Annotated in this window: 53 protein-coding genes, 1 tRNA gene and 1 pseudogene (1 of these 55 cut by a window edge); 35 read left to right on the top strand and 20 right to left on the bottom strand. The window is 69.0% G+C overall.

The genetic code is table 11. The features are described 5' to 3' along the window. Nucleotides 1-336 precede the first annotated feature (336 nt). From ACFWNN_RS29785 to ACFWNN_RS29775, 3 genes are read left to right on the top strand one after another with little or no spacing between them, the layout of a single operon-like run. On the top strand, nt 337-639 hold the full coding sequence (locus tag ACFWNN_RS29785) for a YbaB/EbfC family nucleoid-associated protein (protein WP_382443245.1): 303 nt from the start codon (nt 337-339) through the stop codon (nt 637-639). Between the two features lie 3 nt (nt 640-642). Then, nucleotides 643-1,251, top strand: a complete 609-nt coding sequence (gene recR, locus ACFWNN_RS29780) for a recombination mediator RecR (RefSeq protein ID WP_382443237.1) — start codon at nt 643-645, stop codon at nt 1,249-1,251. Nucleotides 1,252-1,292: 41 nt separating this feature from the next. Then, complete coding sequence (locus ACFWNN_RS29775) at nt 1,293-1,769, top strand: uridine kinase (RefSeq protein ID WP_382443236.1); 477 nt, start codon at nt 1,293-1,295, stop codon at nt 1,767-1,769. On the opposite strand, the gene ACFWNN_RS29770 is transcribed toward ACFWNN_RS29775, so the two are convergent. Continuing rightward, on the bottom strand, nt 1,745-5,023 hold the full coding sequence (locus ACFWNN_RS29770; RefSeq protein WP_382443235.1) for a BTAD domain-containing putative transcriptional regulator: 3,279 nt from the start codon (nt 5,021-5,023) through the stop codon (nt 1,745-1,747). The genes ACFWNN_RS29775 and ACFWNN_RS29770 overlap by 25 nt on opposite strands. Before the next feature lie 215 nt (nt 5,024-5,238). Here ACFWNN_RS29770 and ACFWNN_RS29765 point away from each other — a divergent pair, with 215 nt between their 5' ends. The 6 genes from ACFWNN_RS29765 to ACFWNN_RS29740 all read left to right on the top strand — a co-directional run bounded on the left by ACFWNN_RS29765 (nt 5,239) and on the right by ACFWNN_RS29740 (nt 11,658). Then, complete coding sequence (locus tag ACFWNN_RS29765) at nt 5,239-6,918, top strand: ABC transporter substrate-binding protein (protein ID WP_382443234.1); 1,680 nt, start codon at nt 5,239-5,241, stop codon at nt 6,916-6,918. Between the two features lie 43 nt (nt 6,919-6,961). After that, nucleotides 6,962-7,966, top strand: coding sequence for an ABC transporter permease (locus ACFWNN_RS29760; protein WP_382443233.1), 1,005 nt, complete (start codon nt 6,962-6,964; stop codon nt 7,964-7,966). A gap of 5 nt (nt 7,967-7,971) precedes the next feature. Continuing rightward, nucleotides 7,972-8,898: an ABC transporter permease gene (locus tag ACFWNN_RS29755; RefSeq protein WP_382443232.1), complete on the top strand. Its 927-nt coding sequence runs from the start codon at nt 7,972-7,974 to the stop codon at nt 8,896-8,898. Between the two features lie 6 nt (nt 8,899-8,904). Beyond that, on the top strand, nt 8,905-9,903 hold the full coding sequence (locus ACFWNN_RS29750; RefSeq protein ID WP_382443231.1) for an ABC transporter ATP-binding protein: 999 nt from the start codon (nt 8,905-8,907) through the stop codon (nt 9,901-9,903). Further along, nucleotides 9,900-11,006: an ABC transporter ATP-binding protein gene (locus tag ACFWNN_RS29745; RefSeq protein ID WP_382443230.1), complete on the top strand. Its 1,107-nt coding sequence runs from the start codon at nt 9,900-9,902 to the stop codon at nt 11,004-11,006. Before ACFWNN_RS29750 ends, ACFWNN_RS29745 begins: the two co-directional genes overlap by 4 nt. A 70-nt stretch (nt 11,007-11,076) precedes the next feature. Then, nucleotides 11,077-11,658: a TetR/AcrR family transcriptional regulator gene (locus ACFWNN_RS29740; RefSeq protein ID WP_382443229.1), complete on the top strand. Its 582-nt coding sequence runs from the start codon at nt 11,077-11,079 to the stop codon at nt 11,656-11,658. Nucleotides 11,659-11,678: 20 nt separating this feature from the next. On the opposite strand, the pseudogene ACFWNN_RS29735 reads toward ACFWNN_RS29740, so the two are convergent. After that, nucleotides 11,679-12,098 (bottom strand): annotated as a pseudogene (locus tag ACFWNN_RS29735) (DedA family protein); the annotation flags it as partial. 131 nt (nt 12,099-12,229) lie between these two features. Here ACFWNN_RS29735 and ACFWNN_RS29730 point away from each other — a divergent pair. From ACFWNN_RS29730 to ACFWNN_RS29715, 4 genes are all read left to right on the top strand, one after another. Continuing rightward, on the top strand, nt 12,230-12,622 hold the full coding sequence (locus ACFWNN_RS29730; RefSeq protein WP_382443228.1) for a hypothetical protein: 393 nt from the start codon (nt 12,230-12,232) through the stop codon (nt 12,620-12,622). Between the two features lie 93 nt (nt 12,623-12,715). Next, a complete protein-coding gene (locus tag ACFWNN_RS29725; protein ID WP_382443227.1) occupies nt 12,716-14,284 on the top strand; it encodes a discoidin domain-containing protein in 1,569 nt (522 codons plus the stop codon). Nucleotides 14,285-14,296: 12 nt separating this feature from the next. After that, entirely contained in the window at nt 14,297-15,430 is a 1,134-nt protein-coding gene (locus ACFWNN_RS29720) for an MFS transporter (RefSeq protein WP_382443226.1), read from the top strand. Then, the gene (locus ACFWNN_RS29715; RefSeq protein WP_382443225.1) at nt 15,427-16,386 is read left to right on the top strand and encodes a hypothetical protein; all 960 of its coding nucleotides are present in this window, start codon (nt 15,427-15,429) and stop codon (nt 16,384-16,386) included. Before ACFWNN_RS29720 ends, ACFWNN_RS29715 begins: the two co-directional genes overlap by 4 nt. On the opposite strand, the gene leuA is transcribed toward ACFWNN_RS29715, so the two are convergent. Beyond that, nucleotides 16,367-18,190, bottom strand: a complete 1,824-nt coding sequence (gene leuA / locus ACFWNN_RS29710) for a 2-isopropylmalate synthase (RefSeq protein WP_382443224.1) — start codon at nt 18,188-18,190, stop codon at nt 16,367-16,369. The two genes, ACFWNN_RS29715 and leuA, sit on opposite strands and share 20 nt — an antisense overlap. 323 nt (nt 18,191-18,513) lie before the next feature. On the opposite strand from leuA, the gene ACFWNN_RS29705 reads away from it, so the two are divergent. The 3 genes from ACFWNN_RS29705 to ACFWNN_RS29695 are packed head-to-tail and all read left to right on the top strand — an operon-like array spanning nt 18,514 to nt 19,627. Continuing rightward, nucleotides 18,514-18,810 carry a hypothetical protein gene (locus ACFWNN_RS29705; RefSeq protein WP_382443223.1) on the top strand — a complete coding sequence of 99 codons (297 nt, stop codon included), beginning with the start codon at nt 18,514-18,516 and terminating at the stop codon, nt 18,808-18,810. Between the two features lie 18 nt (nt 18,811-18,828). Beyond that, entirely contained in the window at nt 18,829-19,116 is a 288-nt protein-coding gene (locus tag ACFWNN_RS29700) for a hypothetical protein (RefSeq protein WP_382443222.1), read from the top strand. A gap of 10 nt (nt 19,117-19,126) precedes the next feature. Further along, the gene (locus ACFWNN_RS29695) at nt 19,127-19,627 is read left to right on the top strand and encodes an NUDIX domain-containing protein (RefSeq protein WP_382443221.1); all 501 of its coding nucleotides are present in this window, start codon (nt 19,127-19,129) and stop codon (nt 19,625-19,627) included. Here the strand turns inward: ACFWNN_RS29695 and ACFWNN_RS29690 are convergent. Beyond that, the gene (locus ACFWNN_RS29690) at nt 19,613-20,173 is read right to left on the bottom strand and encodes a nitroreductase family protein (RefSeq protein ID WP_382443220.1); all 561 of its coding nucleotides are present in this window, start codon (nt 20,171-20,173) and stop codon (nt 19,613-19,615) included. The genes ACFWNN_RS29695 and ACFWNN_RS29690 overlap by 15 nt on opposite strands. Next, nucleotides 20,173-21,396: a hypothetical protein gene (locus tag ACFWNN_RS29685; protein WP_382443219.1), complete on the bottom strand. Its 1,224-nt coding sequence runs from the start codon at nt 21,394-21,396 to the stop codon at nt 20,173-20,175. The genes ACFWNN_RS29690 and ACFWNN_RS29685 overlap by 1 nt, the downstream gene beginning before the upstream one ends. A gap of 104 nt (nt 21,397-21,500) precedes the next feature. On the opposite strand from ACFWNN_RS29685, the gene ACFWNN_RS29680 reads away from it, so the two are divergent. From ACFWNN_RS29680 to ACFWNN_RS29645, 8 genes are read left to right on the top strand one after another with little or no spacing between them, the layout of a single operon-like run. Continuing rightward, nucleotides 21,501-22,766: an aspartate kinase gene (locus ACFWNN_RS29680; RefSeq protein WP_382443218.1), complete on the top strand. Its 1,266-nt coding sequence runs from the start codon at nt 21,501-21,503 to the stop codon at nt 22,764-22,766. Further along, nucleotides 22,763-23,827, top strand: coding sequence for an aspartate-semialdehyde dehydrogenase (locus tag ACFWNN_RS29675; RefSeq protein WP_382443217.1), 1,065 nt, complete (start codon nt 22,763-22,765; stop codon nt 23,825-23,827). Before ACFWNN_RS29680 ends, ACFWNN_RS29675 begins: the two co-directional genes overlap by 4 nt. 41 nt (nt 23,828-23,868) lie before the next feature. Next, nucleotides 23,869-24,432, top strand: coding sequence for a hypothetical protein (locus ACFWNN_RS29670; protein WP_382443216.1), 564 nt, complete (start codon nt 23,869-23,871; stop codon nt 24,430-24,432). Beyond that, nucleotides 24,429-25,898 carry an ADP-ribosylglycohydrolase family protein gene (locus tag ACFWNN_RS29665; protein WP_382443215.1) on the top strand — a complete coding sequence of 490 codons (1,470 nt, stop codon included), beginning with the start codon at nt 24,429-24,431 and terminating at the stop codon, nt 25,896-25,898. The genes ACFWNN_RS29670 and ACFWNN_RS29665 overlap by 4 nt, the downstream gene beginning before the upstream one ends. Before the next feature lie 10 nt (nt 25,899-25,908). Beyond that, nucleotides 25,909-26,646: a class I SAM-dependent methyltransferase gene (locus ACFWNN_RS29660; RefSeq protein WP_382443214.1), complete on the top strand. Its 738-nt coding sequence runs from the start codon at nt 25,909-25,911 to the stop codon at nt 26,644-26,646. Further along, entirely contained in the window at nt 26,643-28,049 is a 1,407-nt protein-coding gene (locus ACFWNN_RS29655; RefSeq protein ID WP_382443213.1) for a gluconokinase, read from the top strand. Before ACFWNN_RS29660 ends, ACFWNN_RS29655 begins: the two co-directional genes overlap by 4 nt. A gap of 38 nt (nt 28,050-28,087) precedes the next feature. After that, nucleotides 28,088-29,272 carry an MFS transporter gene (locus tag ACFWNN_RS29650; protein WP_382443212.1) on the top strand — a complete coding sequence of 395 codons (1,185 nt, stop codon included), beginning with the start codon at nt 28,088-28,090 and terminating at the stop codon, nt 29,270-29,272. Continuing rightward, nucleotides 29,269-30,444 (top strand): MFS transporter, encoded by a 1,176-nt coding sequence (locus tag ACFWNN_RS29645; RefSeq protein WP_382443211.1) that lies wholly within the window; start codon nt 29,269-29,271, stop codon nt 30,442-30,444. Before ACFWNN_RS29650 ends, ACFWNN_RS29645 begins: the two co-directional genes overlap by 4 nt. Here the strand turns inward: ACFWNN_RS29645 and ACFWNN_RS29640 are convergent. After that, nucleotides 30,420-31,472: an alpha/beta hydrolase gene (locus tag ACFWNN_RS29640; RefSeq protein WP_382443210.1), complete on the bottom strand. Its 1,053-nt coding sequence runs from the start codon at nt 31,470-31,472 to the stop codon at nt 30,420-30,422. The genes ACFWNN_RS29645 and ACFWNN_RS29640 overlap by 25 nt on opposite strands. 65 nt (nt 31,473-31,537) lie before the next feature. Here ACFWNN_RS29640 and ACFWNN_RS29635 point away from each other — a divergent pair, with 65 nt between their 5' ends. From ACFWNN_RS29635 to ACFWNN_RS29625, 3 genes are all read left to right on the top strand, one after another. Further along, the gene (locus ACFWNN_RS29635; RefSeq protein ID WP_382443209.1) at nt 31,538-32,110 is read left to right on the top strand and encodes an NADPH-dependent FMN reductase; all 573 of its coding nucleotides are present in this window, start codon (nt 31,538-31,540) and stop codon (nt 32,108-32,110) included. 83 nt (nt 32,111-32,193) lie between these two features. Next, nucleotides 32,194-32,616, top strand: a complete 423-nt coding sequence (locus ACFWNN_RS29630; RefSeq protein ID WP_382443208.1) for an organic hydroperoxide resistance protein — start codon at nt 32,194-32,196, stop codon at nt 32,614-32,616. Between the two features lie 16 nt (nt 32,617-32,632). Next, nucleotides 32,633-33,109 (top strand): Dps family protein, encoded by a 477-nt coding sequence (locus ACFWNN_RS29625; RefSeq protein ID WP_382443207.1) that lies wholly within the window; start codon nt 32,633-32,635, stop codon nt 33,107-33,109. Here ACFWNN_RS29625 and ACFWNN_RS29620 read toward each other — a convergent pair. Continuing rightward, nucleotides 33,106-34,065, bottom strand: a complete 960-nt coding sequence (locus tag ACFWNN_RS29620) for a hypothetical protein (protein WP_382443206.1) — start codon at nt 34,063-34,065, stop codon at nt 33,106-33,108. The two genes, ACFWNN_RS29625 and ACFWNN_RS29620, sit on opposite strands and share 4 nt — an antisense overlap. 182 nt (nt 34,066-34,247) lie before the next feature. Continuing rightward, nucleotides 34,248-36,059 carry a prolyl oligopeptidase family serine peptidase gene (locus ACFWNN_RS29615; protein ID WP_382443205.1) on the bottom strand — a complete coding sequence of 604 codons (1,812 nt, stop codon included), beginning with the start codon at nt 36,057-36,059 and terminating at the stop codon, nt 34,248-34,250. Nucleotides 36,060-36,295: 236 nt separating this feature from the next. On the opposite strand from ACFWNN_RS29615, the gene ACFWNN_RS29610 reads away from it, so the two are divergent. Further along, nucleotides 36,296-36,778 (top strand): GAF domain-containing protein, encoded by a 483-nt coding sequence (locus tag ACFWNN_RS29610; protein ID WP_382443204.1) that lies wholly within the window; start codon nt 36,296-36,298, stop codon nt 36,776-36,778. Here the strand turns inward: ACFWNN_RS29610 and ACFWNN_RS29605 are convergent. The 5 genes from ACFWNN_RS29605 to ACFWNN_RS29585 all read right to left on the bottom strand — a co-directional run bounded on the left by ACFWNN_RS29605 (nt 36,771) and on the right by ACFWNN_RS29585 (nt 39,652). Then, nucleotides 36,771-37,067, bottom strand: coding sequence for an antibiotic biosynthesis monooxygenase family protein (locus ACFWNN_RS29605; RefSeq protein ID WP_382443203.1), 297 nt, complete (start codon nt 37,065-37,067; stop codon nt 36,771-36,773). The two genes, ACFWNN_RS29610 and ACFWNN_RS29605, sit on opposite strands and share 8 nt — an antisense overlap. 10 nt (nt 37,068-37,077) lie before the next feature. After that, nucleotides 37,078-37,209 (bottom strand): hypothetical protein, encoded by a 132-nt coding sequence (locus ACFWNN_RS29600; protein ID WP_382443202.1) that lies wholly within the window; start codon nt 37,207-37,209, stop codon nt 37,078-37,080. 495 nt (nt 37,210-37,704) lie between these two features. Beyond that, a complete protein-coding gene (locus ACFWNN_RS29595) occupies nt 37,705-38,367 on the bottom strand; it encodes a hypothetical protein (RefSeq protein WP_382443201.1) in 663 nt (220 codons plus the stop codon). Between the two features lie 238 nt (nt 38,368-38,605). Further along, a tRNA-Pro gene (locus ACFWNN_RS29590) sits at nt 38,606-38,679 on the bottom strand. Between the two features lie 19 nt (nt 38,680-38,698). Next, nucleotides 38,699-39,652, bottom strand: coding sequence for a metallophosphoesterase (locus ACFWNN_RS29585; protein WP_382443200.1), 954 nt, complete (start codon nt 39,650-39,652; stop codon nt 38,699-38,701). A gap of 68 nt (nt 39,653-39,720) precedes the next feature. Between ACFWNN_RS29585 and ACFWNN_RS29580 the strand changes: the two genes are divergently transcribed. Then, entirely contained in the window at nt 39,721-40,191 is a 471-nt protein-coding gene (locus ACFWNN_RS29580; protein ID WP_382443199.1) for a GatB/YqeY domain-containing protein, read from the top strand. Nucleotides 40,192-40,237: 46 nt separating this feature from the next. Here ACFWNN_RS29580 and ACFWNN_RS29575 read toward each other — a convergent pair whose 3' ends face one another. Next, nucleotides 40,238-40,954 carry a haloacid dehalogenase type II gene (locus ACFWNN_RS29575; protein ID WP_382443198.1) on the bottom strand — a complete coding sequence of 239 codons (717 nt, stop codon included), beginning with the start codon at nt 40,952-40,954 and terminating at the stop codon, nt 40,238-40,240. A gap of 54 nt (nt 40,955-41,008) precedes the next feature. Here ACFWNN_RS29575 and ACFWNN_RS29570 point away from each other — a divergent pair, with 54 nt between their 5' ends. After that, on the top strand, nt 41,009-41,662 hold the full coding sequence (locus ACFWNN_RS29570; RefSeq protein WP_382443197.1) for a GntR family transcriptional regulator: 654 nt from the start codon (nt 41,009-41,011) through the stop codon (nt 41,660-41,662). Here ACFWNN_RS29570 and ACFWNN_RS29565 read toward each other — a convergent pair. Next, on the bottom strand, nt 41,659-44,085 hold the full coding sequence (locus ACFWNN_RS29565) for a transglycosylase domain-containing protein (protein WP_382443196.1): 2,427 nt from the start codon (nt 44,083-44,085) through the stop codon (nt 41,659-41,661). The two genes, ACFWNN_RS29570 and ACFWNN_RS29565, sit on opposite strands and share 4 nt — an antisense overlap. Before the next feature lie 237 nt (nt 44,086-44,322). Between ACFWNN_RS29565 and ACFWNN_RS29560 the strand changes: the two genes are divergently transcribed. After that, a complete protein-coding gene (locus ACFWNN_RS29560) occupies nt 44,323-44,613 on the top strand; it encodes a WhiB family transcriptional regulator (RefSeq protein ID WP_285635590.1) in 291 nt (96 codons plus the stop codon). Here ACFWNN_RS29560 and ACFWNN_RS29555 read toward each other — a convergent pair whose 3' ends face one another. The 3 genes from ACFWNN_RS29555 to ACFWNN_RS29545 are packed head-to-tail and all read right to left on the bottom strand — an operon-like array spanning nt 44,614 to nt 47,023. Further along, on the bottom strand, nt 44,614-45,738 hold the full coding sequence (locus ACFWNN_RS29555; protein ID WP_382443195.1) for an ArsA family ATPase: 1,125 nt from the start codon (nt 45,736-45,738) through the stop codon (nt 44,614-44,616). Further along, nucleotides 45,735-46,727, bottom strand: coding sequence for an ArsA-related P-loop ATPase (locus tag ACFWNN_RS29550; RefSeq protein WP_382443194.1), 993 nt, complete (start codon nt 46,725-46,727; stop codon nt 45,735-45,737). The genes ACFWNN_RS29555 and ACFWNN_RS29550 overlap by 4 nt, the downstream gene beginning before the upstream one ends. 44 nt (nt 46,728-46,771) lie before the next feature. Then, a complete protein-coding gene (locus tag ACFWNN_RS29545; protein WP_382443193.1) occupies nt 46,772-47,023 on the bottom strand; it encodes a hypothetical protein in 252 nt (83 codons plus the stop codon). A gap of 68 nt (nt 47,024-47,091) precedes the next feature. On the opposite strand from ACFWNN_RS29545, the gene ACFWNN_RS29540 reads away from it, so the two are divergent. From ACFWNN_RS29540 to ACFWNN_RS29525, 4 genes are read left to right on the top strand one after another with little or no spacing between them, the layout of a single operon-like run. Further along, nucleotides 47,092-47,247, top strand: a complete 156-nt coding sequence (locus ACFWNN_RS29540; RefSeq protein WP_086668176.1) for a DUF4177 domain-containing protein — start codon at nt 47,092-47,094, stop codon at nt 47,245-47,247. Then, on the top strand, nt 47,244-47,699 hold the full coding sequence (locus ACFWNN_RS29535; protein WP_382443192.1) for a RidA family protein: 456 nt from the start codon (nt 47,244-47,246) through the stop codon (nt 47,697-47,699). The genes ACFWNN_RS29540 and ACFWNN_RS29535 overlap by 4 nt, the downstream gene beginning before the upstream one ends. Before the next feature lies 1 nt (nt 47,700). Next, a complete protein-coding gene (locus tag ACFWNN_RS29530; RefSeq protein ID WP_382443191.1) occupies nt 47,701-48,303 on the top strand; it encodes a hypothetical protein in 603 nt (200 codons plus the stop codon). A gap of 11 nt (nt 48,304-48,314) precedes the next feature. Further along, nucleotides 48,315-49,439 carry a hypothetical protein gene (locus ACFWNN_RS29525; RefSeq protein ID WP_382443190.1) on the top strand — a complete coding sequence of 375 codons (1,125 nt, stop codon included), beginning with the start codon at nt 48,315-48,317 and terminating at the stop codon, nt 49,437-49,439. Here ACFWNN_RS29525 and ACFWNN_RS29520 read toward each other — a convergent pair. Both ACFWNN_RS29520 and ACFWNN_RS29515 read right to left on the bottom strand, forming a co-directional pair. Beyond that, nucleotides 49,433-50,242: an MBL fold metallo-hydrolase gene (locus ACFWNN_RS29520; protein WP_382443189.1), complete on the bottom strand. Its 810-nt coding sequence runs from the start codon at nt 50,240-50,242 to the stop codon at nt 49,433-49,435. The two genes, ACFWNN_RS29525 and ACFWNN_RS29520, sit on opposite strands and share 7 nt — an antisense overlap. Further along, a protein-coding gene (locus tag ACFWNN_RS29515) for an NUDIX hydrolase (protein ID WP_382443188.1) crosses the window boundary here: on the bottom strand, nt 50,239-50,894 show its 3' portion. Its footprint extends 139 nt past the window's final position; only the last 656 of its 795 coding nucleotides appear in the window; its start codon lies off the right edge, out of view; it ends in the stop codon at nt 50,239-50,241. Before ACFWNN_RS29515 ends, ACFWNN_RS29520 begins: the two co-directional genes overlap by 4 nt.

Here is a 50,894-nt window from a genome sequence, read left to right as displayed (position 1 = left end):
GTGTAAAACCGCCACTCTATTCGGCGGTTTGACACCCCTCCTCTGATGTGGCCCGCTCTTGGCTCGACTCGTGACGAAGCCACCCCACCAACGCAAGCACCAACGCAACCGGCAGCCGCCCAACACGAACAGGCGTGCCATCAACCCGCCGAGGGCGCTGGCCCCGGCTTTTGATCAGATTGGCGGGGTCCGGGGCAGAGCCCCGCGCTTGAAACAGGAACTCGCCCGCACCAACTCGCCCACCGCCGGAAACCCGCAGCGCCAAGCCCGTACGCTGGACACATCCACTGAACCACCCCACCGAGAGGACCAGCGGTGCAACCCGGTCAGTTCGACATGCAGGCCCTTCTCCAGCAGGCCCAGTCCATGCAGCAGCAGATGGCGGAAGCCCAGCAGCAGCTGGCCGAAACGCAGATCACCGGCAACGCGGGCAACGGCCTGGTCACCGCCACCGTCACGGGCGGCGGCGAGCTGGTGGACGTCGTCATCGACCCCAAGATCGTGGACCCCGAGGACGTCGAGACCCTCCAGGACCTCGTGGTCGCCGCCGTCCGGGACGCCAACACCAAGGCGCAGCAGTTGGTCGAGCAGAAGCTCGGTCCGCTCGCCCAGGGTGGCCTCGGCGGATTGCTCGGCTAAGAGATGTACGAAGGCCCGGTACAGGACCTGATCGACGAGCTGGGCCGGCTGCCCGGCGTCGGACCCAAGAGCGCCCAGCGCATCGCCTTTCACCTGCTGGCAACGGAAGCCGCTGACATCGAGCGGTTGCAGAGCGCGTTGCAGAAGGTCAAGGAAGGCGTGGTGTTCTGCGACGTCTGCGGCAACGTGTCCGCCGAGACCAGGTGCCGCATCTGCCGCGACCCCAAGCGCGACCTGAGCCTGGTCTGCGTGGTCGAGGAGCCGAAGGACGTCCAGGCGATCGAGCGCACCAGGGAGTTCAAGGGGCGCTATCACGTGCTGGGTGGCGCGCTCGATCCGCTCAGCGGAGTGGGCCCCGACCAGCTCAGGATCCGGCAGCTGTTGAACCGCATCGGGACGGCGACGGACGGCGTCGACATCTCCGAGGTCATCATCGCCACGGACCCGAACACCGAGGGCGAGGCCACGGCCACCTACCTCGTGCGGATGCTCAGGGACTTCCCCGGGCTCACGGTCACGCGTCTGGCCAGCGGGTTGCCGATGGGCGGCGATCTCGAGTTCGCCGACGAACTGACGCTCGGGCGTGCGCTATCTGGTCGCCGGAGCATGTAGCGAAGGCCCCACCGCGGCTGGGCGGCACCCGCCTGGTCGCGGTGGACGGCCCGTCGGGCGCCGGCAAGTCGACGTTCGCGAGACACCTCGCCGAACAGCTGCAGGCCCAGCTCATCAGCACCGACCACTTCGCGACCTGGGACGACCCCACGACGAAGTGGTGGTCACGGCTGCAGGAAGCACTCGACCGGATCGAGCGCGACGAACCGGCCAGCTACCGGAAAACCGACTGGTCCCAAGGCTTTCCGTGCGTGGCGGCGGGCGAGGAAGTCCACGTCACTCCACAAAGGACCATCATCCTGGAGGGCTTTTCCTCGGCCAGGAAAGCAAATACCAGGGTCAGCCTGACCATCTTCGTCGACTTCGAGGACGAGAGAGCCAGGCTGGAACGAGCAACGCGCAGAGACGGCGAACACCAGCGGGAGCACTTCATCCGTTGGCAGCAGTACGAAAGAGGCTGGTTCGCCGTCGACGAGACCAGGCAACGGGCCGACTACGTTGTCACGTCGAGCAGCTGAGCGCGCACTACTGAAGCCTCCGGCGTCCCGATGGCGTCGAAGACGTCCAACGCCGAGGCCCACTGCGAACGCACGGAAGCCAAGTCTCCCAACGCGAACGAGGCGTCACCGGCCAGCTGCCACGCGCGCCCCAGCACCCACCGGTTGCCGGAGTCCGAACTGACCGCGACCGCGCGCAGAGCGCATTCCAAGGCATCGGCGGCATCTGACGTGTCGAGGTGCGTGCGCCCGAGCACGAGCAGCACCTCCATCTCCGCCTGCCGGAACTGCGACCGGCCCGCCTCGACCAACGCCGAGGTGGCCATCGCCAGCGCATCCTCGTACCGCCCGGCCGCGCGGTACGACGAGGCCAGCCCGCGCCGTGCCGAGCAGACGCCCCACGAGTACCCGGTCTCCACCGCGATTGCCAGCGCCGACGAGTGCTGCTCCGCGGCCTCCGAGTACCTGCCGGCGCCTTCCAGCGCGCGGCCGAGGAGGTTCCGCGCGTCGCAGACGCTCTTCACGTTCTCCAGGTCCTGCGCGATCCGCATCGCCGCAGCGGCTTCGACGGCCGCCTCCTCGAACCGGCCGCGCATGATCAGCGTGATGGCCATGCCCTCGTGCTGGGTGTGGCCGAAGTTCCGGGCCGCCGCACGCTCGTAGAGGTCGCTCGCGCGCACGAAGTACGACGCGCCGAGCTCTGGTTCGCCGCGATACGCGTAGACCTCGCCCAACGCGCGCATGGAGTTCGCCTGGGTGATCCACGAGTCGATGCGCGTGCCGACTTCCAGGGCTTCCTCGAACGTCGTGGCGGCGGGCGCGAGGTGGCCGAGCTGCATGTAGACGCCGCCGAGGTTGAACAACGCGTTGGCGAGCACCTGCAACGCGCCCATCTGGCGGGCGATCACCAGCGCGCGCTCCAGGTGGTCTGCCGCGTGTTCGAGCTCGCCCAGGTCGATCAGGACGCTGCCGGCGTTCGACAGCACGGCGGCCTCGGCCTCCGGCAGGTCGATGCGTTCCTGCAGCGCGATGGCCTGCTGGTAGTAGCCGAGTGCGTTGCGATGCTGCCCGGTCACCCAGTACAGCGTGCCCAGCGAGGACAGCATCGCGAGCTGGCCGAGCTCGTCCCTGGGCGCGCGGGCGCCCACGAGCCCCGCCTTGGCGGTCTCCTTCCACTCCGCCGTCAGACCCTGCGTGTAGAAGTAGCCGCGCAGGGCGTCGGCCAGCTGCCACGGCGAGTTCTCCGGGTCGCGTTCGACGGAGTGCGCGACCAGTGCGACGAGATTGGCGCGTTCGACGTCGAGCCAGGTCAGGGCCTCGGTGGAGGTGCTGAACGCGCGCGGCACGACACCGTCCAGCGATGCCGGGCGGGGGAAGCGGAACAGCGTCGACTTCATCGCGGCCGTGGCGTTGTCGACCGAGCGGACCGCCCAGTCCTGCAGCCGCCGCAACGCGAGCCGCGAGTCCGCCCGGCCCTCCTCGAACGCCAGGCGCTCGGCCGCGTAGTCCCGCAGCAGGTCGTGGAACTGGTAGCGGGACGGCGCGTGGTTCGAGATCAGGTTCGCGGTGGCCAGGCGATCAAGGCGACGGCGAGCGTCCTGTGTGGTCAGACCGGACAGCGCGGCGGCCATCTCCGGCGTGAAGTCCGTACCGGGCACCAGCGACAGCAGCCGGAACATCTGCGCGAGCTCGGGCTTCAGGGCCGTGTAGGACAGGTCGAACGCCGCGTGCACCGCGACCCGTTCGTCGCCCTCGACGGCCAGCGCGGCGAGGCGGTTGCCCGCCCGCAGCTCCTCCACGTAGTCCGCAATGGACAGCTCCGGACGCGACACGAGGTTCGCGGCTGCGATACGCAAAGCCAATGGCAGGTGCGCGCAGAGAGCGGCCAGCTCCAGCGCCGCGTCCTCCTGGGACGCCACCTCGTCGGCGCCGAGGATGCCCGCGAGCAACGACTTCGTCTCGTGCCAGTCGAGGACGTCGAGCCGCACGTTCGACGCCGCGTGCGAGACGGCGAGCCCCCGCAGCGTGTCGCGCGAGGTCACCAGCACCGCGCACCCCGGCGACCCCGGCAGCAACGGCCGGATCTGCTCGGCCGACGACGCGTTGTCCAGCAACAACAGCACGCGCTGACCGGTCAGCGTCGACCGGAACATCGCCTCCTGCTCGTCCTGGTCCAGCGGCACCTGGTCAGCCTCGGTGCCCAGCGCCCGCAGGAACCGCGGCAGCACGTCGACCGCGCTCAACGGCGGCCCCGGCGCGTATCCGCGCAGGTTGACGTACAGCTGACCGTCCTGGAAGTCCGCGCGCATCCGGTGCGCCGCGTGCACGGCCAGCGCCGTCTTGCCGACCCCGGGCGGTCCGGCCAGCGTGACGACCGGCACACCTTGGGCGGTCCGCAGCAACGCCACGATCAGCGACACCGCCTCGTCGCGGCCCACGAAGTCGGGGATGTCGGCCGGGAGCTGCGACGGCACGACCCGTTCCGGCTTCGCGGCCACCACCGGCGCACCCGAGGACACCGTCACCGAGTCGATCGACCCGGACAGGACCTGGCCGTGCACCCGCCGCAGCTCGTCACCGGGATCGATGCCCAGCTGATCGCCCAGCAGGCGCGAAACCCGCTGGTAGGCGGCCAGCGCCTCGCTCTGCCGGCCCGACCGGTACAGCGCCACCATCAGCTGCGCCCAGAACCGCTCGCGCAACGGGTGTTCGCTGGTCAGCCGGGACAGCTCGGCGACGAGCTCACCGTGCCGGCCGAGCTCCAGGTCGACCTCGACCCGGCGTTCCAGCACGTGCAGACGGCGTTCGTCGAGCCGCGGGACCTCGTCGCGGTGCAGCAGCCCGGACGGCACGTCGACCAGGGCCGGACCTCGCCACAGACCGAGCGCCGCGGCGAACGAGGCCGACGCGGCCCCCAGATTTCCGGCGGCCCGAGCCTGTTCGCCCTGGTCGATCAACGGCTCGAAGCGCATCAGGTCGATGTTCTTCTCGTCCACGTCGATCAGGTAGCCGTCGGGCACGGTCCGGATCGGCACGGACGGCCCGAGCAGTTGTCTGAGACGCATCACATACGTTTGGAGGGTCGCGCGTGCCCGTGCGGGCGGATCTTCGCCCCAGACGTTGACCGCCAGCTCGTCCACGGTCACCGACGTGCCCGCGCGCAACAGCAGCGACACCAGCAACGCCCGCTGCCTACCGGCTCTGACCAGCAGCGGTTCACCGTCGAGCAGTACCTGGAGGGGGCCGAGCACGCGGAACTCGACCGATCTGCTCATGCGACCTCCTCCGCGTGTCGTGTTGTTTCTACAGCCTAGGAGAGCGTTCGACGCATCTGCCGTGCTCACGTTGGGTCAGCGGCCGTGCGCCGGACGTATCAGAATGCCTGGTCTAGTGGCCGGATCGTGACCTGAGTAACCCCGGAGGGGGTATGAACAACGGTTATGGTCGGCGACCACACCGTGAGATGTGCGGATTGTCCAAGGGGTGTTTGATGGTCCACTCAGTAACGGCTCGCCGCCGTTGGGTTGCCGCGATCGGCTTCCTCAGCGTCAGCGCGCTCGCCCTGTCCGGTTGCGCGCAATCCCAGCGCGACTCTGGCGGCGGCGGCAAGGAAGGCGGCACGCTGACCTTCGGCGCCGCCGGCGCGCCGAAGCTCTTCGACCCGTTCTACGCGACTGACGGCGAGACCTTCCGGGTCGCCCGCCAGATGTACGAGGGCCTGGTCGGCTTCAAGCCGGGTACCGCCGAGGTCGAGCCCGCGCTCGCCACGAAGTACGAGCCCTCCGCGGACGGCAAGACGTGGACGTTCACCCTCAAGGAGGGCGTGAAGTTCCACGACGACACGGACTTCAACGCTGAGGCCGTCTGCTTCAACTTCAACCGCTGGTACAACCAGAAGGGCGCCGGCCAGTCCGACGCCGTTTCGCAGTACTGGCTGGACAACTTCGGTGGGTTCGCCGGCACGCCGGACAAGCCCTCCCTGTACAAGTCCTGCACGGCCAAGGACGCCAAGACCGCCGTGGTCGAGCTGAACGAGGTCACCTCGCAGTTCCCGTCGGTCCTCGGCTTCACGTCGTTCTCGATCTCCAGCCCGACGGCGCTGCAGAAGTACGACGCGGACAACGTCCAGGCCGCCGGTGACGCGTTCACCTTCCCGGCTTACGCGAACGAGCACCCGACGGGTACGGGTCCGTTCAAGTTCGGCAAGTACGACAAGGCCAACAACACCGTGGAGCTCGTGAAGAACGAGAACTACCACGGCAACAAGGCCAAGCTGGACAAGATCGTCTTCAAGATCATCCCGGACGAGACCGCCCGCAAGCAGGCGCTCAAGGCCGGCGACATCGACGGCTACGACCTGCCGAACGCGGCGGACTGGGCCGGTCTGAAGACCGACGGCTTCAACGTGGCGATCCGCCCGGCGTTCAACGTGTTCTACCTGGGCATCAACCAGAAGAACAACCCGAAGCTCGCCGACCTCAAGGTCCGCCAGGCGCTGCAGTACGCGATCAACCGCGAGCAGCTGGTCAAGTCGCAGCTGCCCGAGGGCGCCAAGGTCGCGACGCAGTTCATGCCGGACACCGTCAACGGCTACAACAAGGACCTGAAGGCCGTCGGCTACGACGTCAACAAGGCCAAGTCGCTGCTGGCCGAGGCCGGTGCGACCGACCTGACGCTGAAGTTCTACTGGCCGTCCGAGGTCACGCGTCCGTATATGCCGTCCCCGAAGGACCTGTTCGGCGCCATCTCCGGTGACCTCCAGGCCGCCGGCATCAAGATCGACGTCGTCACCAAGCCGTGGAACGGTGGCTACCTGACCGACGTCGACGGCGGTATCCCGGACCTGTTCCTGCTCGGCTGGACCGGCGACAACGGCACGGCGCACAACTGGGTCGGCACGTTCTTCGGCCGCACCGACAACCGCTTCAACACCGGTGTGTCGCCGTGGGGCGCCACGCTCGCCGCGGACCTGGCCAAGGCCAACTCCGAGCCGAACGAGGCCAACCGCACCAAGCTGTACGAAGAGATCAACAAGAAGATCATGGAAGAGGACCTTCCGGCGATCCCGATCTCGCACTCCCCGCCCGCGTTGGTGCTCAAGTCCGACGTCAAGGGTCTCGTGCCCAGCCCGTTGACCGACGAGAAGTTCGGCCCAGTCTCCAAGGGCTGAGCCTGACTAGCTCCCACCACAAGAGAACAACGGGGTAGCTCAAGTGCTCCGCTACACCATTCGACGGCTGGTCCAGCTGGTCGGCGTGGTGCTGGTGCTCTCGCTGCTGCTCTTCTCCTGGTTGCGCGTACTCCCAGGAGGGCCGGTCTCGGCCCTCCTGGGAGATCGTTCTACTCCGGAGAAGGCAGCGGAGCTCACCAAGCAGCTCGGCCTCGACCAACCGATCGTCCTCCAGTACTTCAAGTTCCTGGGTCGCGCGGCGACCGGTGACTTCGGCGTCTCCACCGGTGTTCAGCCCGGTGACTCGGCGCTCGACATCTTCCTGACGCGGTTCCCCGCGACGCTCGAACTGAGCTTCTTCGCGATCCTCATCGCGATCGCGGTCGGTGTTCCGCTCGGGTACCTCGCGGCGAAGCGCCGCGGCGGCATCTTCGACAACCTCAGCGTCGTCGGCTCGCTCATCGGCGTCGCGGTGCCGGTGTTCTTCCTGGCCTTCGTGCTCAAGGGCGTCGCCTCGTCCGCGCTCGGCCTGCCTTCGAGCGGTCGTCAGGACGCCATCGACGCCACCCGCGTCACCGGCTTCTTCACGCTCGACGGCATCATCACCGGCGAGTGGGACGCGACGTTCAACGCGCTGGAACACCTGATCCTGCCGTCGATCGCGCTCGCCACGATCCCGTTCGCGGTGATCTTCCGGATCACCCGCGCGGCCGTGCTCGACGTGCTCGACGAGGACTTCGTGCGCACCGCCGAGTCCAAGGGCCTCACCGCTCCGGTGATCCGCCGCCGGCACGTGCTGCGCAACGCGATGCTCCCGGTCGTCACGACGATCGGCCTGCAGACCGGTGCGTTGCTGTCCGGCGCGGTGCTCACCGAGAAGGTGTTCGGCTTCCCCGGCGTCGGTGAAGCGCTCGCCATCGGGTTCGAACGGCGTGACTACCCGGTGCTGCTGTTGTTGATCATCATGGCCACGAGCGTCTACGTCGTGGTCAACCTGCTGGTCGACCTCTCGTACGCGCTCATCGACCCGCGCATCAGGACGAGGTGAGACCAGTGGCTCTGGGTGTTTCCAGCAAGAAGGAAAAGATCGACGGTCTCGCCGAGACCGCGGGCGTCTCGCTCGCGGCGAGCGCGTGGAAGCGGCTCAAGCGCAGCCCGGTGTTCCTCACCGGCGCGGTGATCATCGGCATCTTCGTCGCGGTCTCGCTGCTCTCGCCGTGGCTGGCACCGCACGACCCGTCCAGCCCGATGCTGATCGACCAGGTCGTCAAGGCGCGCAACGAGATCCCGCCCGCCCAGCCGGGCCACCCGCTCGGCGGCGACCTGCAGGGCCGCGACTTCCTGTCGCGCCTGCTGATCGGCTCGCAGCAGACGTTGATCGTCGGCATCGGCGCGACGATCATCGGCCTGACCGGCGGCCTGATCCTGGGCACGCTCGCGGGCGCGCTCGGCGGCTGGGTCGACTCGGTCGTCATGCGCGTCGTCGACGTCATGCTCTCGCTGCCGTCGCTGCTGCTGGCGTTCTCGATCGCGGCGATGTTCGCGCGGCCCAGCCAGTTCACCGTGATCCTCGCGGTGGCGATCGTGCAGATCCCGGTGTTCGCGCGGTTGCTCAGAGGCTCGATGCTGGCGCAACGGCACAGCGACCACGTGCTGGCCGCGACGGCGCTGGGAGTGAAGAAGGGCGCGATCGTGTTCCGGCACATGCTGCCGAACTCGCTCGGCCCGGTGATCGTCCAGTCCACCCTGGTGCTCGCCACGGCGATCATCGAGGCGGCCGCGCTGTCGTTCCTCGGCCTCGGCAACCCGGACGACCGGATCCCGGAGTGGGGTCAGATGCTCGGCGACGTGCAGAAGGTGTTCGACACCCATCCGCAGCTCGCCGCGTACCCCGCCATCTGCATCATCATCGTCGCGCTCGGGTTCACGCTCATGGGCGAGACCCTGCGTGAAGCCCTCGACCCGAAGAACAGGCGGTGAGTCGTCGTGGCACTGCTCGAAGTTCGTGACCTCTCCGTCGTGTTCCAGCGCAAGGGCGAGGAACCGTTCCACGCGGTCGACGGCGTCAGCTTCGACGTGGAGCCCGGCCAGACGGTCGGGCTCGTCGGCGAGTCGGGCTGCGGCAAGTCCGTGACGTCGCTCGCGATCATGGGTCTGCTGCCCAAGCGCGGCGCCAAGATCACCGGCACCGTCAAGTACGACGGCACGGACCTGCTGAAGCTCTCCGACAAGCAGATGCGCGACAAGCGCGGCAGCGAGCTCGGCATGGTCTTCCAGGACCCGCTGTCGTCGCTCAACCCGGTCATCCCGATCGGCCTGCAGGTCACCGAGGTGCTCGAACGGCACCGCGGCCTGGCCCGCAAGGAAGCGATGATCGAGGCCAAGGACCTGCTGGACAAGGTCGGCATCCCCGACCCGAACCGGCGGCTCAAGGAGTACCCGCACCAGCTCTCCGGCGGCATGCGGCAGCGCGCGCTCATCGCGATCGCGCTGGCGTGCCGGCCGAAGCTGCTGATCGCGGACGAGCCGACGACGGCGCTGGACGTGACCATCCAGGCCCAGATCCTCACGCTGATGAAGGAACTGGTCCAGGACCTCGGCACCGCACTGGTGATGATCACCCACGACCTGGGTGTCGTCGCCGGGCTGTGCGACGAGGTCAACGTGCTGTACGGCGGCAAGGTCGTCGAGAAGGCGCCGCGGCACCCGCTCTTCTCGGAGCCGCGCCACCCGTACACGCACGGCCTGCTGGCCTCGATCCCGCGCCTGGACGCCGGGCGGGGCGAGAAGCTCACGCCGATCAGGGGTTCCGTCGCGGACAACATCCCGTGGACGAGCGCTTGCGCGTTCGCTCCCCGGTGCCCGAACGCGCTGGACGTCTGCCGTGCGGAGACGCCGGCCGAGGAAGACCAGCTGGGCCGTCTGCTCCGCTGCCACAACCCGGTCGTGCCGGGAACTCCCGCCGCCGAGGAGGTGCCGGTATGAGCGAGACCCTGGTTTCCGTCCAGGACATGAAGGTGCACTTCCCGATCAAGCGGGGGGTGTTCTTCGACCGCACCGTCGGCCACGTCTACGCGGTGGACGGCATCGACCTGGAGATCAAGCGCGGCGAGACCTACGGGCTCGTCGGCGAGTCGGGCTGCGGCAAGTCCACCCTCGGGCGGGCGATGCTGCGGCTCAACGAGCCGACCGCGGGCAAGATGATCTTCGACGGGCAGGACTTCTCGGCGCTGAAGGGCGAGGAGCTGCGCAAGATGCGGCGCCGGATCCAGATGGTGTTCCAGGATCCGCTGTCCTCTTTGGACCCCCGCCAGTCGGTGGAGTCGATCCTGGTCGAGGGCCTGCGGGCGCACGACCTGGACGAGGGCAAGGAGTCCACGTCCAAGAGGCTGCGCGAGCTGCTCACGGCCGTGGGCCTGCCGACGACGGCGCTGCGCAAGTACCCGCATGAGTTCTCCGGCGGTCAGCGGCAGCGCATCGGCATCGCGCGGGCGCTGGCGCTCAACCCGGACCTGATCGTCGCCGACGAGCCCGTGTCCGCGCTGGACGTGTCGGTGCAGGCCCAGGTCGTGAACCTGCTGGAGGAGCTCCAGGAGCAGTTCGGCCTGACCTACCTGGTGATCGCGCACGACCTCGCCGTCGTGAAGCACATCTCCGACCGCGTCGGCGTGATGTACCTCGGCGGCCTGGTCGAGGAGGCCACCTCCGAGGACCTCTACGCCGAGCCGCTGCACCCGTACACGCGGGCGCTGCTGTCGGCGATCCCGGTGCCCGACCCCGTGGTCGAGGACCGGCGCGAACGGATCCTGCTCGCGGGTGACCTGCCGTCGCCCGCGAACCCGCCGAACGGCTGCCGGTTCCACACCCGGTGTCCGTGGCGGCAGGCGACCCGGTGCGACACGGAACGGCCCGCGCTGCGCGAGCTCAAGCCGGGGCACAAGGTGGCCTGCCACTTCGCTGAGCAGATCCAGTCCGGCGAGATCCAGCCGCACGAGGTAAAGCCGATCCTGGTGGAGGAGGGCGACGGCCTGTCGCCCGACGTGCCGCTCGTCGGACCGGCCTCGGTCACCGAGGCGCTGAACCCTTAGTGAACGATCCGGGGCCACCTTTCGAGGTGGCCCCGGTCGTTTCTCCAGGGCTTTCCGCTGTCCTCGTGCCATGGACAGTCGTGGCTCGATCCTCCTTCGCGCGGCGGAGATCGCGTCCGTCGACGGACTCGAAGGAGTCACGATCGGGCGGCTCGCGATCGAGCTCGGCATGAGCAAGAGCGGGGTGTTCTCGCACTTCGGCGCGAAGGAAGAGCTCCAGATCTGCACGGTGCACGCGGCCGCGGAGATCTTCGCGCGCGAGGTCGTGGTGGCCGGCGGCTCGTTGCTCGACCTGGCCGAGCGCTGGCTCGACTACTCGAAGCGCCGCGTGTTCCCCGGCGGCTGCTTCTTCGTCGTCACTCGGTCCGAGTTCGCGGCTCGCCCCGGTCGCGTGCGGGACGCGTTGATGCTCTTCAACCTGCGCTGGGTCTCACTGCTGGAACGGCTGTGCGGCGACGCCCAGATGGCGTTCGAGGTGGACGCCCTGCTGACGGCAGCGGACCGGTTCGCGGTGCTCTACGACGACGCCTCGGCGTACGAGAGAGTGCGGCTGGCGTTGCGCGCACGGATCGCCATGCCGACCGGGATGGAGATGAGCGTGGCGACACCGAACGACAACAGCATCGCGAGCCACGCCTCGTCCACCAGCTGACCGCCGATGTACCCGACGGTCGCGGGGTAGAGGCTCCACAGCGCCGACCCGAGCGCGGCCACCGGCACGAACCGCCGCAACGGCCACTTCAGCGCCCCGGTCAGCAACGCCCCGACGATGCCGCCCGCCGGCAGGAACCGAGCGGCGATGAGGATCGTCTCGCCCTTGGACGCGAGCTGGTCGGCCGTCCACACGACCATGGCGCGCGCCTTGGCGTTCTTGTTGACCTTGTCGAGGGCCCGCATGCCCATCCGTCGCCCTGCGGTAAAGTTGATCAAGTCGCTGACCAGGCATCCCACCGCGGCGACGAGCACGACGAGGTAGAGCGGCACCTCACCGGACGCGGCCAGAACACCGGCGCCGATGAGCACGGCCTCCGTCGGTGCCAACGGCACGACGGCGACCAGGAACAGCACGACGAGGCTGGCTGCGGTGCTCATGATCGGTGAACGTACGTGACCCAGGTGAACAATCCCGACCAGGGGCTTTCTTCAGCGCGTCCACAGGAACCGAGTCGATCTGCGCTGGTCGCGGGGGCCGTCGCGCCGGACGTGGTTGCTGCCTGCCGGTAGTGCACGCGCACGACGTGGTCGGCGCATCCCTCGCTGCGGCGGTGTTGGTGCTGGCAGGGCGGGTGTTGCTGCCTTCGACGGCGGCCTTGGCGCCGGCTCTGCAACGTGATCGGGCACACGTCCTCGTCTGCGGTGTGGCCCTGCTGACCCGCTGTCCGAAAGGGCACGACTGGCCGGCGTGGACCGGGCCGTCCCGGCACTGGATCCGGGCCCTCCTCGGCGCTGCCGTGATCATCGGCGCGGTCTGGTCGTCGGCCGATCCGGTCAGCCAGATCAGCGCTTACGACTGGGTGAGGCGCTTTCTGCTGGGTGCGATCCAGGGCGCGGGCGTCGCGGTGGTCGTGCACGCCGTCCTGTGGCAGGTCCGCCGGTCGCGCCGCGACTGCCGTTGACCTGCCGATTCCGGCCGCCCTACCGTCCGAACTCAATTGGAAAGCTTCTTAACCAATCCTTCGAGCCGCCGCCCCTTGCCCAGGAGGAACGAAGTGATCAGAAAACGCACCCGGACGGGTGTCGCGTTGGCGCTCCTCGCGCTGGTGGCCCCGCAGTTGGTGGGCTCCGGCACGGCGCACGCGGCCGACACCCTGCTGTCCGCGAACAAACCCACCACCGTGTCGTCCGTCGAGGCCGAGACCTTCGGCGGGGCGAACGCCGTCGACGGGGATCCCGCCACCCGGTGGGCGAGCCTCGAAGGCGTCGACCCGCAGTGGATCGCGGTCGACCTCGGCGGTGTCGCCACGATCGCCAAGGTCAAGATCAGCTGGGAGGCCGCGTACGCCTCCGAGTACAAGATCCAGACGTCGAGCGACGGGTCGTCGTGGAGCACGAAGAAGACGCTGACCGGGCAGAACGGCGGCGTCGACGAGACGGCGCTGTCCGCGTCCGGCCGGTACGTGCGGATCTACGGCACCAAGCGCGGCACGACCTACGGCTACTCGATGTTCGGCCTGGAGGTCTGGGGGACCAACCCCAACGGTGACAACACGGCGCCGACCGCGCCGTCCGGGCTCACCGCGACCGGCACGACGTCGAGCTCGGTCAGTCTGCAGTGGACGGCCGCGACCGACAACGTCGGCGTGACCGGGTACGACGTGCTGCGCAACGGCAGCGTCGTCGGCACCCCGACCGGCACCTCGTTCACCGACTCCGGGCTGGCGTCCGGCACGGCGTTCACCTACACCGTCAAGGCGCGTGACGCGGCCGGCAACCTCGGCCCGGCGAGCAACGCGGTGCAGGCGACCACCAAGCCCGCCGCGCCCGGCGACACCATCACGGTCGTCGCCGCCGGGGACATCGCGTCGCTGACCAACACCGAGCACTACGAGACGGCGAAGCTGATCGACCAGATCAAGCCGAACCACATCCTCACGGTCGGCGACAACCAGTACGACTCCGGCACGCTCGCGGAGTTCAAGGCGCACTACGACAAGTCGTGGGGCAAGTACAAGAACATCACGCATCCCGCGACGGGCAACCACGAGTGGGAGGACAACCTCAACGGGTACAAGTCCTACTTCGGCACGCAGGCCTACCCGCAGGGGAAGCCCTACTACAGCTGGGAAGCGGGCGAGTTCCACTTCGTGTCGTTCGACTCCCAGAAGGTGTACGACACCGGCGCCGACTCGACGCAGCTCAACTGGCTCAAGGCCGACCTCGCCGCGAACACCAAGGCGTGCGTCGTCGGCTACTGGCACCACCCGCGGTTCAACTCGGGCCAGTACGGCGACAAGGCCGTGATGGCCCCGCTGTGGAACGCGTTCGCCGACGCCAAGGCCGACCTCGTGCTCAACGGTCACGACCACCACTACGAGCGGTTGAAGCCGTTGAACAAGAGCGGTTCGGTCGACGAGGCCAACGGCCTGCGTGCCGCGATCGTCGGCATCGGCGGTGACTACCTCTACGACGAGGTCACGCCGCGCAAGGGTGTCGAGAGCTGGTTCGCGGACACCCACGGCGTCATGAAGCTCACCCTGTCCGGTCGCTCCTTCTCCTGGGAGATCATCGACACCGCGGGCAAGGTGCGCGACAAGGCCGGTCCCTTCACCTGTCGCTAGCCGGAGGCCGTCGTGTACATCGCAACAGCAAGGCAAGCTCCGGCGGCGGGTGGCACCGGCAGGATCGCGGGCAACGTGCTCGCGCTGGGCGCGGTGTCGCTGCTCACGGACGTCTCGTCCGAGATGGTCACCGCCATCCTGCCGCTCTACCTCGTGCTGGGGCTGGGGTTCTCCCCGCTGCAGTTCGGTGTGCTCGACGGCATCTACACCGGTGTGACGGCACTGGTTCGCGTTGCCGGCGGTCACGCGGCGGACCGCTGGCAACGGCGCAAGTTCGTGGCCGGACTCGGGTACGGGATCTCGGCGCTGGGCAAGCTCGGCCTGCTCGCCGCCGGGACCTCGGCCACCGCGATGGGGCTCGTGCTGGCCGGGGACCGGACCGGCAAGGGCTTGCGCACCGCGCCGAGGGACGCGCTGATCACGTTGAGCAGTGAGCCCTCGGCGCTCGGACGGGCCTTCGGTGTCCACCGTGCCATGGACACCGTGGGCGCGTTCCTCGGCCCGCTGGTGGCGTTCTGTCTCTTGTGGACGTTGCCCGCGCGCTACGACGTGGTGTTCGTGGTGAGCTTCTGCTTCGCCGCCGTGGGGTTTCTGGTCCTGGTGCTGTTCGTGCGGGATCACCGGGACGTGCTGCCACGCGTCGCGGTGTCGTTGCGATCGGCGTTCGGACTGCTGCGGTCCAGGCCGTTCCGGCGGGTCTGCCTGGTCGCGTGCGGGCTCGGCTTCCTGACCTTGGGCGACGGGTTCGTCTACCTGTTGCTGCAGAAGAAGCTGGACGTCGAGCTCGCCTACATCGCCCTGCTGCCCCTCGGCACGGCCGGCGTGTACCTGCTCGCCGCCGTGCCGCTCGGGTCGCTCGCCGACCGGGTCGGGCGGTTCCGGATCTTCCTGATGGGCCACGTGGCACTGGCCGGCGCGTACGTGCTGTTGGTCGGCGCGTCCGGGATTTCGTTGCTCGTAGGGGTTCTGGTGCTGCACGGGTTGTTCTACGCGTGCACCGACGGCGTGCTGATGGCCGTGGCCGGGCCGATGATCCCCGACGAGCTGCGCACGTCCGGTCTGGCCCTGTTGCAGACCGGGCAGGTGCTGGCCCGTGCCGCTTCTTCCGTGCTGTTCGGCGCTCTGTGGACGTGGTTCGCGTGGTGAGGATCCTGATCGTCGTCGTGGCCGTGCTCGCGTTGGGCGCCGGTGCCACCGCCTACGCCCTGCGCTCGCCGGACGCTCAGATCTCCGTCGCGGTGGAGGAGGGGCCGGTCGAGCTGACGTCCGGGCGGCTGATGTTCGTCGACGAGGTGAGCGGGAAGGTGGCCTCGGTGCCGTTGACCTCACCGGGTGGCCCTCGCCGGGTGAGTTCGTTGTCCTGCAAGCGCTTCTACACGGCAGCGGGGAACGGACTCTGCCTCGCGGACGGCTCCGGCCCGTTGCCCGGCACGTCGGCGGTGTTCGTCGACCGGGGGCTGACCGAGCGGAAGCGCATGGCCGTGGCGGGCGTGCCGAACCGGGCGAAGCTGTCGGAGGACGGGCGGATGGCGTCGTGGACGACGTTCGTGACCGGCGACTCGTACGCGCAGGCCGGGACGTTCTCGACGCGCACCGCGATCTACGACCAGGACACCGAGGTGTACTCCAGCAACCTCGAAGGCACGCGGGTCGCGGGCATGAAGACGACCAACGACATGAACTGGTGGGGCGTCACGTTCACCCCCGACGACCGCACCTACTACGCGACGCTCAGCACCGGCGGCAAGACGTACCTGGTGCAGGGCGACGCGACGGAGGAGTCCGCGAAGACGGTGCGGGAGAACGCCGAGTGCCCGTCGCTGTCACCGGACGGCAAGCGGGTGGCGTTCAAGAAGCGCGTGCCGGGCGACGGCGCGCGGCCGTGGCGCCAGCACGTGCTGGACCTGACCACGATGGTGGAGACACCGCTGGCCGAGACCCGTGGGATCGACGACCAGGTCGTGTGGCTCGACAACGACACCATCGCCTACGGCCTGCCGGGAGAGGGCATCTGGGCCGTGCAGGCGAACGGGGAGGGCGCGCCGCGGCAACTGGTGCCGCACGCGTCCTCCCCGTCCGTCGTCAGCGGTGGGCGCGGTTGATCGCCGACACGATCGCGCGGAACGACGCGGCGACCGTCGACGAGTCGATGCCCACGCCCCACAGCACCCGGTCGCCCACGGCGCACTCGAGGTAGGCGGCCGCGCGGGCGTCGTCACCGGCGGACAGCGCGTGCTCGGCGTAGTCCAGCACCCGCACGTCGTACCCGACCGACGCGAGCGCGTCCACGAACGCCGCGATGGGCCCGTTGCCCGATCCCGTGATCTCCTGCTGGTCGCCGTCGATCAGCAGGGTCGCGGTGATCTCCTCGTGCCCGCTGCCGTCCGACGACGCCTTGTGCTTGAGCAGGTACATCGGCACCCGGCCGTGCAGGTACTCCTCCGCGAAGGCGTCCCACATCTCCTTCGGGTTGATCTCGCCGCCCTGCGTGTCGGTGACCTCCTGGATCACCTTCGAGAACTCGATCTGCAGGCGCCGCGGCAGGTCCAGGTGGTGCTCCTGCTTCATCAGGTACGCCACGCCGCCCTTGCCGGACTGCGAGTTGACCCGGATGACGGCCTCGTAGTTGCGGCCGACGTCCTTGGGGTCGATCGGCAGGTACGGGACCTCCCACTGGAAGTCGTCGACGTGCGTCCCGGCTTCCTTGGCGTCGGCCTCCAGGGCCTCGAAGCCCTTCTTGATGGCGTCCTGGTGGCTTCCTGAGAACGCCGTGAAGACCAGGTCACCGCCGTACGGGTGCCGCTCGGGCACCGGCAGCTGGTTGCAGTACTCGACCGTGCGGCGCACCTCGTCGATGTCGCTGAAGTCGATCTGCGGGTCGATGCCCTGGCTGAACATGTTCATGGCCAGCGTCACCAGGCACACGTTGCCGGTCCGCTCGCCGTTGCCGAACAGGCAGCCCTCGATCCGGTCGGCCCCGGCCAGGTAGCCCAGCTCGGCGGCCGCGACGCCGGTGCCCCGGTCGTTGTGCGGGTGCAGGCTGAGGATGATCGCCTCGCGGTTGGCCAGGTTCCGCGACATCCACTCGATCGAGTCCGCGTAGACGTTCGGCGTGGCCATCTCCACCGTCGCCGGCAGGTTGATGATCAGCGGCTTCTCGGGCGTCGGCGCGATGATCTCCTGCACCGCGTTGCAGACCTCGACCGCGTAGCTGAGCTCGGTGCCCGTGTAGGACTCCGGCGAGTACTCGTACCGGAAGTCGGTCTCGGGGTAGTCCTTCTCGATGGTCTTGGCGAACTTCGCGGCGTCCGTGGCGATCTTCTTGATGCCGTCGCGGTCGCTGCGGAACACCACCCGTCGCTGGAGGATCGAGGTGGAGTTGTAGAAGTGGACGATCGCCTTGTTCGCCCCGCGCAGCGACTCGAACGTCCGCGCGATCAGCTCCTCGCGGCACTGCGTCAGCACCTGGATCGTCACGTCGTCCGGGATCGCCCCGTCCTCGATGATCTCCCGGACGAAGTCGAAGTCCGTCTGGCTGGCCGCCGGGAACCCGACCTCGATCTCCTTGAAGCCCATCCGCACCAGCAGGTCGAACATCTTCCGCTTGCGCGCGGGCGACATGGGGTCGATCAGCGCCTGGTTGCCGTCCCGCAGGTCCACCGCGCACCACAGCGGAGCCTTCTCGGCCCGCTTGGTAGGCCAGGTGCGGTCAGGCAGGTCGACTACCTCTACGACCTCGTGGAACGGCCGGTAGCGGTGGAACGGCATGCTGCTGCCCAGCTGCCGGTTCCACGACTGCTGCTCCTCCGGCGCCTTGCGGGAGGGCTTGCGAATCCGACTCGAGCCGGAGCTGTAGGCGTCCGGCGAATCGGGGCTGACGGTGGTGAAGGCCTCGTTGGAGGTCATGGTCCCTGTGCTCCTGCGGGTCGTTGCTCGGGAACGACCGGCGGCAACGCTGAGTCCCGCGACGGGGGGCCGGTCTGATCAGACCCCGTCACGGCAGCGAAGCAGGAGGGAACGCCACACGCCGGACAGCCTAGCCACAGTTGCGGGCCCGATGGAACTCGGAGACCGGATCGTGGGACGCACCGCGGGGTCGCGCCCGTTTTGCCCGACCTTCCGGCGGCGGCCGTCGGACGGCGGATCTGGGGTTGCTCCAACCGGCCTCACCTGCGGAAGTAGGTGAACTTGCAAGTTTTGGGTTGCACGAAGCCGGGAATTGAACAGTCATGTCCAGATTACGTACCACCAGTGGCCGCGGCACGGCTTCCCGCGTGATCAGCGGCATCGGCGCGCTCTTCGCCTTCATCGAGGTGCTCTACATCTTGATGATCATCCTGGGGGCCAACCAGGGGAACGCTTTCTTCAAGTTCATCCAGTCCCTGGCCGAGCCCCTCGCCCTGTTCTTCCCCGGTCTGTTCAACACCGGCAACTACAACCTCGACGTCTTCCTGAACTACGGCCTCGCCGCCGTGTTCTGGCTGATCGTCACGGGTCTGCTGGCACGAGCGGTGTCGCGCTACTGAGTAGTAGATTCCGGCGGTATGCGGACGCGTGTGGTCGGAATCGCCGCCGGAATCATCAGCTGGGTCGGCCTCGCGCTGGCGGTAGTGCTCGTCGTCCACGTCGTGCTCACCGTCGGCGGGGCCAACCCCGACAACCCCATCACCACCACGATCAGATCCCTGGCCGAGCCGATCTCGCTCGCGTTCAAGGACCTCTTCAACCCGCAGGACGCCAAGTTGCGAGTGATCGTCAACTTCGGCCTCGCCGCGCTCTTCTGGCTCGGCGTTCGAGCGATCGTCCTTAAGCTCGTTAGGCGCCTGAACTAGGTTCGAGGACATGGCGCGTGACGACTTTTGCAACAGCTGTGGTGCCCCGTACGCCGACACGGCCGCGTACCCGCGCGCGTGCGGTCGATGCGGTCACATGGTGTGGGCGAACCCATCGCCCGTCGTAGTCCTGTTGGTGCCGGTCAAGGACGGGCACCGCACGGGGCTGCTCACGGTCCGCAGGGCCATTCCGCCGGTCGGTGAGCTGGCGTTCGTCAGCGGGTTCATGGACCGCGGCGAGTCGTGGCAGCAGAGTGCCGTGCGTGAGCTCGAAGAAGAAGCGGGAGTGCGGATCCCACCGGACGACCTGCGGCCGTTGCACTTCGTGTCGACGCCGGACGGGGGAACGGTGCTGATGTTCGCCACCGCGCCCGCCATCAACGCCGAGGACATGCCGCCGTTCGTGCCCAACGACGAGGCGTCCGAGCGGACGATCATCTTCGACTGCGTGCCGCTGGCGTTCCCGCTGCACAACGAGGTCGCGACGAAGTACTTCTCAACCGAGCTGTGACTGGCCCCAGGTACCGGTGAAGACGGTCTCGGACAACGGCAGGCGCGTGCGTTCCCGCTGCTCGCGGACCTGAAGGTCCTCGGGCAGGTCGGAGAGCGCGCCCTGGCGTCCCAGCGCCATGGCCACCAGGGCGCGGGCGTTGTCCGGCAGGCCGAAGACCGAGGCCACGGCCGCCTTGTCGAAGCCGCCCATCATGTGCGCGATCAGCCCGAGGTCGACGGCCTGCAACGCGATGTTCTCCATCGCGAGCCCGAGGCCGAACTCGACGTTGGGGACGTCGCCGCGCTCGTCGGTCGTGACCACGCACCCGACGAGCAGCACCGACGCCCGGAACGCCCACGTCTTGTTGCCGCGGGTCAACGTCTCGAAGATCGCGTCGAACGTCGGCGAACCCCGATGCCCGACGAGGAACCGGCCGGGCTGGGTGTTGCCGTGCGAAGGCGCCCACCGGGCGGCCTCCAGCAGGATCCGCAGATCGGCGTCGGAGATCGTGGCGGCACCGTCGAAGGCGCGTGGGCTGCGGCGCGCGGAGATGAGCTCGTTCATCAGATCGCATACTGCCAAACGGCGAGCGAGTAAGCCCCGAACCACGCGCTGAACAGGGTCGCCATGCCCAGCACCGTCAACACCGTCGAGGGCCGGCGACGAGCCAGCAGCAACGCCAGCGGCAGCAACAACGTGAAGGCCGGCAGCAACAACCGGGCCTTGGAATTCATCAGCCCGTTGGAGCCGATGTCCATCACCAGCACGCCGATCCCGTACACGATCAACGGCCACTCGAGCCGCCGCTGGAACGCGTAGAACACCAGCACGATCGCCAGCGCCAGCAACCAGACCGTGCCGGTCTCCAGCACCGACCGCGGGTTGCCCAGGTGGTCCCAGGCGAACTCCCAGGTGGCCGCGCCGCCGTCGAACTTCGACCCCCACCCGCGCTGCTGCACGCCGAACCAGCCCATGACGTCCGAGGTCTGCACGCCGACCCACCCGAGGTAGCCCAGCAGCCCCAGCGGGGCGACCGCGCCGCCCACCCAGGCCCGCCAGTCCCGCCTGTCGGCCATGACCGCGACCAGCGCGGCGAGTCCGACCGCGACGATCAGCGCCGCCGCGGTGGGCCGGACCAGACCGGCCGCCGCGCAGCACACCCCGGCGAGGATCCAGCGCTTCTTGACCACTCCCACCAGCGCCCACACCGCGAACGCGCAGAACGTCGCCTCGGAGTAGGTCATCGACAGCACGACGGCCATCGGCGACGCCGCGAACAACGTCACCAGGATCAACCCGGTGCGCGAGGACCCGTCCCGCACGATCCGGCCGAGCACGAACAGCCCGTACGCGCAGAACACCCCGCTGATCAGGCTGACCGCGAACGCGGCGCCGACCACGTCCACGCCGGGCAGCCCGTCGACCCACCGGATCAGCGCCGGGTAGCCGGGGAAGAACGCCAGCGGCGTCTCGGCGGTACGGCGGCCGAACGCGTCATAAGGCGGCGCGGGCACGCCGTGGTAGCCGCCGGCGGCGATGCCGAGGAACCAGTCGCCGTCCCACGACTTCAGGTTGCCGATGGACGTGTCGGTCTTGCCGGTCAGCTTGTTCTGGTACTCGACGACGAGCTGCAGGACGAAGAGACCGACCTGCCGGACGACCAGGTAGATCAGCGCCGGAGCCGTCCACAGGGCCGCCGGGTGTCTGAGCGCATCGGCCATCCGCGAGCGCGCACTGCTCTCATGCACGGCTGCTGGGGCCTCCACGACATCGACACCTGACGACACCCGGACAGAGTAGTCACGCGCATCACGGCTCCAGAGTCTCACCAGGTGGTCCGGGTAGGCTGCCTTCGACGTGGGGTTTTAGTCGCGCGAAGGAGGTCAGGTCGGTGGCGCTCGTCGTCCAGAAGTACGGCGGTTCATCGGTGGGAAGCGCCGAGCGGATCAAACGTGTGGCCGAGCGGATCGTCGCGACCAAGAAAGCGGGCAACGACGTCGCCGTCGTGGTGTCCGCCATGGGTGACACGACTGATGAGCTGCTCGATCTCGCCCGCCAGGTCTCGCCGGTGCCGCCAGCACGTGAGCTCGACATGCTCCTCACCTCGGGTGAGCGCATCTCCATGTCGCTGCTCGCGATGGCGATCAACTCACTCGGTGCCGAAGCGCGCTCGTACACGGGCTCGCAGGCAGGCGTGATCACGACCTCGGCGCACGGCAAAGCCCGGATCATCGACGTGACTCCCAGCCGGATCCAGGACGCGATGGCCGAGGGGGCCATCGTGATCGTCGCCGGCTTCCAGGGCGTGTCCCAGGACTCCAAGGAGATCACCACGCTCGGCCGCGGCGGCAGCGACACCACGGCGGTGGCGCTCGCGGCGGCGACGAAGGCCGACGTGTGCGAGATCTACACCGACGTGGACGGCGTCTACACCGCCGACCCGCGCATCGTGCCGAACGCGAAGAAGCTCGACACGATCACCTACGAGGAAATGCTCGAGATGGCCGCCTGTGGCGCCAAGGTGCTGATGCTCCGCTGCGTGGAGTACGCCCGGCGCTACAACGTCCCCGTGCACGTCCGTTCGTCGTTCAGCAACAAGACCGGAACCATCGTGTCCGGTTCAGTGGAGGACCTTCCCGTGGAACAGGCGATGATCACCGGCGTCGCGCACGACCGGTCCGAGGCCAAAATCACCGTGACGGCAGTTCCCGACCACCCCGGCATCGCGGCCAAGATCTTCCGCGTCGTGGCGCAGGCGGAGCTCGACATCGACATGGTCGTGCAGAACGTGTCGCAGGCGGCGTCCGGCCGCACGGACATCACGTTCACGCTGTCCAAGGACGACGGCCCGCGCGCGGTGGCGGCCCTGGAGAAGTCCCGCGGTGAGATCGGGTTCGACCAGGTCCTCTACGACGAGCACGTCGGCAAGGTGTCGCTGATCGGCGCGGGCATGCGTTCGCACCCCGGCGTCACGGCGACGTTCTGCGAGGCGCTGGCCACGGCCGGCGTCAACATCGACATCATCTCCACCTCGGAGATCCGCATCTCGGTCATCTGCCGCGACACCCAGCTCGACGACGCCGTCCGTGCCCTGCACGACGCGTTCGACCTGGGCACCGACGAAGAGGCCGTCGTTTACGCAGGGACTGGACGATGACTGGGCCTGTACTCGCGCTGGTGGGCGCGACCGGTGCCGTCGGCACCGTGATGATCGACATCATGAACACCCGCTCCGACTTCCCGTGGGGCGAGGTGCGGCTGATCGCGTCGCCGCGGTCGGCGGGCAAGAAGATCAACGTGCGCGGCCAGGACCTCACGGTCATCGCGCTCTCGCCCGAGGCGTTCGACGGCGTCGACATCGCGATGTTCGACGTGCCGGACGAGATCAGCGCCGAGTGGGCCCCGATCGCCGCCGAGCGCGGCGCGATCGCGATCGACAACTCCGGCGCGTTCCGGATGGACACCGACGTGCCGCTGGTCGTGCCCGAGGTCAACGCGGACCAGATCGACAACCGTCCGCGCGGCATCATCGCGAACCCGAACTGCACGACGCTGTCGATGATGGCGTCGCTCGGCGCCCTGCACCGCGAGTTCGAGCTGAAGGAACTGGTCGTCGCCTCCTACCAGGCCGCGTCCGGCGCCGGTCAGTCCGGCATCGACCGCCTGTACGCCGAGATCGCGGCGCTGGCGGGCAAGGAAGCCGGTTCCGTCGCGGGTGACGTGGCCGAGGCTCTGGCGGCCGCCGGTCTGTCCGCCGAGGACTCGCCGTTCCCCGCCCCGCTGGCGCTGAACGTGGTGCCGTGGGCCGGTTCGCTGAAGGACGACGGCTGGTCGTCGGAGGAGCTCAAGGTCCGCAACGAGGCCCGCAAGATCCTCGGCATCCCGGACCTGAAGGTCTCCGCGACGTGCGTGCGCGTCCCGGTGGTCACCACGCACTCGCTGTCGGTCCACGCGACGTTCGCGCGCGAGGTCACCGTCGAGGCCGCTCACAAGATCTTCGAGGAGCAGCCGACCATCGTCCTGATCGACGACCCGGCGGCGGGCAAGTTCCCGACGCCGGCGGACGTCGTGGGCGGCGACCCGACGTACGTGGGCCGCGTCCGCCAGGCGCTGGACTTCCCGAACACGCTGGACTTCTTCGTGTGCGGGGACAACCTGCGCAAGGGCGCCGCGCTCAACACCTACGAGGTCGCGGAAGAGCTCGCGAAGCGCCTCTGAGTTCTCGCCCCGCCGCCAGGCCCCGGTAGGGTCTGGCGGCGATGGGGGACATTGAGTGGATCAGGCCGCCCCGCCTCTCACAGGTCGTGGCCGCCTACCAGGGTTTCGCTTTCGGCGCGGGTGTCCGAACAGGACTCGTCGACCAGTTGGTCGCGTGTTCGGCGGAGGACCCGGCAGCGGCGTTGGCGCAGTGGGCCGCAGAGCCCGGCGTGCAGCCCGATCTCGTGTCGCGGCAGGGCGCCCGCGACCTCGGCAAGAACACCTACCGCGGCAAGATCACGTCGCAGGGACCCGGCGCGTTGATCTGGGCTCTGCCCGCCGCCGTCGCCCGGCTCGACGAGGACCGGATTCGCGAGCTCGTCGCCCTCACCCACGGCCCGGACTCGCCGGCTGCCGATGCCGTGATCATGCTGGCCGCGCACCTCTTCACGACCGACGAGCTCGACCCGCCGGACGCCGACCCGTTCACGGCCGCGGGCGCGTTGGCGCAGGCCGTGCGCGGTGAGGGACGTGGCGTGGCACGGGCCGTCGCGGGTGCGTTGGAAGGCGGGCCCGAGCACGACGTCCGGGAGATCGCCGAAGAGCTGTACCGGAGGTCGTGGTGAGCCCGCTGACGCCGATGGAACAGCTGTTGCACGACTACGAGGGTGACGTGGGCGGCTTCGGCCACCACGCGGCGCACGGCGACCTGCTGCTGCCCGGCGAGGTGCTGCTGAGCGAGTCGGACGTGCTGCGCGTCTACACCGACGAGTCACGCCTGCCCGCCGGCGTCGAGCAGTGGATCCGCCTGCCGCTGCACACGATCCTGAGCAGGCTGATCGCCTCCAAGCCGCGCATCCACATCAACGAGGGCCGGTCGTTCGAGGCCGAGTTCGACTTCGTGGAACTGGCGGACGCCGCCGCGCAGCACATGCGGATCTGCGGCTGTGCCGAACGGCCGTCCGCCACCCGCGAGGCCAGCCGCTGGGTCGACGGCGACGGTCGGCGCTTCTTCCTGGTGCCGCACAACAACTCCCGGCTGCGCGGGTGCCTCATCGGTGGTGCGATCGGCGACGCGCTCGGCGCGAACACCGAGAACCTGCCGATGGAGGTCGTCTATGAACGGCACGGCCCCGACGGCATCACCGACCTGCCCGAGAAGCCGGACATCACCGACGACACGCAGATGACGCTGTTCACGTTCGAGGCGGTCATCCGCGCGCACGTGCGGGAACGGATCACCGGCGAACGCGACCTCACCGGCATCACCCAGAACGCCTACCAGCGCTGGCTGCACACGCAGAAGACGCCGTGGGAGAAGGCGCGCGGCGTTCACTCCACTGTGGACGAACCGGACGGCTGGCTCGTCTCGCACCAGGACCTCTTCCGGATGCGAGCACCCGGCCTCACCTGCACGAGCGCGTTGCAGGAGTACGCCCGCACCGGCGAGCAGGCGACGATCACCAAGCCCGTCAACGACTCCAAGGGCTGCGGCGGCGCCATGCGGGTCGCCCCGGTCGCCCTGACCGACGAGGACCCGGTCGTCGTGTTCGCGCTCGCGGCGGCCAACGCGGCGCTGACCCACGGCCACCCGAGCGGCTACCTGTCGGCGGGCGTGTTCGCCGTGCTCGTCCACCAGCTGTTGCGCGGCAAGGCCCTGCCGGCCGCCCTGGACGTCGCCGTCGACTCGCTGGTCCGCCGCGAGGGCCACGAGGAGGTCGTCGCCGGCATCGAGCACGCGCTGGAACTGGCAGCGACCGGCGACCCGAGCGTGGCGAAGGTCGAGGAACTGGGCAGGGGAGGCGTCGGCGACACCGCGCTCGCCATCGCGCTGTACTCGGTGCTGGCCACCGACAACCCGAACGACGCGCTGCTCGTGTCGGTCAACCACGGTGGCGACAACGACTCCACGGCGTCGATGGCGGGCAACCTCGCCGGCGCGCTCTACGGCGTCGAGGAACTGCGCCCCGAGTGGGTCGAGCGCGTGCAGTTCCGCCCGGTCATCGACGCGATGGTGGCCGACTGGGACCTGGAGATCTCGCAAGCCGCGCCGGTGGGCCAGGAGTGGTTCGTCCGGTATCCACCGTCCTAGGGTGAGGTGCATGGCGGAGAGCGACGATCAGTACGACGCGTTGGGCGCGATCTACGAACGCGCCAAGCACATCCCGACCGGCCTGGCCGAACGCGCCACGCTGCTGTCCGCGGTCGGTGACCTGCGCGGCAGGTCGGTGCTGGACGTCGCGTGCGGCACCGGGTTCTACGCAAGGCTCTTCCGCGACCTGGGCGCTGTGAAGGTGCTGGGTGTGGACTCCGCCGGCGAGATGATCGGCTACGCCCGGTACGTCGAGGAACGCGAACCGCGTGGCGTCACGTACGCGCAGCACGACGCGACGGAGCTGCCGGTGCTCGGCGAGTTCGACGTCGTCACGGCCGTGTGGCTGCTCGGCTACGCGGACGACGTGCCCGCGCTCGACGCCATGATCGCGAACCTCACCGCCAACCTCGCCCCGGACGGCCGGCTCGTCGTGCTGGTGCCGAACCCGGACGCCGACTGGGACCTGCTCGCACAGTACGGCCGCTACGGCTACGAGGTCGTCCGCACCGGGCCGATGAACGTGAAGCAGCCGGTCAGGGTGCACGTGCTGGGCGACCCGCCGTTCGACTTCGACTCCTTCTACTGGGAGCGCGGGGTGTTCGACGCCGCGCTCGGCCGGGCCGGTCTGGACGTCGCGCGGCACCCGGCCGTGACGCCGGACGACGAACGCGGTGAGGAGTTCTGGGAACCGCTGCGGCAGTCCCCGAGCTTCGGCGTCTTCACGGCCGTGCGGGGTGCCGCGTGATCGTTCTCGCGGTGGACCTCGGCACGACGGCGACCAAGGTCGTCGCTGTGGACGCGCAGGCCCGTGTGGTGGCCTCGACCGAACGCGCCTATCCCATGCGCACCAGCGGTCTTGAGGCGACGCACGATCCGCGGCAGGTGCTCGACGCGGCGTTCGACGCGTTGCGGGAGCTGGCCTCGGAGGACGTGCGGGCGATCGCGTTGACCGGCGCGATGCACTCGATCATGGGCCTGGACGCGGATCTGAAGCCCGTCACGGATGCCCTGAGCTGGGCCGACAACCGCGCGGTCGAGCAGACCGAACGGCTGCGCGGCACGGCCGAGGGACGCGAGCTGCACCAGCAGACCGGCGCGCCGATCCACTCGTTCACGCCGCTGATGAAGCTCGCCTGGTTCCACGAGAACGGCGTGCGCGCGGCGAAGTGGTGCGAGATCAAGGACTTCGTGCACCTGCACCTGACCGGCTCGTTGCTCAACGAGCACTCGTCCGGCTCCGGCACGGGCCTGATGAACATCCACACGCTGCAGTGGCACGAGCCGTCGCTGGAGTTCGCGGGCGTCACCGCGGACCAGCTGCCGCCGTTGGCCGAACCGACGCACTCGACGCCGCTGACGGCGTCGATTCCCGGGCTGCGGCCGGGGATTCCGGTGATCGTCGGCGGGGGAGACGGGCCGCTCGGCAACCTCGGCGTCGGCGCGGCGACCCCTGGCGCGGGCGCGGTCTCGCTCGGCACGTCCGGAGCGTTGCGCGTCGCCCAGCAGGGACCCGGTGTCGACGAGGAGGGCCGCACGTTCAGCTACGCCATCGGCGAGGGGCTGTGGGTGCGCGGCGGCGCGATCAGCAACGGCGGAGTCGTCGCGCAGTGGGCTGCGGAGACGTTCGGTGTTCCGGTCGGCGAGCTGCTCAAGCAGGCGGAAGAAGTCGACTCCGACGGGCTCGTGGCGTTGCCGTACCTGCTGGGCGAACGTGCGCCGTGGTGGGACCCGACCGCGCACGCCGCGTTGCTCGGTCTTCGGCGCGAACACACCCCTGCGCAGATCACCAAGGCGTTGGTCGAGGGTGTGTGTCAGCAGTTGGCGCTCGTGCTCGACGCGGTGCCCCAGGTGGACTCGCTCAGGATCACCGGCGGGGCGTTCCGCGCCCCGATCTGGGCCCGGACGCTCGCGAACACGCTCGGCATGCCGTTGCACCTCACCGAGGACAGCGGCGGGTCGGCCGTGGGCGCGGCGCTGCTGGCGTGGCGGGCGCTGGACGAGATCGAGTCGCTGACCGTCGATCTGGTCGAGCCGACGCAGACCATCACACCGGACGAGGGGCTCGTCGAGAGGTACGCGCACGCACGGCCGTTCGTCGTGAAGGCCTACCGGGCGCTGGAAGAGCTGTACGGCGAATCACATCGTTAGCAAAGAAAACCTTTTGCTATCCGTATGAGGATGGCGGTGTGGACCTCGCCCCCTTCAAACACGTCCTGATGCTGCCCAGAGTCCGGCCGTTCGCCCTGCTGATGTTCTTCGCGAGGATGCCACCGGCGGCCACCGGCGTGGTCCTGACGTTGCATGTCGCGGTGACGCTGGACCGCGGGTACGGGGCGGCGGGGCTCGTCGGCGCGATGGGCACGATCGGCATGGGGATCGGCGCCCCGTTGATGGGCAGGTTGGTCGACTCGCGCGGCCTGCGGTCGATGCTGGCGGTCAGCGTCACGGCGTCGGCGGCGTTCTGGCTGGTCGCGCCGCTGATGGGCTACTGGACGTTGCTCGTGTCGTCGTTCCTGGTCGGGCTGCTGGGCGTGCCGATGATGTCGATCGGCCGTCAGGTGATCACCGCGCTGGTGCCGGAGAGCCGGCGGCGGGTCGCGTTGTCGGTGGACTCGATCTCGGTCGAGCTATCGTTCATGGGCGGTCCGGCGCTCGGGGTGTTCGTCGCGACGAAGTTCTCCACGAACGCCGCGCTGTGGTTCATCGGAGCCTCGATCCTGGTCGCCGGGGTGCTGCTGTACTGGGCGAACCCGCCGATGGTGCACGAGGACGAGGTCGTCGACGGGCCGCAGCCCCGGCTGTTCGAGTGGCTGCGCGGACGGGTCGTCGGTGTGCTGGTCGTGTGTGTGGGCGCGACCGTCTGCCTGGGTGGCATGGAGGTCTCCGCGATCGCGTCGCTGGAGCACATCGGCAAGCAGAGCTGGCTCGGCGCGGTGTTCTTCGCGATGTGCGCGGCGTCGATCGTCGGCGGGGTGGTCTACGGCGGTGTGAAGCGGGTGCCGAGCGTTCTCGTGCTGCTGGTGCTCATGGCCGCGTTGGAGATCCCGGTCGGACTCGGTGACGGCAACGTGCTGCTGCTGTGCCTGCTCCTCGTGCCGATGAACCTCATGTGCGCGCCGTTGATCGCCGCGTCCGGTGAGCACATCAGCCGGTTGGCGCCCTCCACGGCCCGTGGTCTGGCCATCGGGTTGCAGGGGTCGGCGTTCACCGTCGGCAACGCGATCGGGCAGCCGCTCGCGGGAGTCGCGATCGACCGCGGGGGAGCGCCCGCCGGGTTCGCGATCGTCGGCGTGGTCGGGCTGATCGTCGCGGGGGTGGCGTGGTTGCTGGCGCGTAAACCCGTTGCCAGCCGGGTGACGATGTCCTCGTGAACCTCGCCCCGTTCAAGTCGGTCCTGGCGCTGCCGGGGGTTCGTCCCCTGATGCTGCTGATGCTGTTCGCCAGGATTCCCCCGACGGCGGCGGGCGTGACCGTGACGCTGCACGTCGTGACCACGCTCGACAAGGGGTACGCGGCGGCGGGCACGGTCGGGTTCGCGACCATGATCGGGCTCGGCCTCGGATCGCCGTTGATGGGCAAGCTCGTCGACACCCGCGGTCTGCGGTTCGTGCTGCTGCTGAGCCTGCTCGAAGGCGCGTTCTGGGTGACGGCGCCGCTGATGGACTACTACCTGCTGCTGGTGCTGGCGTTCGCCAACGGGCTGGTGGCCGTGCCGGTGATGTCGATCGGGCGGCAGGCGCTGACGGCGATCGTGCCGGAACCCCAGCGCAGGCCCGCGTTCTCGCTGGACTCGATCTCGGTCGAGCTGTCGTTCATGGTCGGGCCCGCGGCGGGCGTGCTGATCGCGACCAAGTTCTCGACCGGCACGGCGTTGATCACGATCGGCCTGGCGATCCTGACCGCGAGCGCCGTGTTGTTCGCGGTGAACCCCGTGCTGCTGCACGAGGACGACGTCGTGGACGGGCCGCCACCGCCGTTGCGGACGTGGCTGCGCGGGCCGATGATCGCCGCGTTGATCATCCCGTTCGGCGCCACGATGGTGTTGTCCGGCATGGAGATCTCGGCGATCGCCTCACTGGAGCGGTCCGGTCAGCAGGGCTGGCTGGGCGTGATCTTCGTGGTGATGTGCGCGGCGTCGGCGTTGGGCGGGCTCGTCTACGGAAGTTTGAAGGTGGTGCCGACGGGCGTGGTCCTGCTGGCTGCCATGGCGTTGCTGGAGATCCCGGTCGGGCTCGGCGACGGCAGCGTGCTGCTGCTCGCGCTGGCGTTGATCCCGATGAACCTGGCGTGCGCGCCGACGATCACCGCGTCGTCCGAGCTGATCGCCAAGAGCGCGCCCCCGACGGCTCGGGGGCTGGCTCTCGGCCTGCAGGGATCCGCGTTCACGTTCGGCGTCGCCGCAGGTCAGCCGCTCGCCGGGCTCGCAGTCGACCACAGCGGCCCGCCACTCGGGTTCCTGGTGGCAGGCCTCGCCGGGCTCGTGATCGCTCTCGTCGGGTGGGTGTTGTCGCGGCAGCGTCAGGCGGTCTCCTCGACGTCCTGAGCGGAGTTGGCCAGCGCGAAGCCGGTCCGCAGCGCGCCGACCGCCTCGGACACGGCCTCGCGGAAGATCCCGCCGACGCCCAGCACGTTCGCGAAGCCGTGGAAGAGGCCCTCGTGCCGGCGCAGCACGACCGGCACGCCCTCGGCGGCCAGCCTTTCCGCGAAGGCCTCGCCCTCGTCGCGCAACGGGTCGTAGCCCGCGGTCGCGATGTAGGTCGGGGGCATCTTCGACAGGTCGTCGGCGAGCATGATCGACAGGCGCGGGTCGTGCCGGTCCTTGCCGCCCTCGGTGTACTGGTCGAGGAACCAGTCCATCTTCTCGTCGGTGAGGAAGAAGCCGTTGCCGAAGATCTCGCGCGACCGGCGGCGGACCGACGCGTCGACGCCGGGGTAGAGCAGCAGCAGGAACGCGAGGTCGATCTCGGCGCCGTGGGCCGCGACCGCCGCGAGGTTGCCGCCCGCGCTGTCGCCGCCGAGCGCGATCCGGCGCGGGTCGATGCCCAGGTCCTCGGCCTTCGCGACGGCGTAGCGCAGCACCTCGGCGGCGTCGTCGGCCGCGGCGGGGAAGCGGGCCTCCGGGGCGAGCCGGTAGTCGGCCGCGAGCACCCGGACGTTCGCCTCCCTGGCGAGGAAGCGGCACAGGTTGTCGTGGCTGTCGAGGCTTCCGGTCACCCAGCCGCCACCGTGGTAGAAGATCAACAACGGCGAGCCCTTCGCGAGCCCGTCCGGCGTGTAGAGGCGCCCGGCGAACTCGCCGATCGTGAGCTCGCGCGCCACGACACCGGTGATCCGCGGACCGGAGACGAGCTTCGAACTCAACTCCAGGTCGAGGCGGCTCTCGGATGCTGTCCTCGTGCGCCAATCCGTCCCGGACAGCTGCTGGAGCCTGAGCAGCAGCTGCGCCTCGGGGTGCAGGTCCTGACCGTCCAGGCGGATCGGGGTACCGGCGATGAGGCGGCGCACAGGGCCGGGAAGACCGAACGCGAAGCGCAGAGCACCGGCGAGCACGGTCGCCTGGAAGTTCGACATGTGTTGCACGTTACTCGCGAGTAGCGCTGGATCTCCAGTTATCTGGAGGTGGAAGGATCGTTGTCATGACGGTGACGGTGGTGGGCATCGGGGGCTCGATCAGGAACGACTCGCAGTCCGAGAGGGCGTTGCGGGTCGCTCTGGAGGGCGCTCGGGAACTGGGTGCCCAGACGATCCAGTACAGCGGGCCTGACCTGGTTCTTCCCTTCTACGACCCGTCCGTGCCAGACCGCACGGACGTGGCCATGCGGATGGTCGAGGACCTGCGTCGCTGCGACGGCGTGATCGTCGTGTCGCCCGGCTACCACGGCACCGTGTCCGGCCTGGTGAAGAACGCCCTGGACTACATCGAGGACCTGCGCGACGACGACCGCCCGTACCTCGACGGCCGCGCCGTGGGCACCATCACCGCCGCGTACGGCTGGCAGGCCGCCGTGAACACCCTCTCCGCCGTTCGCTCGATCGTGCACGCGCTGCGCGGCTGGCCCACGCCGCTGGGGTCCGCGATCAACTCCGCGCAGGTCAAGTTCGACGGCGACGGCGCCTGCTCGGACGTCGACGTGGACCGCAACCTGCGCACCATCGGCCGTCAGGTGGCCGAGTTCGCGCTGCGTCGTCCCATCTCGGACGTGAACTGAGTCACCTTCGGGCATTTAAGTCGTGCACGATGCGTTCTCCCTGAGTGAAAGGCTTTTAGTTCACTGACTCAAGGGAGAGCGGAATGGAAGCGCTGTACACGGCTGAGGCGACTGCTTACGGCGAAGGCCGCAACGGCGAGGTTCGTTCATCCGATGGTGTGATCGACGAGATCCTGTCGGTCCCGAAGGAGATGGGCGGCCCCGGCGGCGACCACACCAACCCTGAGCAGCTGTTCGCGGCCGGGTACTCGGCGTGCTTCAACTCCGCCATCGCAGCCGTCGCGCGCGCCGGGAAGATTCAGGTCGCTACTTCCGAGGTAACCGCCAAGGTGAGCATCGGGTCCAACGGCGCCGGCGGCTTCCAGCTCGCCGCCGAACTCGCCGTCCACCTCCCGGGGCTCGACCAGGCGGTCGCGGAGAAGCTCGTCGAGCAGGCCCACCAGGTCTGCCCGTACTCGAACGCGACGCGCGGCAACATCGAGGTGGCGCTCACCGTCACCGTCTGAGGAGGCGCGTTTCACCATGGCCAAGAACCCGATCACCAGCCCGCTCGCTGACGCCGACCGCGATGCCGTCGGCAAGATCCTGCAGGCAACCCTGGTCGACCTCGTCGACCTGTCCCTGATCGGGAAGCAGGCGCACTGGAACGTGATCGGCAAGAACTTCCGCAGCGTCCACCTCCAGCTGGACGAGCTCGTGGTGCTCGCCCGCAACGCCGCCGACCAGGTGGCGGAGCGGGCGGCCGCCCTCGGCGTCACGCCGAACGGCAAGGCGAAGACCGTCGCCGAGTCGTCCGGCGTGCCCGAGATCGAGTCCGGCTGGCTGAAGGAGGACCAGGTCGTCGCCGCCATCACGGCTTCACTGGCGTCGCTGATCTCCCGCATGCGCACCCGCATCGACGAGGCCGACAAGCCCGACCTCGTCACCCAGGACCTGCTGATCGGCATCACGCAGGACCTGGAGCAGGCGCACTGGATGTGGCAGGCCCAGTCGGCCTAGCCGGCCTGGGACATCAGCAGGCGGATGGCCCGTTCCTCGACGGAACGGGCCTCGTCCACTTTCCGGGCCAGTTCGCCGTAGTCACCACCTCGGGCGATCTCACCCCACAACGCCCCTGACTCGCGGAACTCGTCCGCGCCGGGCAGTCCGGCCTCGTCGAGGAAGTCCGCGTACAACGGCCGGGTGGCCTTGGGCGCGGTGTACTCGACCTCCAGGCAGTCGTGCAGCCGCTTGTGCACGATCGAGGGGTCCTCGGCCCACCGCTGGGCCCAGCCCTTCTTCCCCTTGTCGCGCAACTGTTCCGCGAGCTTCCGCATGCCGCTGAACCCGAAGTTGACGTCGAAGTTGTTGCCCAGCACCGGCCCCGTCAGGTGCTCGCACGTCATCCGCACAGCCGCGGCCACATCTGGCTCGCCCGCGCGTTCGCCGATGCTGATCATCTCGTGCTTGCCGGCACCCCAGCCCGTGAGGAAGTCCGCGATCTTGCGGACGTGCGTGCCGCGGTCGAGCACGGTCACCTCGTCACCCTCGACCCCGAGCACCGCGACCGGGTGCTTCTCCCTGCCCAGCGAGCAGATCACCGGCCCGTCCGCGCTCCGCAACTGCCCCTCGGCCTTGCGCGCGGACGTCGTGGACGTGACCTCGTGCGCGATCCCGGCGTGCGCGAGCGCGGTGGGGATGAACGGCGCGGGGTGGTGCCGCGCGACGATCGTCATCATCGGCGCGTGCCCCTTGTACTCGAACACGAAGTACATGAACCCGATCCCGCCGGCGAGCCCGGCGAGCATCGCCTCGGACCACTCGCCGTCGAGCACCTCCCACAACAGCCAGGAGTCGTGCATCTGACCGGTGGGCCGCGCGTCCTTCAGAACGTGCCTGCGCGCGGTGCTGTACGACTCGCCGGTGCGCTCCATCCGGGCGCGAACCAGGCGCTTGAACGACTTCTGCTCGGTCATGACGTGCCTCTCGCGGACGCGCAGCAGCCGTTCCCCACGCCCAGCTCTGCTCGTCCGGGCTGCGTGTACTCCGCACACGACCGACCGGCGCCGGGAGGACAGGAGTCCCCTTTGCCTCCGCGACGCCGGCCAGCGTGGGTGACCGATCAGGAGGTGAGGCGCTCGGCAGCGCCGTCACCAGGTTACTTCGCGAGGTGCCTCCGCGCGAAGTCCACTTCGGCCGCCGTCTGCCGCATGGTCTCCGCGACCACCAGCGACCCGTGCCCGGCGTCGTAGCGGTACATCTCGTACGCGTGCCCGCGAGCGGCCAGCGCGTCGAGGTAGTTGTCGATCTGCCGGATCGGGCACCGCGGGTCGTTCTCGCCCGCGAGGATCAGCACCGGCGCGGTCACCTGGTCGACGTAGGTGAGCGGCGAGCACTCCTTGTAGAGCTCCGGCAGTTCCTCGGGCGAGCCGCCGAACAGCGCGCGGTCGAACGCCCGCAGCGGTTCCATCTCGTCCTCGTAGGCGGCGAAGTAGTCCGCGACGGGGACGCCCGCGACGCCGACGGCCCAGCGCGACGGCTGCGTGCCGATGCCGAGCAGGGTCAGGTAGCCGCCCCACGAGGCGCCGCTGAGCACCGACCGCGCGGGGTCGGTGAGGCCCGACTCGATCGCCCAGTCGTGGACGGCGGCGATGTCCTCCAGTTCGGTGATGCCCGGCCGGCCCTCGATGGCGTCGCGCCACTTCGAGCCGTAGCCGCTGGAACCGCGGTAGTTCACGTGCACCGTGGCGAAGCCCGCGTCGAGCCACACGGCGCGGTACGCGGAGAAGCGGTCCTCGTCGGAGGAGTGCGGGCCGCCGTGGATCAGGAACACGGTCGGGAACGGGCCTTCGCCCTCGGGCTTCGAGACCATGGCGTGCACGTCGCCGACGAACACGTCCTCCAGCGGCAGCGACGTCGCGGGGACGGCGCCGGCGGGCTCGACCAGGACGCTCTCGGTGCCGTCGGTGGCCAGCGCGCGGATGACCGTGGACCTCTCGGCGGACGACCAGGAGTACTCGATCGTGCCGTCCGGGCGGACGCCCGCGGAGCCGATGACGCCCGGCGCGGTGTCCAGAGTGGACAGTTCGCCGGTCGTGAGGTCGTAGCGGTGCACGGTGTTGCGGGCGTGGTGGGTGTGCACGATCAGCAACGCGGACGCGTCCGGGTACCAGTCGGCCGCCACCTCGCCGGGCAGGTCGACGACGATCTCGCGTTCGGTGCCGGCGGCGACGTCCCAGATCAGGAGCTCCTCGCGGCCGCGGCGCTCGTGCAGCACCAGGAGGCGCTGGTCGCCGCGCACCGGGCTGAACGAGATGGCGTCGAGGCCCTTGCCCTTGCCGTCCCACTTCTCGCCGACGGTCTCGCCGGTCTCGGCGTTGAGCGCGCGCAACGCCATGTGCCGGTTGTCGCCGTGCTCGGAGTGCGCGATCACGACGATCGACTCGTCCTTGGCGAGCGCCGTCACGCCGGCGTCGTTGACGTGCTGGTAGAGCACCTCGCTCGTGCCGTTGCGGTGCAGCCAGACCGTGGTGCCGTCGTCGGTGGAGGCGGCCACGGCCGTGACGGTGCGGCCGATCTCCAGGCCCGCCGGGTAGCCGGGGGTCACGTCGGCGACCGCGGGTTCGGCCTTGCTGCCGTCGGCCCGGAACGGCTCGCGGACCCAGATGCCGAACTCGTCACCGTCGTGGTCGTCGAACCACCAGATCTCGGTGCCGTCGGGGTTGAGCGTGGCGTGCGACGTGCCGTTCGGGCGGTCGGTGACCTTGCGGTGCTCGTCCGTCGCGCGGTCCCAGGAGTAGATCTCCCACACGCCGCTCGCGTTGGAGACGTACAGGGTGCGGTCCGGTGCGTCGTCGGCCCAGCCGGGCAGGCTCATGCGGGGAGCCGTGAACCGCTCACGCCACCGGGTCTCGGCGGCGGGGTCTTCGAACAGCTGGTCCGGAATGGCGGGAGAAGGGTGCGTCGTCACGGTTCAACACTAGAGTCAGCGGCTGCTTCTGGGGGGATGCCGCAGGACACAACCACCGCCTCGGGGCATCGCCGCGCCGGCCGTGGCCGCGGAGGCCATCCCGACGGCGCGGCCGTGGATTGTTGCGAGGCACCAGCTGTCTTTGTCGCAGGGCCACCGACCGAGAGCGCGCCGCTGATTGGTTGATCGAGCCAGAAATGCTAGGTGTGCGGCCCCGCGAGCGTTAACGTTGAGGCATGTCCGAAACGACGACGGAACGCCTCGCCGGGGCGGCCACGTTGGAGGAAGTGCAGCGGGTCGTCCGCACCACGGCCCGATCCGCCCTGGTAGCGCACGGTGCGACGCTGGTGCTGCTCGACGGCGACCTCTGTTATTACGCCGACGAGGACTCGATGAGCCCGCTGTGGAAGGGCCAGCGCTTCCCTGCGGTCAACTGCATCAGCGGGTGGGCGATGATTAATCGTCAAACCGTGGCGATCAGGGACATCCGCTTCGATTCGAGGATTCCTCAAGAAGCGTATCGACCGACATTTGTGCGGAGCCTGCTGATGGCTCCGATCCTGCGCCCGGAACCCATCGGCGCCATCGGCTGCTACTGGGCCGTCCCGCACACCGCGACCGAGGCCGAGACCGAGACGCTCGAGTCACTGGCCCTCGCCGCCGGCGACGCACTGGAACGCTTCCCGGAAGGCCTGCCCGCACGGGGCTTCATCAGCTGACGTGCCGGAAGTGCCGCAGCACCAACGGTTGCTGGAGGTACTCGTCCTCGTCGGGGAAGGTCACCGCGTCGGTGCGCCACCCAGGACCCGCGTAGTTCTCGAGGGCCTGCTCGTCGCGCCACCGGCTCACGTACCGCACGACCAGCGGGTCGTCGAGGTCCACGAGCACCTCGTGCCCCACCAGCCCGTCGAAGGTCTCGGGGAACGTCCGGACGAGATCCCGCACCCGAGCCACGAACTCCTGCTCCCGCCCCGGCTTCACCAGGGCCTCGGACACACGCGTCAGCACGGACAAGAGCTTAGGACCGGCCGAGCTCCTCCTCGAAGATCCGGTCGACGGTCCGCGAGGCGCGCGACAACGACCGGACCGCCAGGAACACGACGGCGAACCCACCGGCCACCATCAGGGTGACCCAAGCAGAAGTCAGCATGTAAACGATCCCCAGGGACTGCAACACCACAATTGCCTTGGCCGCTAGGACGACCCACGACCTGTGAGAGGGATTGGCGGCGGAGGCGGAGTCCATCACAAGCATCTCCCGATTTATTCAACGAGGCATGAACCACTGCCTACGTCGTTTGGATCTAGTTAGCCGTTACGCAACGTAAGTGGAACCGTCAACCTTCACTCGTAAGGGTTAACGCTACGTGGTCGTTCCGTATCATTTGGTCGGGAACGATGGCGCAGTGTCATAGAAGTACGGTCCCGTCTGCGGCTGCCCGTGTCGAGACGCATCACACGATCGGGTGGCTTATCGGGAACTCCGATGTCCTTTTCCGTGACCGAAAAGGACTTTCGACTCTGTGGCCAGGCGTGGCCTCTGATCGAAGTGCGGGATGCAAGTTGCGAATGGCCAATTCGTACTCGAATGGACTATGCGGGAGTTGACCGGCGAGGCCGCCGGCGACCTGGCGCGGGTGTCCCTCTACGGCGTCGGCGAGCAGGCGGCGCGACCGACGACCACCTCGCCCGTGATGCCCGACGCCGGGGCGAACTTGATCCGCAGCATGGTGAGCCCGATGCTGCCGTCGCCGGGAAGGTGCCGTTCGTTGAAGATCGCCTGGGCGAGCAGCGTGCCGTCGGACTTGGTGAGGGGCTTGACGTAGCCCGCGGGCACCGGTGAGGGCAGGGTTCCGAGGCCGCTCGCGTCTTCGTACTTCCACGTCGCTTCGGTCAGCTTCTGCGTCGCAGTGCAGGTGACGGTGTAACTCCCGATCCTGATCCGGGGGCCCCTGGCGCTGACGAGCGCGGAGAGTTCGAAGTTCTTCCCGCTGGCCATCGACTTGGTCGTGGTGACGTCCTCTTCGGGGTCGACCGTAGTGGTCTCGCACGTGGTCTCGCCGCCGCCGAACGTGATCCCGGTCTGGGAGATCGTCTCCGACGAGCTGGTGGTCGGCCCCTCGATCGAGCAGCCGGCGATCGAAGTGATCGAGATGGGTGCGGAGTTGCCCTTGGTGAACGCGGCGCTGCCGAGCGATGCCTCACCCGGCGGGTTGGACGCGTGGGCCGCACCAGCGCCGGCGAACGCCCCACCGGTCACCAGCAGTGTGCCGACCAGTCCGGCTCGCAGGATGGCGGTGGCGCGCATGTCTGTCCTCCTCGGTTCTGAGATCTGCCGGAATGACAGGTCTCAGTCGAGGAGTGTCGGGGCGCTCATCCCGAATTCGGTCATCACGCAGCGTCTGTCACTCGTCGGCGTGCAGTAGTCAACTCGTCCGTGACGGTTTCGGCGCACCGGTCGTTGTCGCCGGATTTCCAGAAAGCGCAAAAACGAATCAGCCCCTGTCCGCATTTCTGCGAACAGGGGCTGACCCGTGTTATTTCAATCGGGGTGACAGGATTTGAACCTGCGACCTCTTCGTCCCGAACGAAGCGCGCTACCAAGCTGCGCCACACCCCGGCTGGGAACATGTAGAACTCTACATCATGTCCGCCCCAGCTCCGAATCGGACCCCCTCATTTCGCCCCTGACCAGGCGTAACGGGCCGGGGAACGAGGGTCAGCAGTGATGCCTCCGGAGGGCAGCAGAAGCGCACCGGGGCGTACGGCGAAGTGCCCATGCCGGCCGACACGTTCATCCACATGTGCGAGCCCCAACGGGAAACGCCGCGGGCGCGGCCTCGGTCCAGTTCGCAGTTGGTGACAACGGCGCCGTAGAACGGGATGCGGAGCTGGCCGCCGTGGGTGTGGCCGGCCATCACGAAGTCGTAGCCGTCCGCGGCGAACGGGTCCAGGACGCGCGGCTCCGGCGAGTGGGTGACGCCCAGCCTCAGGGCGGCGGTGGGGTCCGGGGTGCCCGCGATGTCGGCGTAGCGGTCGCGCTTCAGGTGCGGGTCGTCGAGGCCCGCGCAGAAGATCGGCTGGCCCGCCACCATGATGGTCTTGCGGAGGTGGGTGAGGTCTTCCCAGCCCCGTTCGATCATGCCGGCCCGCAGGTCGCGCCACGGGAGGGTCACGCCGTGGATGCGCTTCGTCTTGGCGGACGGCAGGAGGTAGCGGGCCGGGTTCTTGAGCCTCGGGGCGTAGTAGTCGTTGCTGCCGAAGACGAAGACGCCCGGCTTGTCGAGGAGCGGGCCCAGTGCGCGCAACGTGCCTGGTACGGCGTCCTTGTGGGCCAGGTTGTCGCCCGTGTTGACCACGAAGTCGGGGTTCAGGTCGGCCAGGGCGGCCACCCAGCGCTGCTTCGAGACCTGGTTCGGGGTCATGTGCAGGTCCGAGATGTGCAGCACCCGGATCGGCTTGGCGCCGGGGGACAGGACCGGCACCGTGGCGGTGCGCAGGGTCCAGTGCCTTCTCTCGATTCCGGCCGCGTACGCGATGGTCGCGGCGCCGAGGGCGGTCGTGGCGAGGAGTGCGCGGCCCAGCTTGTTCACGTGTCAAGGGTACGGAAGGGCGTTAACTCGATCGGCGCGGCATCCGGCGGGCGGTACCGTTCTGCCTCATGGCGGAGTTGAAGACGCGGCTGAAGAACGACCTGACCGCGGCGATGAAGGCGCGTGAGACGGTCACGGCCGGCGCGCTGCGGATGGCTCTCACGGCTGTCACGAACGAGGAGGTCTCGGGCAAGTCCGCCCGTGAGCTCAGCGACGACGAGGTCGTGAAGGTCCTCTCGCGCGAGGCGAAGAAGCGCAAGGAGGCCGCGGAGGCCTTCGACGGTGCCGGCCGGGCCGAGAAGGCCGAGCTGGAGCGCCAGGAGCTCGCCGTGCTGGAGATCTACCTGCCCAAGCAGCTCGACGAGGCCGAGCTCAAGTCCATTGTGGACAAGGCGTACGACGCCGTCGCCGCGCAGCTCGGTGAGGCGCCGGGGCAGAAGCAGATGGGCCAGGTCATGAAGGCCGTCAACGCCGAGGTCGCGGGCCGCGCCGACGGTGGCCGGGTGGCCGCCGCGGTGAAGGCCAAGCTCGCCGGCTGAACGAACGAGTGCCGCAGCGGCCCGGAAACCGCTGCGGCACCACGAGTCAGAACGCCTTGTCGACCGCGTCCGCGAACTCGCCCATCGAGCCGAACTCCAGGTCGTAGGAGAACTCCCCGGACGGCTCGGGCGTCGCGCCCCAGCCCGGCCTGTCGTGCCTCCGGTTGATCCACACCGACCGCAGGCCCTCGCGCCTCGCCGGAACGTGGTCGTGGAACAGGCTCTGCGCCACGTGCAGCAGTTCCGACCGCTCGATCCCCAACGACTCCAGCGTGCGGTCCAACGCCCGGAAGTGGTTCTCGGCGGGCTTGTACGCGCCGACGTCCTCCGCGGTGACGATCGCCGCGAACTCCCCGCGCAACTGCCGGTTGCTGCCCGCGAACCCGTCCCGGTGCACGTTGGACAGGATGATCAGCTGGTAGTGGGAAGCCAAGCGCGCCAACGCATCCGCGGAGTCGGCGAACGCGGGCCAGTCCGGCACGGACGCCCCGAGCCGCGCGGCCCACGAGTCGCTCACCTCGGCGCCCAGCGCCTCACCCGTGCGCCGGAACGCGGCCGCCAGCACCTCCGGGTACAGCGCGCCCGGCGTCGCAGCCTGCACCGCGGACTCCGCCCGGCCGTAGGCCAGCAGCAGTTCCTCGTCTGAAACCGAAAGGCCGGCCGACCGCGCCCACGGCGAGAGCACGGCGGCGATCCCCGCCTCCCAGTCGATGAGGGTGCCGTAGCAGTCGAAGCTCAAAGCCTTGAACGTCGTCAGGTCCATGACGACAAACTGTAGTACAGTTCAACTGTAGGGCAACCGTATTAGGCTGGTCACATGTCAGCCCTCGACGGCCTCGAAGTCCGGCGCACCACCACGGCCCAGCAGCTCGCCGACGGCCTGTCCGAACGGATCATGGCCGGTGCCTTCGGCCCTGGGGACAGGCTCAGGGAGAGCGCGATCGCCGCCGAGCTCGGGGTCGCCCGCAACACCATCCGCGAGGCCGTGCGCATCCTGGAGCTGACCGGCCTGGTCCGCTACGAGGTCAACCGCGGCGCCGTCGTCATCGCCCCGACGCCGGAGAAGATCGACGCGCTCTACACCGCCCGCGAACGCCTGGAGACCGCCGCGCTCGCCCGCGCGCCCCGCCCCGAGCAGCTCCAGGCCCTCACCGAGGCGTTCGAAGCGCTCGAAGAAGCAGCCGACAAAGACGACCTGCAACAGATCGTCGACCTCGACCTGGCGTTCCACCAGCAGATCGTCGCGCTGCTCGACAGCGCCAGGCTGGACGAGTTCTTCGCCGGACTCACCCAGGAGCTGCGCTTCTACCTCACGGTGCTCTCAAAAGAAGAGACGCCGGACCAGGTGATCGCGGAGCACCGGGCCATCCTCGACCCGATCCGCCTCGGCGACCGCGAGAAGGCGGTCGCCGAGGTCCGTGCTCACATCGACACGAGCGTCCAGCGCCTCAAAGCGAAACTCGGCAGCTAACGGTTCGGTTCGGTCGGCAGCGTGATCGGTGGCGGCTCGTTCGGGTTGCCGGGATTGGGCGGCGGTGCCGGCGGCTCCGACGCGACCGGTGGCGGCACGTACCCCGAGCTCACCGACAGCGTGATCACCGTGCCGCGCAACGCGTTGCCGCGCGGCGACTGGCTCACCACGGTGCCCTTCGACTTCTCCGAGTTCACCGACTGCTGGCTCACCTTGTAGCCCGCCTGCTCCAGGATCCGGGTGGCGTCGTTGACCTGCCTGCCCACCACGTCCGGGACCTGGATCTCGCGGCCGCCCTTGAGGTACCGCTGCTCCACCTGCGGCAACGGCGAGGCGGGCAACGAGCCGTGCACCTTCGTCATCGTCTCGAACCACGTCTTGGCGGGGATCGTGCCGCCGAAGATGTTGCCGTTGCCGCACAACCGGGGCTGCGCGCCCAGGCAGATCGGCCGCGGCGAGGTGCCGTCGTTGAACGTCTGCACGGCGCCCGCGAAGTCCGGGGTCGCGCCGATGAACGCCGCCGACTTGTACTCCTCGGTGGTGCCCGTCTTCGCGATCATCGGGCGGGTCCACTTGGCGTTGCGGGCCGCCTGGGCCGCGGTGCCGTTGCCGACGTCGTCCTTGCTCATGCCGACCGCGAGGCCGTTCGCGAGGCCCTCGGCGACGACCTGTTCGCAGGGCGCCTCGTTCACCTGCACGGCCTTGCCGTTGCGGTCCAGCACCTTCGCGATCGGCGTGGGCGGGCACCACTTGCCGCCGCTCACGATGGTCGCCGCGACGTTCGCGAGCTCCAGCGTGGACACCGGCGCGGGCGAGAGCGTGAACGACGCGTTGCCGCCGTTCTGCTTGTAGAACTCGGTCTGCGAGATGCGGTTCTGCTTGTCCTTGGCCTTCGGGTCCGGCCGCGTGCCCTGCAGGTTCGTCGCCATCGTCTCGCGCATGCCGAGCCGCGAGGCCATGTCGACGACCGCGTCCATGCCGGTCTGCTCCTCCAGGATGACGAAGCCGGTGTTCGGCGACGTCGCGAGCGCCTGCTGCAACGACATGGAGGACGGGTAGCTGGAGTCGAAGTTCGACAGGCAGTACCAGCGGGTGCCGGGCTCGCCGGTGCTCGGGCAGCGCTGGGCGCCACCCTTGAACACGCGCGAGACGTGCGAGGTCGGCGTCGGGATGACGTTCTCGATGCCGAGGCCCTTCTCCAGCGCCGCCGCGGCCGTGAACACCTTGTAGATGGAGCCGGCGCCGAACTTGTTCTCGACCCCGCTCGGCAGGTCGTACGTCGTCTGGCGCAGGTCCGCCTTCAGGCCGTAGTCGCGGTTCGCCACCAGCGCGAGCACCTCGTGGCGCTCCTTGCCGGGCTTCACGACGGCCATGGTGTTCGCGATGCCGTCGACGGTCTTGCCGACGCCCGCCTCGGCCGCGGCCTTCGCCTGCGAGGTGACGCCCCGGTCCAAAGTGGTCTGAACGGTGTAGCCGCCGGTGCGCAGCTGCTCCTCGCTGAAGCCCGCGCGCTGCAGGTAGTTCACGACGTATGAGCAGAAGAAGCCGTTCTCCGGCCCGGCGCCGACGCAGCCGTTCGGCGGCGTGCGCACCGGGGTCTGCAGACCGAGGCCTTCCTTCTTCGCCGCCTCACCCGCGTCGCGCGACAGCTTGTCGTTCTCGACCATCCTGTCGATCACTTTGTTGCGCCGGTCCAAAGCTTTGTCCGGATACGCTTCGGGGTCGAGTGCTGACGGACTGTTCACCATTCCCGCGAGCATCGCCGCCTGCGGAACCGTCAACTTGTCCGGAGTCGTGCCGAAGTAAGCCTGGGCGGCCGCCGCGATGCCGTAAATGGTCGAACCAAAAGGAACGACGTTGAGGTACCGGGCGAGGATCTCCTCCTTGCCTAGCTTTCGCTCCAGCTGCAGCGAGATCCGGGCCTCGCGCATCTTGCGCGCGATGGTCTGCTCCTGGGCCTTGGCCTGCTCCAGCTTGTTGTTCCTGGCGACCACGTGGACCAGGTAGTTCTTGACGTACTGCTGGGTGAGGGTCGAGGCGCCCTGCGAGACCGAGCCGCTGACCTGGTTCGTCAGGCCCGCGCGGATCGTGCCCTTCCAGTCGACGCCCTGGTGCTCGTAGAACCGCCTGTCCTCGACCGAGATCAGCGCGGCCTTCATAGTCGGCGAGATCTTCTCGGGTGGTGTGAGCACCCGGTACTGGTCGAACAGGTAGGCGATCGGCGCCCCGTCCTTGTCGGTGACCGTGGTGATCAACGGAGGGTCCGTCGTCACCAGGTCTGCGGAGATGCTGTCCACGGTGTCGCTGGCTCTGTTCGAGACGAGACCTGTCGAGCCCACGACGGGGAACAGCATGCCGGCGAGGAGAACCCCAGCCAGCAGGCACAGGCCGAGCATCTTGAGCACGCCATTCCTGACTCGCACGCGCCTCAGCGTACGCCGTACACGAACGGGTGAAGGTGATCAGTAAGTGCCGTTACTCAGCATGAGTAGAGATACGCACGACAGGTAACAGTCGGGTGACCCAGGCTTGGACAGGGAACCGAACGGCACTACAGTCCGTCAACGTCCAAGGAATGCAGCCGTAGCTCGAACGCTACGGCATCCGTGGCAGGGGTGTGGCGGATTTCCACATTTGGACAGCACTGAGGAGTGGGGGATATGAACCAGGGGGATTGGCGTATCAACGCTTCGTGTCGTGACGAAGAGCCGGACCAGCTCTTCGTTCGTGGCGCGGAGCAGCGCAAGGCGAAGCTCGTGTGCCTGGGATGCCCGGTGCGCATGGAATGCCTGGCCGAAGCGCTGGACAACAAGATCGAGTTCGGGGTCTGGGGAGGCATGACCGAGCGCGAACGCCGTGCTCTGCTGCGCCGCCGTCCGGACGTGGACTCTTGGCACGAGTTGCTCGACAACGCACGTCAGGAACACGTCGAGGACTCACGAGTCGGTTAGTCACTCACCGGCCAGCCGGCGACCTATCTCCCGGAGGCCGTCGAGGTCGTGCACGTCGGCGGGCAACGCAGGCACGCCGACCAGCGCGACACCGGGGTGAGCACGCGTGAACCGGGCCAGCAGTCGCTTCTCTCGATCGGCGACTGCCACCCGGTCCGCGTGCAGCCGGAGCACTGCCGCGGCGAGGGGCGCGTCACCGGAGCGGTCGAGGTCATCGGCCGCTGCCAGCGCCTTCGCCGCGGGCAGGTCCGCCGCGAGCACCGGATGCGTCCGGTTCGCGACGAGTCCGCACAACGGCATGTTCTCGGCGCTGAGCCGTTCCACGAAATAGCTCGCTTCGCGCAACGCGTCCGGTTCCGCCGCCGCCACGACCACGAAACCGGTTCCGGGCGAGCGGAGGAGTTCGTACGTCCGCTGGGCGCGCTCGCGGAATCCTCCGAACATGCTGTCGAAAGCCTGAACAAAAGTTGAAGCGTCCTGCAACAGCTGGCCGCCGACGATCGTGGACACGGCCCGCGTGAAAAGGCTGAAACCGGTTCCAACGATCTTCAACAACCCGCGGCCGGACGCCCGCGCGGGCGCCGAGAGCATCCTGATGAACTTGCCGTCGAGCACGGTCGAGAGCCGCTGCGGCGCGTCCAGGAAGTCGAGCGCCGACCGCGACGGCGGGGTGTCGACGATGATCAGGTCCCACTCGTCCTGCGCCACCAGCTGGCCCAGCTTCTCCATCGCCATGTACTCCTGCGTGCCGGAGAACGACGAGGAAATGGTCTGGTAGAAGGGGTTCGACAGGATCTGGTCGGCCCGGTCGCGGCCCGCGTGGGTGAGCACCATGTCGTCGAACGTGCGACGCATGTCGAGCATCATCGCGAACAGCTCGCCCTTGGGCTCGAAGCCGTCCACGACCACCTCGCGCGGGTGGTTGTCGAGCTCCCGCAGACCCAGCGACTGGGCGAGCCGCCGCGCCGGGTCGATCGTCAGCACGACCACGCGCCTGCCGCGTTCGGCCGCGCGCACCGCCAAGGCCGCCGCCGTCGTCGTCTTGCCGACGCCGCCGGAGCCGCAGCAGACGAGAACGCGCGTCTCCAGGTCGTCGAGCAGCGGGTCGAACTCGAGCTTGTTCATCGGACTCCCGCCGCGACCAGCACCTCGGCCAGCTCGTACAGCGCGGCCACGTCCACCCCGTCGGTCAGGTCCGGCAGGTCCAGCGTCGGCAGGTCGGAGTGCGACAGCAGCTCCTTCGCCTCCTCCTGCGACTGAACGCGGATCGCGTGCTCCACGGTCTCGTCGACCAGGCCTTCGAGCGTGAACTCGTCCAGGTCCAGCCCGGCGGCCTGCAACCCCGTGCGCACCCGTGACTCGTCCAGCCTGCCCTGGGCGGCGACCGGCACGGACCGCGCGGGCAGACGTGCCGGCTGCACCCGGTTCACGAACACCGCGCCCGGCCGCAGGTCGGCGCCGTCCAGCTCGGCCACCGCGTCCAGGGTCTCGCGCACCGGCATCTCCTCCAGCAACGCCACCAGGTGCACCGCCGTGTCACCCGAGTGGAGCAACCGCACGACGCCCTCGCTCTGCCCCTTGATCGGACCGACCTTCGCGAGGTCGGCCATGGCCTTCGTGACGTCGAGGAACTTGACCACGCGGCCGGTCGGCGGCGCGTCCAGCACGACCGCGTCGTAGAGGTGGCGGCCGTCCGGCCCGACCCGGTTCACGCACTCCTTGACCTTGCCCGTCAGCAGGACGTCGCGCAGGCCGGGCGCGAGCGTGGTCGCGAACTCGATCGCGCCCATCTTGCGCAGCGTGCGGCCCGCGAAGCCGAGGTTGTAGAACATCGCCAGGTACTCCAGCAGCGCGGCCTCGGCGTCGACGGCCAGCGCGTGCACCTCACCGCCGCCCGGCGCGGACGCGATCCGCTCCTCCGAGTACGGCAGCGGCGCGCGGTCGAAGAGCTGGGCGACGCCCTGCCTGCCCTCGACCTCGACCAGCAGCACCCGGCGGCCACCGGTGGCGAGCGCGAGCGCCAGGGCGGCCGCGACCGTGGTCTTGCCCGTGCCGCCCTTGCCGGAGACAACGTGCAGACGGGCTCGGGTCAGCTCCTCGGTCCACGACGTCACACGTCCAGACTATGTGTGAAATCGGTCGAAGGTGGACTGGTCGGTCAATCGGCCATGGTGAGGAAGAGAACGGCCATCGCGGTTGCGGCCACCAGCCCCCACGCCACGACCGACGGCAGGAACAACGCGATGCTCGCCGTGATGACGACCACGACCACGAGCCCGATGAGCCCCGCCTGGACCACCTGGGTGCGCTGGCTGTGCTTGCGATCACGCACCTGCGCCATGGCGACGAGCACCATCACCAGCCCACCCACCGCGAACAGGCCGGTGGCGATGATCCGCCAGGTCTCCATGTGATCAAGGTAGCTCCAACGACGAGAACCGCGCAGGCGCCGCTCGGGTGGCAAGTTAGGCTCCGCGCATGACGAAGTGGGAGTACGCGACCGTGCCGTTGTTGATCCACGCCACGAAGCAGATCCTCGACCAGTGGGGCGAGGACGGCTGGGAGCTGGTCACGGTGCTCACGAACCCGACCGGTGAGCAGCACGTCGCGTACCTGAAGCGGGTGAAGGCATGAGCGACTGGTCCACCCGCCTGAAGGAACTCGGCATCGAGCTGCCGGGCGTCGCCGCCCCGCTCGCCGCCTACGTCCCGGCCACCCAGAGCGGCCCGTGGGTGTTCACCTCCGGCCAGCTGCCGTTCGTCGACGGCCAGCTGCCCGCCACCGGCAAGGTCGGCTCCGAGGTGTCCCCGGAGGAGGCGAAGCAGTACGCCGCGACGTGCATTCTCAACGCCCTCGCGGCCGTGCACGCGCTCGTGGGGATTGACTCGATCAAGCGAGTCGTGAAAGTTGTCGGGTTCGTGGCCTCCGCCGAGGGCTTCACGGGGCAGCCGGGCGTCATCAACGGTGCCTCCGAGCTGCTCGGCGAGATCTTCGGGGACCTGGGCAAGCACGCCCGGTCGGCCGTGGGGGTCGCAGAGCTGCCGATCGGCGCTCCAGTGGAGATCGAACTGATCGTCGAGGTGTGACATGTCGGACACGTGCCACGAACTGCTCTTCAGGCTGGCCGGGCGCGTCCCGGACGACCTGCTGTGGCGGTACCGGGACTGGGCCTCGTCGGACGCGTACGCGGTGCTCGCGCGGTCGTTACCGCGCACGCTGCTGCACGGACGCATCCCTCTGACCGATCACGAACTACGCCTTTTGCAGGACGCGCTGGTGCCCTACGGGGCGGATCCCGGTTCCCTCAGTTCGGTCAAAGGACTGGACGAACTGCCGCCCACCGACTACACCTTTTCCCCGGAATCACCCGATCGGGTGCCGATGGGAGATTCCGCGTCCGTCGTTCTCGGTGCCACCCTCCGTGGCCGGAACGGGGTCGGCGAGGTCCGCTCCTGCTGGCGCATCGGTCCCGAGGGGATCAACCGCGTCCTGCTGGTGGCGGCCACGACCGGCCACGCCCGGCTGACCGGCGAGTTGCAGCGCGTGCTGCGGGCGCTGGGCGAACACGACCCGTGCGTCGAGGTCGTGCCGTCCGGTCTGGACCTGCCGCCCTACCACCGGGCGGCTCTGGCGGCATCGGAGCTGGTGTGCGCCGGCGCCGAGTCCGATGAGCACCTCGTGCTCAGCTAAGGAGAGCTGACGTGACGAACGACGGTGTCGGCCTGCCGGTCCGTCTCCACGATCTCCTGCTGTCGATGGCCGGGCGCGTGGACGACGACGCCCTGTCGCAGGCCCGCGAGTTCCTCGCGGTCGGAGAACTGGACCGCTCGATCGAGCTGCTCCTCGGGACGCTCCTCGCGGGCGCCATCCCGGTGCTGCCCGACGAGCGCGCGGCGATCACGTGGATCCTCCACGAGGTCCGCTCGGACGCGTCGCTGACCGACCGCCTGCCGGTGGTCGAGATGCTGCCGTTCCTGCGGCACCGCTTCACCTCCGAGACCGACCCGGCCTCGGACATCGCCGGTCACCTGATCCGCGCGGTCTCGGTGCTGCCCGACATCCGCTCGGTGCGGTGCGTCTGGCGTTCGTCGCCGACCGGGTCGACGCCCGGCCCGCTGCCGCAGCGCGTCGTGCTCGTGGACGTCGGTCCGCAGGGCTTCCCGCCCGCGACCGCGTACCGGGTCGACGCGGTGCTGCGCAAGGCGGGCGTGCGCGCGGCCGTCGAGGTCCTGACGACCGGCGTGCAGCTCAGCGACTACCACGCGGCCGCGGTCACGTCGTCGCGTGCCATACCGATCTCCGGGGCACCCGTCCCGGTGGCCGACCACGTGGCGCAGCAACAGCAAGCGTGGTTCGACCAGCCGGTCGAGGAGCTTCCCGCTCCGGCGCCGGTGGCCGAGCCGACACCGGCGCCGGAGCAACGGGAAGAGACCGGCTCACGACGCACACGTTCCACCCCGGCCCTGGAGGGCTCGCAACCCTTCCCGCCGAAGCCCGTGAAGCGCATCCCGATGGCCTCCAAGGAGCCCGAGATCGAGACGCTTCCCGAGCCCGTTCCGATCAACAGGGCCGAGGTGACCACCGAGCTCAAGGCAGACGAGCTCGCGGCACTGCAGGCCGCACTCGCCGAGCCCGCCGAGCCCTCCTCGGTGGACGCGAACCTCAGCGAGCGCGAACGAGCCCTGCTGCAGCAGCTGCACGAGGAGCTGGCGCAGCGGGAGCAGTCAGGGCCGCAGGGGCCCGACAGCGGCCGGTGGCAGATCGACAGGTCCTCGACGCGCCAGTCCGCGTTCGGGGCCACGAACAACGGCCACCAGCCTCAGTAACCGCTCTTCAGGTATTCGAGCTGGGCCCGCACCGACCACTCGGCGGCGGGCCACAGCACCCTGTCCACGTCCGCGTAGACGACCTCGACGACCTGACGCGGGGTCGGGGCGCCGCCGAGCCGTTCGACGGCCTGGCGGACCTGCTCCAGGCGCTGGGTGCGGTGGGCGAGGTACATCCGCGCGGCCTCGCCGGCGTCGGCGAGCTCCGGGCCGTGGCCGGGGAGCACCGCGGTGTTCTCGGGCAGTTCGGCCAGCAGCTTGAGCGACTCGAAGTAGTCGCCCAGCCTGCCGTCCGGGTGGGCCACGATCGTCGTGCCGCGGCCCAGCACCGTGTCGCCGGTCAGCACCGCCTCGCCGTCGATCACGAAGCACAGCGAGTCGCTGGTGTGGCCGGGCGTGCCGAGGACCCGCAGTTCCAGGCCTGAGCTGGTGATGACGTTCCCGTGCGTGAGGCCTTCCGACCCGTAGGTGAACGTCGGGTCGAGCGCGCGCACCGGAGCGTTGACGAGTTCGCCGAACCGCTTGGCGCCTTCGGAGTGGTCCGGGTGGCCGTGGGTCAGCAGGATCTCGGAGACCGGGCCGTGCTGCGCCACGCGACCGAGGTGCGTCTCGTCGAGCGGGCCGGGGTCGATCACCACGTACGACTCGGCGTCCGGGGCCTTGAGCAGCCACGTGTTGGTGCCGTCGAGGGTCATCGGCGACGGGTTGTCCGCGAGCAGCACGGCGGCGTGTTCGGTGACCTGGCGGAGCTCACCGTAGAGCGGGTGCGCGGCGCGGGCGCCGATCAGCGGGGAGCCGCTCACTGGAACACCACCCGGATGACGTCGCCGTCGCGGATCAGCTTGGGGATGATCTTCTCGACGCTGCGTTCCTCGGCCATGACCTTGCCGACGCTGCCGAGCGCGCCCACCTCGTCGAGCGTGCGCCAGGTGGGCGGCATGAGCATCCGTCGGCCCTCCTGGGCGTCCTGGATCGCGTTCCCAGGCGTCTGCCAGGCCGCGTCCGACGCCTCGGTGGTCTCGCCGTCCGCGTTCTGGCCCTGCGGCAGCGCGGCGACGAAGAACCTGGTGTCGTACCGGCGCGGCTCCTCGTACGGGGTGACCCAGTTGGCCCACGGGCGCAGCAGGTCGGCGCGCAGCACGAGGTTGTTCTGACTGAGGAACTGGGCGAGCGAGATCTCGCGGTCGACCAGCTGCTGCCGCGCCTGCGCGTACTGGCTCGTGTCGGCGACGACCGAGCCGGCGTCCGGGCCCGCGAGCAGCACGCCCGACTCCTCGAACGTCTCGCGCACGGCCGCGCACACGAACGCCCTGGCCGTTCCCTCGTCGACGTTGAACACGTCGGCCCACCACTTCGGCTCCGGCCCGGTCCACGCGACGGACGTGTCGGCGTCACGCCGGTCGACCCCGCCACCGGGGAAGACCGACATGCCGCCCGCGAACGCCATGCCCTTCA

The sequence above is a fragment of the Lentzea sp. NPDC058450 genome, from assembly GCF_042721395.1.
Classification (GTDB): Bacteria; Actinomycetota; Actinomycetes; order Mycobacteriales; family Pseudonocardiaceae; genus Lentzea.
The sequence above is the reverse complement of the archived record's forward strand: the minus strand, read 5'-3'. Positions and strand labels throughout refer to the sequence as shown.

Excerpts from the sequence above, each read along its gene's own strand:
- ACFWNN_RS29745 (WP_382443230.1), top strand. The coding sequence starts at position 9,900 with ATGAGCGAGACCCTGGTTTCCGTCCAGGACATGAAGGTGCACTTCCCG.
- ACFWNN_RS29740 (WP_382443229.1), top strand. The coding sequence starts at position 11,077 with ATGGACAGTCGTGGCTCGATCCTCCTTCGCGCGGCGGAGATCGCGTCC.
- ACFWNN_RS29620 (WP_382443206.1), bottom strand. The coding sequence starts at position 34,065 with ATGACCGAGCAGAAGTCGTTCAAGCGCCTGGTTCGCGCCCGGATGGAG.
- ACFWNN_RS29635 (WP_382443209.1), top strand. The coding sequence starts at position 31,538 with ATGACGGTGACGGTGGTGGGCATCGGGGGCTCGATCAGGAACGACTCG.
- ACFWNN_RS29555 (WP_382443195.1), bottom strand. The coding sequence starts at position 45,738 with ATGAACAAGCTCGAGTTCGACCCGCTGCTCGACGACCTGGAGACGCGC.
- ACFWNN_RS29785 (WP_382443245.1), top strand. The coding sequence starts at position 337 with ATGCAGGCCCTTCTCCAGCAGGCCCAGTCCATGCAGCAGCAGATGGCG.
- ACFWNN_RS29535 (WP_382443192.1), top strand. The coding sequence starts at position 47,244 with ATGAGCGACTGGTCCACCCGCCTGAAGGAACTCGGCATCGAGCTGCCG.
- ACFWNN_RS29545 (WP_382443193.1), bottom strand. The coding sequence starts at position 47,023 with ATGGAGACCTGGCGGATCATCGCCACCGGCCTGTTCGCGGTGGGTGGG.
- ACFWNN_RS29530 (WP_382443191.1), top strand. The coding sequence starts at position 47,701 with ATGTCGGACACGTGCCACGAACTGCTCTTCAGGCTGGCCGGGCGCGTC.
- ACFWNN_RS29575 (WP_382443198.1), bottom strand. The coding sequence starts at position 40,954 with ATGGACCTGACGACGTTCAAGGCTTTGAGCTTCGACTGCTACGGCACC.
- ACFWNN_RS29690 (WP_382443220.1), bottom strand. The coding sequence starts at position 20,173 with ATGAACGAGCTCATCTCCGCGCGCCGCAGCCCACGCGCCTTCGACGGT.
- ACFWNN_RS29630 (WP_382443208.1), top strand. The coding sequence starts at position 32,194 with ATGGAAGCGCTGTACACGGCTGAGGCGACTGCTTACGGCGAAGGCCGC.
- ACFWNN_RS29570 (WP_382443197.1), top strand. The coding sequence starts at position 41,009 with ATGTCAGCCCTCGACGGCCTCGAAGTCCGGCGCACCACCACGGCCCAG.
- ACFWNN_RS29705 (WP_382443223.1), top strand. The coding sequence starts at position 18,514 with ATGTCCAGATTACGTACCACCAGTGGCCGCGGCACGGCTTCCCGCGTG.
- ACFWNN_RS29765 (WP_382443234.1), top strand. The coding sequence starts at position 5,239 with ATGGTCCACTCAGTAACGGCTCGCCGCCGTTGGGTTGCCGCGATCGGC.
- ACFWNN_RS29625 (WP_382443207.1), top strand. The coding sequence starts at position 32,633 with ATGGCCAAGAACCCGATCACCAGCCCGCTCGCTGACGCCGACCGCGAT.
- ACFWNN_RS29675 (WP_382443217.1), top strand. The coding sequence starts at position 22,763 with ATGACTGGGCCTGTACTCGCGCTGGTGGGCGCGACCGGTGCCGTCGGC.
- recR (WP_382443237.1), top strand. The coding sequence starts at position 643 with ATGTACGAAGGCCCGGTACAGGACCTGATCGACGAGCTGGGCCGGCTG.
- ACFWNN_RS29700 (WP_382443222.1), top strand. The coding sequence starts at position 18,829 with ATGCGGACGCGTGTGGTCGGAATCGCCGCCGGAATCATCAGCTGGGTC.
- ACFWNN_RS29560 (WP_285635590.1), top strand. The coding sequence starts at position 44,323 with ATGAACCAGGGGGATTGGCGTATCAACGCTTCGTGTCGTGACGAAGAG.
- ACFWNN_RS29660 (WP_382443214.1), top strand. The coding sequence starts at position 25,909 with ATGGCGGAGAGCGACGATCAGTACGACGCGTTGGGCGCGATCTACGAA.
- ACFWNN_RS29580 (WP_382443199.1), top strand. The coding sequence starts at position 39,721 with ATGGCGGAGTTGAAGACGCGGCTGAAGAACGACCTGACCGCGGCGATG.
- ACFWNN_RS29610 (WP_382443204.1), top strand. The coding sequence starts at position 36,296 with ATGTCCGAAACGACGACGGAACGCCTCGCCGGGGCGGCCACGTTGGAG.
- ACFWNN_RS29540 (WP_086668176.1), top strand. The coding sequence starts at position 47,092 with ATGACGAAGTGGGAGTACGCGACCGTGCCGTTGTTGATCCACGCCACG.
- ACFWNN_RS29640 (WP_382443210.1), bottom strand. The coding sequence starts at position 31,472 with ATGTCGAACTTCCAGGCGACCGTGCTCGCCGGTGCTCTGCGCTTCGCG.
- ACFWNN_RS29600 (WP_382443202.1), bottom strand. The coding sequence starts at position 37,209 with ATGCTGACTTCTGCTTGGGTCACCCTGATGGTGGCCGGTGGGTTCGCC.
- ACFWNN_RS29695 (WP_382443221.1), top strand. The coding sequence starts at position 19,127 with ATGGCGCGTGACGACTTTTGCAACAGCTGTGGTGCCCCGTACGCCGAC.
- ACFWNN_RS29770 (WP_382443235.1), bottom strand. The coding sequence starts at position 5,023 with ATGAGCAGATCGGTCGAGTTCCGCGTGCTCGGCCCCCTCCAGGTACTG.
- ACFWNN_RS29595 (WP_382443201.1), bottom strand. The coding sequence starts at position 38,367 with ATGCGCGCCACCGCCATCCTGCGAGCCGGACTGGTCGGCACACTGCTG.
- leuA (WP_382443224.1), bottom strand. The coding sequence starts at position 18,190 with ATGACCTCCAACGAGGCCTTCACCACCGTCAGCCCCGATTCGCCGGAC.
- ACFWNN_RS29670 (WP_382443216.1), top strand. The coding sequence starts at position 23,869 with ATGGGGGACATTGAGTGGATCAGGCCGCCCCGCCTCTCACAGGTCGTG.